The 57,671-nt window shown below is 41.7% G+C and carries 63 protein-coding genes, 5 tRNA genes and 1 pseudogene (1 of these 69 running past the window's edge); 15 read left to right on the forward strand and 54 right to left on the reverse strand.

The window, feature by feature from the left end; translation table 11 throughout:
- Positions 1-198: 198 nt before the first annotated feature.
- The 20 genes from CSV75_RS09555 to acpS all read right to left on the reverse strand — a co-directional run bounded on the left by CSV75_RS09555 (position 199) and on the right by acpS (position 12,373).
- Positions 199-272, reverse strand: a tRNA-Gly gene (locus CSV75_RS09555).
- 37 nt (positions 273-309) lie between these two features.
- Positions 310-396: transfer RNA gene (locus CSV75_RS09560), tRNA-Leu, on the reverse strand.
- Positions 397-483: 87 nt separating this feature from the next.
- Positions 484-559, reverse strand: a tRNA-Lys gene (locus tag CSV75_RS09565).
- Positions 560-631: 72 nt separating this feature from the next.
- Positions 632-706 (reverse strand) — tRNA-Gln (locus CSV75_RS09570).
- A 52-nt stretch (positions 707-758) separates the two neighbouring features.
- Positions 759-830 (reverse strand) — tRNA-Glu (locus tag CSV75_RS09575).
- Between the two features lie 257 nt (positions 831-1,087).
- Entirely contained in the window at positions 1,088-1,540 is a 453-nt protein-coding gene (locus tag CSV75_RS09580) for a SprT family protein (RefSeq protein ID WP_099632488.1), read from the reverse strand.
- 14 nt (positions 1,541-1,554) lie between these two features.
- Entirely contained in the window at positions 1,555-3,696 is a 2,142-nt protein-coding gene (locus CSV75_RS09585) for a Tex family protein (RefSeq protein ID WP_099675934.1), read from the reverse strand.
- A 112-nt stretch (positions 3,697-3,808) separates the two neighbouring features.
- Positions 3,809-4,405: a PP2C family serine/threonine-protein phosphatase gene (locus tag CSV75_RS09590; protein WP_099673667.1), complete on the reverse strand. Its 597-nt coding sequence runs from the start codon at positions 4,403-4,405 to the stop codon at positions 3,809-3,811.
- Positions 4,405-5,190, reverse strand: a complete 786-nt coding sequence (gene sigB, locus CSV75_RS09595; protein ID WP_099632486.1) for an RNA polymerase sigma factor SigB — start codon at positions 5,188-5,190, stop codon at positions 4,405-4,407. The genes CSV75_RS09590 and sigB overlap by 1 nt, the downstream gene beginning before the upstream one ends.
- Positions 5,165-5,638, reverse strand: coding sequence for an anti-sigma B factor RsbW (gene rsbW, locus CSV75_RS09600; RefSeq protein ID WP_099673666.1), 474 nt, complete (start codon positions 5,636-5,638; stop codon positions 5,165-5,167). Before rsbW ends, sigB begins: the two co-directional genes overlap by 26 nt.
- Positions 5,625-5,966 (reverse strand): STAS domain-containing protein, encoded by a 342-nt coding sequence (locus CSV75_RS09605; RefSeq protein ID WP_099675683.1) that lies wholly within the window; start codon positions 5,964-5,966, stop codon positions 5,625-5,627. Before CSV75_RS09605 ends, rsbW begins: the two co-directional genes overlap by 14 nt.
- 102 nt (positions 5,967-6,068) lie before the next feature.
- Positions 6,069-7,073, reverse strand: coding sequence for a PP2C family protein-serine/threonine phosphatase (locus CSV75_RS09610; protein WP_199171341.1), 1,005 nt, complete (start codon positions 7,071-7,073; stop codon positions 6,069-6,071).
- Positions 7,074-7,086: 13 nt separating this feature from the next.
- Entirely contained in the window at positions 7,087-7,488 is a 402-nt protein-coding gene (locus CSV75_RS09615) for an anti-sigma regulatory factor (RefSeq protein ID WP_099673664.1), read from the reverse strand.
- Between the two features lie 2 nt (positions 7,489-7,490).
- Positions 7,491-7,853: an STAS domain-containing protein gene (locus tag CSV75_RS09620; RefSeq protein ID WP_083034138.1), complete on the reverse strand. Its 363-nt coding sequence runs from the start codon at positions 7,851-7,853 to the stop codon at positions 7,491-7,493.
- A 1-nt stretch (position 7,854) separates the two neighbouring features.
- Positions 7,855-8,682 carry an RsbT co-antagonist protein RsbRA gene (locus tag CSV75_RS09625; RefSeq protein WP_099675684.1) on the reverse strand — a complete coding sequence of 276 codons (828 nt, stop codon included), beginning with the start codon at positions 8,680-8,682 and terminating at the stop codon, positions 7,855-7,857.
- A 188-nt stretch (positions 8,683-8,870) separates the two neighbouring features.
- Positions 8,871-9,221 carry a type II toxin-antitoxin system PemK/MazF family toxin gene (locus CSV75_RS09630; RefSeq protein WP_029054722.1) on the reverse strand — a complete coding sequence of 117 codons (351 nt, stop codon included), beginning with the start codon at positions 9,219-9,221 and terminating at the stop codon, positions 8,871-8,873.
- 4 nt (positions 9,222-9,225) lie between these two features.
- Positions 9,226-9,531 carry a transcriptional regulator gene (locus CSV75_RS16720; RefSeq protein ID WP_099628036.1) on the reverse strand — a complete coding sequence of 102 codons (306 nt, stop codon included), beginning with the start codon at positions 9,529-9,531 and terminating at the stop codon, positions 9,226-9,228.
- 156 nt (positions 9,532-9,687) lie between these two features.
- Positions 9,688-10,800, reverse strand: coding sequence for an alanine racemase (gene alr / locus CSV75_RS09640; RefSeq protein WP_099675685.1), 1,113 nt, complete (start codon positions 10,798-10,800; stop codon positions 9,688-9,690).
- 86 nt (positions 10,801-10,886) lie between these two features.
- Complete coding sequence (locus CSV75_RS09645) at positions 10,887-11,921, reverse strand: LolA family protein (RefSeq protein ID WP_099675686.1); 1,035 nt, start codon at positions 11,919-11,921, stop codon at positions 10,887-10,889.
- 95 nt (positions 11,922-12,016) lie between these two features.
- A complete protein-coding gene (gene acpS / locus CSV75_RS09650; RefSeq protein WP_099675687.1) occupies positions 12,017-12,373 on the reverse strand; it encodes a holo-ACP synthase in 357 nt (118 codons plus the stop codon).
- Positions 12,374-12,441: 68 nt separating this feature from the next.
- Here acpS and CSV75_RS09655 point away from each other — a divergent pair, with 68 nt between their 5' ends.
- A complete protein-coding gene (locus CSV75_RS09655; protein ID WP_099632478.1) occupies positions 12,442-13,047 on the forward strand; it encodes a rhomboid family intramembrane serine protease in 606 nt (201 codons plus the stop codon).
- A 145-nt stretch (positions 13,048-13,192) separates the two neighbouring features.
- Here the strand turns inward: CSV75_RS09655 and CSV75_RS09660 are convergent, their stop codons facing one another.
- From CSV75_RS09660 to CSV75_RS09685, 6 genes are all read right to left on the reverse strand, one after another.
- On the reverse strand, positions 13,193-14,728 hold the full coding sequence (locus CSV75_RS09660; protein WP_158231643.1) for a PH domain-containing protein: 1,536 nt from the start codon (positions 14,726-14,728) through the stop codon (positions 13,193-13,195).
- Positions 14,718-15,197: a PH domain-containing protein gene (locus tag CSV75_RS09665; protein ID WP_099675689.1), complete on the reverse strand. Its 480-nt coding sequence runs from the start codon at positions 15,195-15,197 to the stop codon at positions 14,718-14,720. Before CSV75_RS09665 ends, CSV75_RS09660 begins: the two co-directional genes overlap by 11 nt.
- Before the next feature lie 138 nt (positions 15,198-15,335).
- Positions 15,336-16,850 (reverse strand): degradosome RNA helicase CshA, encoded by a 1,515-nt coding sequence (gene cshA / locus CSV75_RS09670; RefSeq protein ID WP_099675690.1) that lies wholly within the window; start codon positions 16,848-16,850, stop codon positions 15,336-15,338.
- A gap of 429 nt (positions 16,851-17,279) precedes the next feature.
- Positions 17,280-17,972: an alpha/beta hydrolase gene (locus CSV75_RS09675; RefSeq protein WP_099675691.1), complete on the reverse strand. Its 693-nt coding sequence runs from the start codon at positions 17,970-17,972 to the stop codon at positions 17,280-17,282.
- Positions 17,969-19,339, reverse strand: coding sequence for a UDP-N-acetylmuramoyl-tripeptide--D-alanyl-D-alanine ligase (locus CSV75_RS09680; protein WP_099675692.1), 1,371 nt, complete (start codon positions 19,337-19,339; stop codon positions 17,969-17,971). The genes CSV75_RS09675 and CSV75_RS09680 overlap by 4 nt, the downstream gene beginning before the upstream one ends.
- Positions 19,340-19,353: 14 nt before the next feature.
- Entirely contained in the window at positions 19,354-20,415 is a 1,062-nt protein-coding gene (locus CSV75_RS09685) for a D-alanine--D-alanine ligase (RefSeq protein ID WP_099675693.1), read from the reverse strand.
- A 217-nt stretch (positions 20,416-20,632) separates the two neighbouring features.
- Between CSV75_RS09685 and CSV75_RS09690 the strand changes: the two genes are divergently transcribed.
- Positions 20,633-21,817 carry an FtsW/RodA/SpoVE family cell cycle protein gene (locus CSV75_RS09690; RefSeq protein ID WP_099675694.1) on the forward strand — a complete coding sequence of 395 codons (1,185 nt, stop codon included), beginning with the start codon at positions 20,633-20,635 and terminating at the stop codon, positions 21,815-21,817.
- A 73-nt stretch (positions 21,818-21,890) separates the two neighbouring features.
- Positions 21,891-22,235, forward strand: a complete 345-nt coding sequence (locus CSV75_RS09695) for a zinc ribbon domain-containing protein YjdM (RefSeq protein WP_099632470.1) — start codon at positions 21,891-21,893, stop codon at positions 22,233-22,235.
- Between the two features lie 69 nt (positions 22,236-22,304).
- Here the strand turns inward: CSV75_RS09695 and CSV75_RS16310 are convergent, their stop codons facing one another.
- The gene (locus tag CSV75_RS16310) at positions 22,305-22,454 is read right to left on the reverse strand and encodes an Lmo0850 family protein (RefSeq protein ID WP_156890545.1); all 150 of its coding nucleotides are present in this window, start codon (positions 22,452-22,454) and stop codon (positions 22,305-22,307) included.
- A gap of 231 nt (positions 22,455-22,685) precedes the next feature.
- On the opposite strand from CSV75_RS16310, the gene CSV75_RS09700 reads away from it, so the two are divergent.
- The 5 genes and pseudogenes from CSV75_RS09700 to cls all read left to right on the forward strand — a co-directional run bounded on the left by CSV75_RS09700 (position 22,686) and on the right by cls (position 29,216).
- Positions 22,686-23,015 carry a metal-sensitive transcriptional regulator gene (locus CSV75_RS09700; RefSeq protein WP_233191641.1) on the forward strand — a complete coding sequence of 110 codons (330 nt, stop codon included), beginning with the start codon at positions 22,686-22,688 and terminating at the stop codon, positions 23,013-23,015.
- Between the two features lie 12 nt (positions 23,016-23,027).
- Positions 23,028-23,231: a copper chaperone CopZ gene (gene copZ / locus CSV75_RS09705; RefSeq protein WP_099675695.1), complete on the forward strand. Its 204-nt coding sequence runs from the start codon at positions 23,028-23,030 to the stop codon at positions 23,229-23,231.
- A 26-nt stretch (positions 23,232-23,257) separates the two neighbouring features.
- Positions 23,258-25,663, forward strand: a complete 2,406-nt coding sequence (locus CSV75_RS09710; protein ID WP_099675696.1) for a heavy metal translocating P-type ATPase — start codon at positions 23,258-23,260, stop codon at positions 25,661-25,663.
- Positions 25,664-26,489: 826 nt separating this feature from the next.
- Positions 26,490-27,665, forward strand: coding sequence for an MFS transporter (locus tag CSV75_RS09715; RefSeq protein WP_099675697.1), 1,176 nt, complete (start codon positions 26,490-26,492; stop codon positions 27,663-27,665).
- A 99-nt stretch (positions 27,666-27,764) separates the two neighbouring features.
- A pseudogene (cls, locus tag CSV75_RS09720) lies at positions 27,765-29,216 on the forward strand (cardiolipin synthase).
- 43 nt (positions 29,217-29,259) lie between these two features.
- On the opposite strand, the gene CSV75_RS09725 reads toward cls, so the two are convergent.
- Positions 29,260-30,195: a M15 family metallopeptidase gene (locus tag CSV75_RS09725; protein ID WP_099675698.1), complete on the reverse strand. Its 936-nt coding sequence runs from the start codon at positions 30,193-30,195 to the stop codon at positions 29,260-29,262.
- A gap of 172 nt (positions 30,196-30,367) precedes the next feature.
- Between CSV75_RS09725 and CSV75_RS09730 the strand changes: the two genes are divergently transcribed.
- A complete protein-coding gene (locus CSV75_RS09730; RefSeq protein ID WP_099675699.1) occupies positions 30,368-31,528 on the forward strand; it encodes an MFS transporter in 1,161 nt (386 codons plus the stop codon).
- 39 nt (positions 31,529-31,567) lie between these two features.
- Here the strand turns inward: CSV75_RS09730 and CSV75_RS09735 are convergent, their stop codons facing one another.
- The 4 genes from CSV75_RS09735 to CSV75_RS09750 form a co-directional block, all read right to left on the reverse strand.
- The gene (locus CSV75_RS09735) at positions 31,568-31,816 is read right to left on the reverse strand and encodes a hypothetical protein (protein ID WP_099632463.1); all 249 of its coding nucleotides are present in this window, start codon (positions 31,814-31,816) and stop codon (positions 31,568-31,570) included.
- A 63-nt stretch (positions 31,817-31,879) separates the two neighbouring features.
- Entirely contained in the window at positions 31,880-32,662 is a 783-nt protein-coding gene (gene yidC, locus CSV75_RS09740) for a membrane protein insertase YidC (protein WP_099635730.1), read from the reverse strand.
- 57 nt (positions 32,663-32,719) lie between these two features.
- Complete coding sequence (locus tag CSV75_RS09745) at positions 32,720-33,502, reverse strand: helix-turn-helix domain-containing protein (protein WP_158231644.1); 783 nt, start codon at positions 33,500-33,502, stop codon at positions 32,720-32,722.
- A gap of 169 nt (positions 33,503-33,671) precedes the next feature.
- Positions 33,672-34,064: a hypothetical protein gene (locus CSV75_RS09750; protein ID WP_233189496.1), complete on the reverse strand. Its 393-nt coding sequence runs from the start codon at positions 34,062-34,064 to the stop codon at positions 33,672-33,674.
- A gap of 273 nt (positions 34,065-34,337) precedes the next feature.
- Between CSV75_RS09750 and CSV75_RS09755 the strand changes: the two genes are divergently transcribed.
- Complete coding sequence (locus CSV75_RS09755) at positions 34,338-34,835, forward strand: GNAT family N-acetyltransferase (RefSeq protein WP_099675701.1); 498 nt, start codon at positions 34,338-34,340, stop codon at positions 34,833-34,835.
- 183 nt (positions 34,836-35,018) lie between these two features.
- Here the strand turns inward: CSV75_RS09755 and CSV75_RS09760 are convergent, their stop codons facing one another.
- From CSV75_RS09760 to mntR, 5 genes are all read right to left on the reverse strand, one after another.
- The gene (locus tag CSV75_RS09760; protein WP_099675702.1) at positions 35,019-35,492 is read right to left on the reverse strand and encodes a DUF4064 domain-containing protein; all 474 of its coding nucleotides are present in this window, start codon (positions 35,490-35,492) and stop codon (positions 35,019-35,021) included.
- 113 nt (positions 35,493-35,605) lie between these two features.
- Positions 35,606-35,923 carry a GNAT family N-acetyltransferase gene (locus CSV75_RS09765; RefSeq protein ID WP_233191642.1) on the reverse strand — a complete coding sequence of 106 codons (318 nt, stop codon included), beginning with the start codon at positions 35,921-35,923 and terminating at the stop codon, positions 35,606-35,608.
- 55 nt (positions 35,924-35,978) lie between these two features.
- Positions 35,979-36,866 (reverse strand): DUF1002 domain-containing protein, encoded by an 888-nt coding sequence (locus tag CSV75_RS09770; protein WP_099675703.1) that lies wholly within the window; start codon positions 36,864-36,866, stop codon positions 35,979-35,981.
- Between the two features lie 66 nt (positions 36,867-36,932).
- A complete protein-coding gene (locus CSV75_RS09775) occupies positions 36,933-37,784 on the reverse strand; it encodes a CvfB family protein (RefSeq protein ID WP_099675704.1) in 852 nt (283 codons plus the stop codon).
- Positions 37,785-37,799: 15 nt separating this feature from the next.
- A complete protein-coding gene (mntR, locus tag CSV75_RS09780) occupies positions 37,800-38,207 on the reverse strand; it encodes a transcriptional regulator MntR (protein WP_099675705.1) in 408 nt (135 codons plus the stop codon).
- A gap of 119 nt (positions 38,208-38,326) precedes the next feature.
- Between mntR and CSV75_RS16110 the strand changes: the two genes are divergently transcribed.
- Entirely contained in the window at positions 38,327-38,482 is a 156-nt protein-coding gene (locus CSV75_RS16110; RefSeq protein WP_143560718.1) for a lmo0937 family membrane protein, read from the forward strand.
- Between the two features lie 31 nt (positions 38,483-38,513).
- Here CSV75_RS16110 and CSV75_RS09785 read toward each other — a convergent pair whose 3' ends face one another.
- From CSV75_RS09785 to CSV75_RS09825, 9 genes are all read right to left on the reverse strand, one after another.
- On the reverse strand, positions 38,514-39,611 hold the full coding sequence (locus CSV75_RS09785; protein ID WP_099673639.1) for a GNAT family N-acetyltransferase: 1,098 nt from the start codon (positions 39,609-39,611) through the stop codon (positions 38,514-38,516).
- A 40-nt stretch (positions 39,612-39,651) separates the two neighbouring features.
- Complete coding sequence (locus CSV75_RS09790; protein WP_099632453.1) at positions 39,652-40,014, reverse strand: ArsR/SmtB family transcription factor; 363 nt, start codon at positions 40,012-40,014, stop codon at positions 39,652-39,654.
- Between the two features lie 91 nt (positions 40,015-40,105).
- A complete protein-coding gene (locus CSV75_RS09795; protein ID WP_099675706.1) occupies positions 40,106-40,480 on the reverse strand; it encodes a Na+/H+ antiporter subunit G in 375 nt (124 codons plus the stop codon).
- Positions 40,458-40,742, reverse strand: a complete 285-nt coding sequence (locus tag CSV75_RS09800) for a Na(+)/H(+) antiporter subunit F1 (protein ID WP_099632451.1) — start codon at positions 40,740-40,742, stop codon at positions 40,458-40,460. The genes CSV75_RS09795 and CSV75_RS09800 overlap by 23 nt, the downstream gene beginning before the upstream one ends.
- Positions 40,739-41,221 carry a Na+/H+ antiporter subunit E gene (locus tag CSV75_RS09805; RefSeq protein WP_099675707.1) on the reverse strand — a complete coding sequence of 161 codons (483 nt, stop codon included), beginning with the start codon at positions 41,219-41,221 and terminating at the stop codon, positions 40,739-40,741. Before CSV75_RS09805 ends, CSV75_RS09800 begins: the two co-directional genes overlap by 4 nt.
- A gap of 15 nt (positions 41,222-41,236) precedes the next feature.
- Positions 41,237-42,721 carry a Na+/H+ antiporter subunit D gene (locus tag CSV75_RS09810; protein WP_099675708.1) on the reverse strand — a complete coding sequence of 495 codons (1,485 nt, stop codon included), beginning with the start codon at positions 42,719-42,721 and terminating at the stop codon, positions 41,237-41,239.
- Positions 42,714-43,040 carry a Na(+)/H(+) antiporter subunit C gene (locus CSV75_RS09815; RefSeq protein WP_099632448.1) on the reverse strand — a complete coding sequence of 109 codons (327 nt, stop codon included), beginning with the start codon at positions 43,038-43,040 and terminating at the stop codon, positions 42,714-42,716. Before CSV75_RS09815 ends, CSV75_RS09810 begins: the two co-directional genes overlap by 8 nt.
- Entirely contained in the window at positions 43,040-43,465 is a 426-nt protein-coding gene (locus CSV75_RS09820; RefSeq protein ID WP_099673634.1) for a Na(+)/H(+) antiporter subunit B, read from the reverse strand. Before CSV75_RS09820 ends, CSV75_RS09815 begins: the two co-directional genes overlap by 1 nt.
- Entirely contained in the window at positions 43,452-45,866 is a 2,415-nt protein-coding gene (locus CSV75_RS09825) for a Na+/H+ antiporter subunit A (RefSeq protein WP_199171343.1), read from the reverse strand. The genes CSV75_RS09820 and CSV75_RS09825 overlap by 14 nt, the downstream gene beginning before the upstream one ends.
- A gap of 295 nt (positions 45,867-46,161) precedes the next feature.
- Between CSV75_RS09825 and CSV75_RS09830 the strand changes: the two genes are divergently transcribed.
- Entirely contained in the window at positions 46,162-46,836 is a 675-nt protein-coding gene (locus CSV75_RS09830; protein ID WP_099675709.1) for an adenine nucleotide alpha hydrolase family protein, read from the forward strand.
- Positions 46,837-47,095: 259 nt separating this feature from the next.
- Here CSV75_RS09830 and murB read toward each other — a convergent pair whose 3' ends face one another.
- Positions 47,096-48,016 (reverse strand): UDP-N-acetylmuramate dehydrogenase, encoded by a 921-nt coding sequence (gene murB / locus CSV75_RS09835; RefSeq protein WP_099675710.1) that lies wholly within the window; start codon positions 48,014-48,016, stop codon positions 47,096-47,098.
- Positions 48,017-48,182: 166 nt separating this feature from the next.
- Here murB and CSV75_RS09840 point away from each other — a divergent pair, with 166 nt between their 5' ends.
- A complete protein-coding gene (locus tag CSV75_RS09840) occupies positions 48,183-48,698 on the forward strand; it encodes a YceI family protein (protein WP_158231645.1) in 516 nt (171 codons plus the stop codon).
- Between the two features lie 178 nt (positions 48,699-48,876).
- Here the strand turns inward: CSV75_RS09840 and CSV75_RS09845 are convergent, their stop codons facing one another.
- On the reverse strand, positions 48,877-49,572 hold the full coding sequence (locus tag CSV75_RS09845) for a DsbA family oxidoreductase (RefSeq protein ID WP_099675712.1): 696 nt from the start codon (positions 49,570-49,572) through the stop codon (positions 48,877-48,879).
- Positions 49,573-49,670: 98 nt separating this feature from the next.
- Here CSV75_RS09845 and CSV75_RS09850 point away from each other — a divergent pair, with 98 nt between their 5' ends.
- Positions 49,671-51,050, forward strand: a complete 1,380-nt coding sequence (locus CSV75_RS09850; RefSeq protein ID WP_099675713.1) for an FAD-dependent oxidoreductase — start codon at positions 49,671-49,673, stop codon at positions 51,048-51,050.
- Positions 51,051-51,101: 51 nt separating this feature from the next.
- Here the strand turns inward: CSV75_RS09850 and CSV75_RS09855 are convergent, their stop codons facing one another.
- A complete protein-coding gene (locus CSV75_RS09855; protein ID WP_099673628.1) occupies positions 51,102-52,028 on the reverse strand; it encodes a manganese-dependent inorganic pyrophosphatase in 927 nt (308 codons plus the stop codon).
- 52 nt (positions 52,029-52,080) lie between these two features.
- Positions 52,081-52,527, reverse strand: a complete 447-nt coding sequence (locus tag CSV75_RS09860) for an RrF2 family transcriptional regulator (RefSeq protein ID WP_099675714.1) — start codon at positions 52,525-52,527, stop codon at positions 52,081-52,083.
- Between the two features lie 190 nt (positions 52,528-52,717).
- Between CSV75_RS09860 and hmpA the strand changes: the two genes are divergently transcribed.
- On the forward strand, positions 52,718-53,929 hold the full coding sequence (gene hmpA, locus CSV75_RS09865; RefSeq protein ID WP_369825374.1) for an NO-inducible flavohemoprotein: 1,212 nt from the start codon (positions 52,718-52,720) through the stop codon (positions 53,927-53,929).
- A 39-nt stretch (positions 53,930-53,968) separates the two neighbouring features.
- Here hmpA and CSV75_RS09870 read toward each other — a convergent pair whose 3' ends face one another.
- The 4 genes in view from CSV75_RS09870 to CSV75_RS09885 are tightly spaced (at most 51 nt apart) and all read right to left on the reverse strand, a layout consistent with a single transcriptional unit that may run on beyond the window.
- Positions 53,969-55,018, reverse strand: coding sequence for a YkvI family membrane protein (locus CSV75_RS09870; RefSeq protein ID WP_099675716.1), 1,050 nt, complete (start codon positions 55,016-55,018; stop codon positions 53,969-53,971).
- Positions 55,019-55,069: 51 nt separating this feature from the next.
- On the reverse strand, positions 55,070-55,666 hold the full coding sequence (locus tag CSV75_RS09875; RefSeq protein ID WP_099632437.1) for a DNA-3-methyladenine glycosylase: 597 nt from the start codon (positions 55,664-55,666) through the stop codon (positions 55,070-55,072).
- 21 nt (positions 55,667-55,687) lie between these two features.
- A complete protein-coding gene (locus CSV75_RS09880; RefSeq protein ID WP_099675717.1) occupies positions 55,688-57,424 on the reverse strand; it encodes an ABC transporter ATP-binding protein in 1,737 nt (578 codons plus the stop codon).
- A gap of 20 nt (positions 57,425-57,444) precedes the next feature.
- Positions 57,445-57,671, reverse strand: the final stretch of a protein-coding gene (locus tag CSV75_RS09885) for a uracil-DNA glycosylase (RefSeq protein ID WP_099675718.1). 436 nt of this gene lie beyond the right edge of the window; the window shows 227 of its 663 coding nt (coding positions 437-663); its start codon lies beyond the right edge, outside the window; its stop codon occupies positions 57,445-57,447.

The raw sequence follows: 57,671 nt of genomic DNA on the forward strand, positions 1-57,671 counted from the left end.
CTCCCTCCTTCTCTCCTTCATCTCCTAGTACTTCACTACATCTTGTCAGTCAGTAAAATGAAAATTCGATTAGCTCGAGTTTCATTTGCTGGCATCAATTAAGATACTCATTTTGTTTGTGTCACCGTTAGGTGTACAAAATGTATTTCGTTAACGTTTTGCTGTTCAGTTTTCAAGGTTCATTTGTTTTTAAAATAATGGAGCGGGTAGGGAGAATCGAACTCCCATCATCAGCTTGGAAGGCTGAGGTTTTACCACTAAACTATACCCGCATATAATTTGTAATTGAATTGTAATGGTGAGAATGTTTGGTGCGGTAAAGAGGATTTGAACCTCCACGGGGTTAACCCCCACTAGGCCCTCAACCTAGCGCGTCTGCCGTTCCGCCACTACCGCTTTGTTTTAGCGACAATTACTAGTATACACCTTCAGTTTAATAAGTCAAGAGCTTTCTTAAAAACTTTTTAACTTTTTTAAATTGAATGGTGAGCCGTACAGGATTCGAACCTGTGACCCTCTGATTAAAAGTCAGATGCTCTACCGACTGAGCTAACGGCTCATATTAAAATGAAAGGAACAAATCATTCCAAATACCTTTGATCTCTTTAACGCGTGTAATACGCAGTAAAAATGGCTGGGGTAGCTGGATTCGAACCAACGAGTGACGGAGTCAAAGTCCGTTGCCTTACCGCTTGGCTATACCCCATCAATGATAACCTACTATCAAATCTTCAGGGATTTGTTTGTTTTATTAAAAGTGACCCCTACGGGATTCGAACCCGTGATACCGCCGTGAAAGGGCGGTGTCTTAACCGCTTGACCAAGGGGCCTAAGTTATATTGACGCTTCAGCAAGCAAACCGTTTGTTGCGCTTGTCTTAGTCGACTTTTACTATTATAGACAGGGTCTTGCCGTTCGTCAACCTTTTTAAGCAATCTTTTTTAAATAACTTTTCAATGCGCTTTGAATCGTTGATATGACAACCTTTTCAATTAAAAAATCTCAAGCCACAAAGTCTTCTTTCGCTTCTGTTTGTCCCATTATATAAAAGGCATCCAATCGCTAAGATTGAATGCCTTTCATGTCTTCACTTCACTTTTGAAATCTCCCCTGCACATTTTCCACAGCGATACTTCGCACAATTCATTCTTCTGCGTCTAGGATAATCCAATCCGCAAGCTGTACAACGATATAAATGGATTATTGTACTTTTCGCTCGGCGTTCCGTAAGCGGCTTGCAATGACGGGGTGAATTCGTCTCTTTTAGCAGCTTTTTAAAATCCGAATCTCCGTGTTTATATCCCTTTCCTTCTATATGAAGGTGATAATGGCAAAGTTCATGTTTAATGATCCCGATTAATTCTTCTTCATCATGAAGCTTAATCACTAACGGATTAATCTCTATATAATGATTACTTAACTTGTAGCGACCACCCGTCGTCCGCAGTCTACTATTAAAAATCGCTTGATGGACAAACGGCTTATGGAAAATTTCCAATGAAATCTGCTCAACCAGCTGCTGTAAATATTCTTCTGACATGCTGATTCTCTCCTTTATTTCTTAAGGGGAAGCATGGATAATGCGATACGCCCTTTCTGACGATCAACAGAATCAATCCATACTGTAACAATATCACCGGATGCCACTACATCTAAAGGATGCTTGACATAGCCATTTTTCATTTTGGATATGTGAACTAATCCATCTTCCGAAACACCTATGTCTATAAATGCACCGAAATCCACTACGTTGCGCACTGTTCCCTGCATTTCCATTCCTTCATGTACATCTTTAATATCGAGTACATCCGCTTTCAATAAAGGTTGCGGATAATCGTCACGCGGGTCACGATTTGGCCGCTGTAATGTTTGGATAATATCTTGCAATGTGATCTCTCCCACGTCTAACTGCGCAGCAAGTGGCGGGATATCCACGTGTTCAAGAGCAGTCGTCGCTTCTTCTGTACCAAGCTGGGACTTGTCAAGTTGCAACTCTTTCAATACTGCTTCTGCCACTTTATAACTCTCTGGATGAATTCCTGTCGAGTCAAAGCGCTCTCTCGATTCCGGTATGCGTAAGAAGCCAATTGCCTGTTCATACGTTTTCGCACCGAGCCTCGGTACCTTTTTCAACTCTGTACGTTTTGTGAACTTTCCTGCATCTTCTCTAGCCTTGACAATGTTCTCCGCCACGGCTTTTGATAGACCTGAAACGTACTGTAATAGCGAAGATGAAGCAGTATTGACATTCACCCCTACTCGGTTCACCGCTGTTTCCACGACAAATGAAAGTGATTCTGTCAAATTCTTTTTTGCTACGTCATGCTGGTATTGCCCCACACCAATAGATTCTGGATCAATTTTCACGAGTTCAGACAAAGGGTCTTGCAGTCTTCGCGCAATGGATACCGCACTTCTTTGCTCTACCTGCAGGTCCGGGAACTCTTCCCGTGCTTTTGCAGATGCTGAATATACACTCGCTCCTGCTTCATTGACAATTACGTAAGAAACCGGCTCATCCACTTCTTTAATTAGATCGGCGATGAACTTTTCCGTTTCGCGTGATGCAGTTCCGTTACCAATCGCAATAATAGAAATCGGATATGTCTTCAATAAATCTAGTATTACTTTTTTTGACGCTTCTTTCTGCGGTTTCGGTGGGTGAGGATATATGACAGAGATATCCTGAAGCTTTCCCGTTTCGTCTACTACCGCAAGTTTACATCCTGTTCTGAACGCTGGATCTACGCCTAGTACTGTTCTACCTTTTAACGGCGGCTGTAATAGAAGGCTCCGAAGATTTTCCGAAAACACGTGAATTGCCTGCGTTTCCGCTTTTTCAGTTAACGTCGTTCGTACTTCTCTCTCTATTGAAGGGGCAATTAATCGTTTGAAAGAATCCTCTAACGCTTCTCTTATATATACCGCAGATGAAGAAGGGTGTCGCTTTAGATACGTACGCTCGAGATCCCCAATGATGCGATCAGCCGGGAAACCAACCCCCACACGTAGCACATTCTCTTTTTCTCCTCGATTAATAGCTAAAACGCGGTGAGGCACGATTTTACTGAGTGGTTCTTCATATTCATAGTAGTTTTCAAAAATTTTCCGTTCATCTTCCGCATCCTTTTTCAGGGTAGCAGTCAGTTTCCCAGATGCCCATGTGATTTTACGAATCTTTTCACGCATTGTCGCGTCTTCCGATACTCTTTCCGCAATGATGAACTTAGCGCCTTCTAACGCATCTTCTATTGTAAGGATTTCTTTTTCAAGATTGATATAGGCTTGTGCTGTAGTCTCAATATTCACAGATGACTGCTGTATTAATTGGTCAGCAAGAGGTTCCAAGCCGTTTTCAATCGCAATCATCGCTTTCGTACGTCGTTTTTGTTTATAAGGGCGGTACAAATCTTCGATTCGTTGCAATACCGTTGCACGCTCAATATCTGCCTTTAACGTATCATCCAACTTCCCTTGTTCATCGATTAAACGCAGAACTTCTTCTTTTCGCTGTTCAAGCGACTTGATATAATGATAGGCATCTTCAATTTCCTTGATTTGTACTTCATCAAGTGAACCTGTTGCTTCTTTTCGATAGCGCGCAATAAAAGGTACAGTGTTGCCTTCTTCCAACAGAGCGATGACACTTGCCGTTTGGCGTTTACTGATTCCTGCGCGGCTTGCTGTTGCTTCCATAAGATCTTTTGACAATTCAACCACCCTCTCTTCTTTCCATATAATAGCATGTTTCTAACGCAGTTTCCTTCTGCAACTATTTTATTTTCAAACACAAAAAAGCCGCTTCAACTTAATGAAGCAGGCTTGCTGCGATGAATGTCGCATCATCATTATCTTCAATTGTACGTTCAACCTTTTTATATAATTGATAAGAAGTGGAGTTTTCTTGCAAGTACTTTTTAGGACTTCGCAAGTTTACGCCATCAGAATGGAGGAAGAACCGGTCATTCTTGTTATAAGGATACCTTTGCGTACGGGGCGATTGTGGTCGTCCGGATAGATAACCCATTACTGGTAAAGGATAAATCATCTGACCATTTGATTGTAGGATATAGATTCGGATATTACCGACACAACTATATTCCAAAGTTTGTTGTTCAAAATACACTTTTACAATCCCTACTGCCGCGCCACGTTTATGTAACATCTGTTTATTACAACGCAGTAACAAATCGTCAGGTGATTCATGGTGATACAACTTTAAGACTTGTGGAATTATTTCAGCAGATTCTTTCGCTTCTGTTCCACTGCCTAAGCCGTCTGCAATAGCACAGATGAAATAATCTTCTTCTGAATGAATGTAGTATGCATCCCCAGAATCTTTATTACCTTTTTTGGACTGTTGGAATATATATGCCTCTACATAGTCATTCTCAAAAGTTTCCACTAATTTGCACCACCACTCGTTAGGATTACTTCTTGCAACTTCTTGATTGCTTTCCGTTGCAGTCTCGAAACATGCATTTGAGAAATATCAAGTAATTCTCCGGCTTCTTTCTGACTCATCTGATCGATATATGTATACTGGATAATCTGACGTTCACGCTCAGTTAAAACGTTCAGTGCATTCAAAACTAGCATACGCTGATCTGTTTTTTCAAAACCGTCATCCGTCTCACCAATAATATCAAGCAGTGTAATGGTTCCACCTTCTGAATCCGCGTCTAATGTATGGTCAATTGATAGCGCTTGATAGCTTCTGCCCATCTCCATCGCCTCAAGCACTAATTCCTCATCAGTACCTAGGTATTCCGCTATTTCATAGACCATTGGCGATCGCTGAAATTCAGTCGTTAACGTTTCAACCGCCGCTTTGATTTTCGGCCCTAACTCCTTGATTCTTCGCGGCACATGAACAGCCCATGTTTTATCACGAAGGAAACGTTTGATTTCCCCGATAATTGTCGGTACAGCAAACGCCTCGAAATTCCGTCCCTGTTCGGGATCATATCTTCGTATTGCGCCTAATAGTCCTAGCATTCCCGCCTGGACAATGTCTTCATGATGCGATTGTCCACGCGAGTATTTGCGCGCAATTGAGTGTACCAGTCGCTCATAATGTAGGACTAGTTGCGTCTGCGCATAGTCGTCATTATTCTCCTGGTATTCATGTATCCATTTAATGACTTGCTCTTTTGTCTCATTGTCACGAGAAGACTGTTGATTTGACATGGTCCTCTCCCCGCTCTCTGCCCAAATATTTGGTCATGAAAACAATGACACCCTCCCCATGGTCAACTTTGACTTCATCCATTAAAGTTTCCATCAAGTACAGTCCCAATCCACCTTCTCTAAGAGGCGATTCTTCATTCCAGTCTTGATAAGGACCAACTTTTTTCTTTGTTTCTTCAAAATCAAAGCTTTGACCATGGTCTGTCACAACAATTTCTAGACGATCTTTATAAAGGGCACACCCTAGGATTACTTCACCCGTTTTTTCATCATTGTATGCGTGTTGCACAGCATTCGTCACCGCTTCACTTGCAGCAATCTTCAAGTCTTCAATTTCATCATATGTAAACCCTATGCGACTCGCAAGACCTGATATAGCTAAACGGGCTACACCTACGTACTGGGCTTTTGCCGGAACTTTTATTTCAATGTAATCAAACGCTTGCATTGTCTTCGCCACCTTTAGATTGTTCTATCTCCATAATCTCATTGAGGCCCGTGATTTCAAACAAACGGTAAAGGCGTTGGTTTAGTCCTTTAATCACTAATTTTCCATTATACGCTTTTACTTCTTTATAGAATCCGACAAATATGCCTAAACCTGTACTGTCCATATAATTCACTTCGGAAAGGTCTAATTCAACTTCAATTCCTTCTACTAACTCCAAAGTTGCCAAATGCTCTTTCAACTTTGGCGCTGTATATATATCGATCTCTCCGATAACTTTAAAGTTATGTACGAGATTTTTATCAACTTGCTCAACTTGTAAATTCATTTCGACACCCCGATCATTTTCTCTATTTTCTATGAAGGTACAACTTAATCATACCCACTTCACCCTCATTGTTTTATACCCATTCTTTAATTTCTTAAACCTTTACTTCGTTTTTTTCAAAACTACGAGCGTAAAGTCATCATGCAATTCATAATCCTGCATCTTAGAAAGCTCGTTAAATAAATAGTCAACCATCGCTTGTGCACTTTCCGAACGTACTTCCCGCAATAAGTTTTCTATAATATCCATTTCAATGAAACCTATATCAGTTCTGGTTTCCGTTACACCATCCGTCATAATTGCAATGAAATCATTATCTTCAAGACGCACTGTTCGTTCTTCATATACCGCTTCTTCTTGAACACCAAGTAACAGACCTTTACTTTCAAGCAAACTGTACGAATCTTCCGCCGCACGATAAAATAGAGCCGGCTCATGTCCAGCCGAAGAATAGCGAAATACCGAATTTTCGGTATCGTATTTCCCATAAAACATGGAAATAAACATAGAATCAGCAATACTTTGTTCCACCATTTTATTGATAAAGCTCAACACTTCAAAAGGATTTCTTTTCTCATATCGCAGACTATCCATACCAAACTTCACCATAGACATATGCATAGCTGCTGACATGCCTTTTCCGATTATGTCAGCTACAGCCAAGCAAACTTCTTGTTCTGTTTCCTTTAGAAAATACACATAATCTCCATTCATTTGCTTCGATGGTCTGGAAATCCAACCTATATCGAGACCCTCCAACACAGGAGTTGTCGTTTGCAACAAAGTGTTTTGTACTCTAACAGCAATATCCATCTCTGTTTGAATGGCTTCTTGTTTGCGGATCAAGCTCTGATGCTCTTTAAGCGCCAGTCCATAATGAATCATCATTTCAATTAAAAAATCGAATGACACACTGACATCGGCCGGCAAATCTTTAATTAATTCTTCAATAGAATTTTTATGAATACTAATGACGTCTTCCGGCGCAATACTTTTTTCTATGAAGCTGCGGCTGAATTGCTGTCCCAAATAGAGATCTTCTTCTCCTTTGGAGTGCAGATAATTCTCCAGCATTTGCTTATACTGCTTACCCGCCTCTTGTGGCAATACCCTTCAACTCCTAGTGCAACCATTTCGTCGCTGTAATAGTGGTACCTACGCCCACTTCTGTTTCTATACGAAAATCATCCATCAATCGTTTAACTCCTGGCATTCCTGCACCCAATCCTCCGGAAGTTGTATAGCCATCTGTCATAACTTTTTGCAAATCAGGAATTCCTGGTCCTTCATCGGAAGCAGTAATAAGTAAACCAACCCGGTTGCCTACTGTGATAGGCACAATTTCGATTCGACCTTTTCCTGCGTAAAGATATATATTCCTTGCTAATTCACTAATGGCAGTTGTTATTCTCGCTTGGTCGACTGTCCCAAAGCCCGTACTTTTCGCCTCATTACGACCCAATTGTCTAGCGGCAACAATATCCCACTCCGTCTTGATCTCTATAGAAGACCTGTGTTCCATGGTCAGGCCTCCAATTCTCTAGTCAATTTCTCTAGCCCATTCTCTAGATCCAATGCAGTTGTCACGTTCTCTAAACGGATACCTAATTCAATTAACGTGATGGCTACAGATGGTTGAATACCTGTGATAACTACTTTCGCACCCATCAGACTTGTCATATGAATAACATCACCTAGCACTTTTGCAATGAATGAATCAATAAAGTCAATGGGTGTCAAATCTATTACAACGCCTCGTGCAGACGTTTTATGCAATTGATTCAATAAATCTTCCTGGAATTGTAAAGCTGTCTGATCATCAAGCTCTACTTGAATAGATACAATCAACGTGTCTTTTAGCTTTAGAATTGGAATTCGCATCTTCATACTACTTTTCCTCCTCCACAATTGTCCGTCCTGTCATTTCAAGCGCTTTCTGCATCCCTCTGCGTAACGTGCTTGTCGTTGAGAAGTCTGTAAGATTAATACCAAGAGTCACAATAGTCTGCGCAATTTCCGGACGAATTCCAACTAGCATACATTTTGCGCCTACTAGACGAACCGCGTCAGCCGCTTGGATGATATGGTGCGCAACCATTGTATCTACTACCGGAACACCTGTAATATCAAGTAACACGACTTCAGCGCGTTGCTTGACAACACCCTCCAATAGATTTTCCATAATCAATTTCGCACGTTCTGTATCAATTGTACCGACCAACGGCATGACAGATATCTTGTCGAATACCGGAATCAAAGAAGCCGATAGTTCTTGCAATGCAATCTTCTGCAAGCTGTCCGTACGTTCCCACTTCGTAGCATATTCTTCAATGATGCTCTCTCTTAGCGGATTGATCCAGTTTGAGAAGATAGTAACCCCTTCGCGCAAGTTGGAGTCCTGTAAAATCCCCGTCTCAAAGAATAGATCATATACGACGCTAGAAAACGTATCAATTGCCCGATTGATAAACTTAATTGACCATCCAAAATGAATGATTTTCTCCGTAAACTCATCCAATCGTGCCTTGTCCACTGTTTCACGGTACGATAGATTAGATGTCATCAAATCTGCAAACTCTCTACTAGTTGTAGCTACTACGGCTGCTGGCATTAAATCTAGAAAACGCTCATCAGCATTCTCTTTCATTTCTTCTACCCAGCGCGTAGTGATTACATCTATATTCTCGGCTATACCTTTTTTCATGACTTCGTTCATCGTTATTTGTTCCTCCCTACATCTTCAGTTAACCCTATTGTATCGAATTTCTCTACAAACTACATGTTTTTAACCATCTTTTTTTGAAATTACTATAAAAAAAAACACTATAACCGGTTGGCTATAGTGTTTTCAGGGGCCATTAGTTACTGGCGCCATCTGCAATAAAAGTTAGTAGTATATGTATGCTAAAATTTAATAAGTCCGAAGCTTACTTGTAAAGCTTCGTCGACTTGCTTCATTAACGCATCGTCTAAGTGTGTTATTTTGTCTGTAAGCCTTGACTTGTCGATTGTGCGGACTTGCTCGAGCAGGATGACTGAATCCCGCTCGAATCCATGCCGTGCCGCTGTAATTTCGACATGTGTCGGCAATTTTGCTTTTTGTATTTGTGCAGTAATGGCTGCCACAATCACTGTAGGACTGAATCGGTTACCGATATCATTTTGGATGATTAGTACCGGTCTGGTCCCACCCTGTTCAGAACCGACTACAGGTGACAAATCTGCAAAAAAGACGTCTCCGCGTTTAATTGCCAACTTTTCATCCTCCGCTGACGCAACGTTCTACGGTATGCTGAGCTTCAAATTCCGCATATAAACATTCTGCCGCTATGTTGAGGTTGATTTGCGACATTTCCACATAACCTCTAATCATGGCTTCACGTAATAAGGAAGCTTCACCATGTTTGATATGTTTCACATCTGTCGTATAAACGAAATCTTCTTGCACTTGCTCCCATTGAAAGATCGCGTCTTCATTTTGCTGTTGCAATCTGGTTGAGGCTATACTAAGTATTCTTTTATCGTTTTTATCCGTACGCAAATCGAGCACCTCCGACAAACCCATCCCTCTATTTCTATATCATTTCTATCTTACCATTTATATTGGAATATGAAAAGACAAGGTTTGAAGTGTTTTGACAAGAAATACTAGTTTCGTCAGTAGTATGTCGAATTGAAGGGCCGTCGCGTCATATATTTCGCCAGATAGCTTCGACGTTTTTTACGTATAGACTCTAGGTATTCGTGTAGAAATTGTTACAGCCACTTCATAGGGTATCGTATTTAGGCGTTCAGACCATTCTTCTATCATTATTTCTTCGTTTCCCTGTTTGCCGATCAATATTACCTTTTCACCTTCGGGATATTCACGTGGTAATCGGATCATGCATTGGTCCATACAAATGGTGCCAACAATTGGTACCCTCTTGCCATCGATCAGTACTTCCTGACCTCTTAGCGAACGCCTCAGCCCATCCGCATAGCCCACTGGTAATGTACCGATCCATTCACCTTCAGCTGCTTTATACGTACCACCATAGCTAATCTCCTCGCCAGCCGCCATCTGCTTCACGTAAGTTAATTCGGTTTCAATCGTCAACGCTCGTTCAAGCTTAAACGGCAACTGCTTAGCGACGATATGAGACGGCGGAATACCGTACAAGCTTATGCCAAAACGGACAGCGTCAAGTGCGTATTCAGGAAACAACAAAATCCCCGCGCTATTTGACGCATGAATGAGACGCGGTTTTTCAGGCAAACAACTCACTAAGCGCATGAATCGTTCAAACTGTCGCTGTGTTGGTTCCCGATTTTCTTCATCTGCACGTGCAAAATGCGTGAATACACCATCAATAGATAAATCGGACTGTTGAATAGACTTTGCCAATCGCGTTAGCTCCTCTTCAGTCCGCACTCCAATTCTACCCATTCCACTGTCGATTTTTACATGAATCCTACATTTATTATCAAATGGTTGTTGTGCCCGTACTTGTTTTACCCAATTTTCACTTGTGACCGTTAAAATAATGCGATGTTTTGCCGCTACAGCGGCAAATGATACCGGTGAAAATCCCAGCACGAGAATATCGGTGGTCGGTTGTGTTTTCCTGAGCGTCATCGCTTCATCAGGGGTGGCAACGGCAAACATGTCTGCTCCCGCTTGCAATGCAGCGGAAGCAGCCTGTGCTACTCCATGACCGTATCCATCCGATTTGACGACCGCGATCAACTTGGTTTCTTTAGGTAAATAAGAAATAAGGTGTTGTGCATTTTGCTCAATAGCTGCTGTATTAATAACCGCTCGTGTTGGGCGATATTGTGTTTCGTTAAACATTTCCTTCCACCTCTTTACAGGATAGACTGTCGCATGAAATAATTATCTATCCTAAGGCATAGTCTAGTCAATTGATTCAGGCATTGTTATTTGGATTCTGTCGCTGTCATCGAATTTGCTACAGTGATCAATTCTTCTTTACTTAACATGTCGGATGCAACAAAGAACGCCATGCCATTCGCTTCCCAGTGAATGGATTTATCCGTCAATGCCGCTACTGCGAAACCTAGATCAACTGGATCACCCTCGATGGATACAGGCATTTGATTTAAAGGCTTTTCAGCTGGCTCCTGAATTACAACATATTCTTTATCTCCACTGAATGTCATGATAACACGCTGACCGTTCTCAATTTCCACGCTCTTCTCCTCTGACAGTGTCGTACCTTGTAAATTAGCAACCGGATAGTAAGTTTGTTGATCTACCTTAGCCTGATCTTCCCCATCACCTTCTTTTGCTTCTCCATCAGATTCGGCTTGATCTCCGTCTGCCTTCGGTTTATCCATTTCTACCTTATACTCTGCAACTTTATGCTCTACACCCAAGGCGATTTTATCGAATTTAATGGAAATCTTTTCTTCACCCGCTTCATCATGGATCGTCACCTTGCTTGGTAACAAAGTCTTTTTATCAATATGAATTTTCTGAGTTGGTAAAAGTGACTTATGATTATTGCGTGTCGCTGTTTCAAAGATATACTCTTTTTCCTTTTCTTCCATGACTGCTGCTTTGTCCGCCTTAATATCTTCAGCAAGCGTTCCGATCAGATACCCTTGACTGTTTTGAGCCGGCCAGTCACTTTGGAATTTATATGTTTTGCCGAGTGACGGCGTAATAACGAACACGCCTTCTTCATTACGAACGATCATTTGCGACTCTTCATTCCCCGATTGTGTCACATTCACTTTGTAAAACTCTGGCTTAGTATGCCATACTTCCACATTGTACATCCGAGGCTCTGAACCTGTTTTGATTTCCATTGAAGCATTTAACTCATACCCCTTTGTTTCGTTCCACTTATTGCTAAGTTTCTTCATGACATCTTCTTTAGAAGGTTTACCACATCCTCCTAGTACTAACATAACGGCGACGACTGTTAACAAGATAATTTTTTTCCGCATTCTTTTCATCCTTTCTCCAATCAATTCGGGTAGCTTATCTTATGAGAGGGATGAATCGATTATGCGAGCTTGTTTTAAATTCTATTTAGACGCCTTCAGGATTCCATTAGGACCACTTGTGCAGCCGCTACACTTTGGGTATGCGTAATGCTAATGAACCCTTGAACCAGTTGACTATGGAAGTACAATACTGGGCGGCCACTTGCTTCTGAAATGACTTCAATGTCTAGAAAACTGCAATCTGTTCCGATTCCAGTCCCTCGCGCTTTTGAGAATGCCTCTTTAGCCGCGAACCGCCCCGCCAAGTATTCATTTTTACGGTGGCCACTCAACGTTTCATATACTTGCAGTTCCCTTTTAGACAATATACGCTCTCTGAATTTTGCACCCTGGCTATCCAAGCGAGCTATTCGATCTAATTCCACGATGTCTAATCCAATTCCTTGAATCAAATTGAACAACTCCTTTCCCTTCAAGTTAAATAATATGTATAATCAGTACAGAAGATTGAGGTGAAACCATGTTTATAAGAACGGAAAACTTTTCACAATATGTTCGCGCCTATCCTGTCGTGACATTTTTGCTCGCCTTAAATATCGGGATATTTATCTATACATTGATTCCCGGCATTGGCGATCAGCTCTTTTTATTCGGCTTGGGAGACAACTTGCTCATTGCGAACGGAGAGTATTGGCGCTTAATAACCCCTATGTTTTTGCATGGCGGTTTCATGCATTTACTATTTAACATGTTCTCGCTATTCGTTTTCGGACCGGAACTTGAGAAAATCGCAGGGAAAGCACGGTTTATTACAGTATATATGTTAGCGGGCTTATTCGGCGATATCGCAACATACTTCGTGCAACCCGCCGCCTATACGCACGTCGGTGCAAGCGGTGCGATCTTCGGCGTGTTCGGCGCGTTTGGTGCGCTTGTCTATTACACGAAGCATGCGTTTCCACAGTTGAGACAAGTTATTTTACCGATTATCGTCATTAGTGTTGTGATGACGTTTGTTGGAACGAATATCAACGTGACAGCCCACATTGCAGGCCTGCTCACAGGCTTCCTGATTGGGCTGAGCTACTTCAATCCGAAGAACATTGTCAGTTGGCGAAAAAAGTAGTGTAATGCAAAGTCAGACGGGGGTGTATCCTTGTCTGACTTTTTGAATTGCGATGAAGTAGAGAGTGAATTAGTGAGTACGAGGGGATTTCCACTACCCCCTGCCAGCCTTTCTACTTTCATTGAGAACCAAAAACCAGACAAGTTTAGTTGTCTGGCTCTATTTGTGATTCTGTGCTTTCTGGATGGAACTCATACCAAGACAAGAACTCTTCTGCATCCTCCTGCGGCATGTGGCGAATGGCTGGGGCATCGAGTGTCATGCCAGATTTGACGTTTACCGTAAGGGTCGCGACCTTTTTTCTCCGATGGAAATAATTCTGATCTAACTCCATTGACTGAATCCGATTCTTCTCCGTAAACACCGTCTGTCGGCTGATTGTGCGAAAACGCATCGTCAATTGTTTCGTCAAGATGGTATAGGCCGCTGTTTTGTATTGCCATATACCGTGCAAACCTACTAATGGTAATAGTAACAACATAAGCAATCCATATGGGAAAAAGTTGTACGTGACAATCGCTATCGGTAGTAGTGTGACAAGTAACTTAAAACGATAGTAGAAACGTTTTCCTCTTCCGCCAATTTTCTTTGTCGGTTCACTGAAATCCATATTTGGAAATAGCTCCTGCAATGGTTCAATCATGCTATTTCGTTTTGCCAACGGGAAAAGTTTGATTCGTGAACCTTCTCCCACTCCTCCCGCACTATTGATGATGACCGCTCCATAGCCGAATAGCTGACGGATAGGATTTTCTGTGATGGTGATATTTTGTACGCGTTTCAATGGCACAGTAACTCGCTTCTTCTCGAGCAACCCACGTGTGATGACTAAATTATCTTTCTCACGTATGACTTTGAAATCATAATTTGCAAGGAATGTCATCGCGACAGATAACAACCAAACGATCAGGAAACCAAGTACTACTAAAATCGCAACGACGAAAACACCGATGCGGATGAAAGATTTCAGTTCTCCAAACAACCAGTCATACGGAATGAGTTCCTCAATTTGCGACAGGAATACGATCGCACCGGATAAAATAACTCCAATCCCACCGGAAGTTGTCGCAAGCATAAGCAAGTCACTGGTCGTCATAGAGAAAATTACTGGTGCGGGTTGCTGCGCTATCTGCACTTCTTCCGGCTCTCGTATCAACTGCCACTCTATTTGATCAAATAATGCCGGTTCGGGACCTAGAACTTTCATTTTTTTCGACTGCTTAATTTCTTTTTCAATTTGTTGCGCCGCTTCCTTCGTGATTGCAGTTAATTCAGCTTCTGCATCTTTACCGGATGACGAACCTGCTGTTTCAATTTTGACCTTAACCAACTGAAATGGCCGATGAAAAATACCTTCAGTGTAATCTAGACTTTGAATACGTTCGAATGGAATGTAACGTTTTTTCCGTACAAACAAACCCGATACGATGCGCAACTCCTGATCTTCAAACCAGTAATCAAAACGGCGCCATTTCACAATACCCGAAACTAATGTAAATACGAGAAGCACGCCAAATAAAATCAACGACCAATACTGGATATACCATGGCGCTGTACTTTCTCCTTTGAAACCATTAACGAAAACCAAGATGACGAACGGACCAATCAACTCTTTTAATGCTTTCGCCGTCTCGACAACAGCTGATATCCAATGAAGTTTATAACGTGGTTCAGACATCATCTTTCGCCACCCTTGCAAACGTGGAAATACGGTTGCGTAGTTCATCTGCTTCTTCCGTCACAAGCGCCGGAATGGAATGATTGGTCGCTGCAGTAGAGATTGTGATGGAGGCTAGACCATACTTACGCAAAATGGGTCCTTCCGCCGTATCCACATGCTGAACGCGAACCATTGGAATGAGCGTACGATTGACGATGAACAATCCATGCTGAAGCTCGATTTCCGCTTCACGCACTTCATAGCGCCAACGTTGCCAACGAATTTTCGGGAATAAATAAATGGATAAATACGCATTTACTAATACAACCACTGCCACGGCGAACATAACCCAATTTGACCAATCAAAAAAGTATGATAAAAAACCTAATCCAACTGCGATTGCTAGTATGATCACACTTTGAATCGTTCCATATAGTCTCCAAACTGTTAATCCTTTTTTGGATAGTTGATTTGAAGGTTGTCGTCTCACAAGACCACCCCTTTTCGAATTTCTACTGATATATACGTAACAATTGTAAAAACGTTTCACTCTCATCGATCATATCATATTCACGACAAAAAAATCCGGGCTGCTATAATGCAGGCCCGGATTTTATACTTGTTATTCTTAGCGTTCTGAACGATTGCTACTGCTGCGTCTTGATCCGCCATCTCTTCTAGCGCCATCGCGAGGTCCGCTACTACGTCTAGTTGATCCGCCAGCTGATGAACTTCTGCCGCGTCCTCCTTGAGAACGTCCGCCACCGCTACGATTGCCGCCTTTATAGCCGCCACCGGAACGTGATGAAGATGGTCTGCGTGAAGGTAGTGGGCGCTCTTCTGAAATAGTTACAGGAGTCTCATCAACACTCTTAGTCAATGACTTAAGTGCTGCCGCCACAACTTCTTTCGCATCATGTTTCTCAAGCAATTGTGCTGCTAATCCAGCATAATCCTCTGAATTGTTCTGTTCAATTACTTCCACCAAGGAATCCACTGCATTTTTCTTCTGTTCAAGCAATGCCTCGTCAGAAGTTGGTGGGCGTAATGGAGTCATACGCTTCTTAGTCGTTTCCTCAACGATACGAAGGTAACCCATTTCACGTGGTGTTACGAATGTAACAGCCACTCCGTTTTTACCAGCACGGCCTGTACGACCGATACGGTGAACATAGCTCTCTGGATCTTGTGGAATGTCAAAGTTGTAAACGTGTGTTACGCCCGAGATATCCAATCCACGTGCCGCTACATCTGTCGCAACAAGTACATCAATTTTATTGTCTTTGAACTGACGTAAAACTGACATACGTTTTGCTTGTGTCAAGTCACCGTGAATTCCTTCAGCGATATAACCACGGATACTTAGTGCGTGAGCCAACTCATCTACACGGCGTTTTGTACGTCCGAATACGATAGCTAGTTCAGGCTGTTGAACGTTCAACAATCTTGATAGCACATCAAATTTCTCACGTTCATGAGACTTTACGAAGAACTGCTCAATGTTCTCAACAGTCATTTCTTTTGATTTGATTTTCACCATTTCTGGGTTTTTCATGAAAGTTTCTGCAATTTTACGGATTGGAGCAGGCATAGTCGCTGAGAATAGCAACGTCTGACGCTCGGCCGGTACGCTTGCAAGAATTGTATTGATATCTTCGATGAATCCCATGTTCAACATTTCATCTGCTTCGTCCAAAACAAGTGTTTGAACGTGATCAAGCTTCAATGTTTTACGGTTAATATGATCCAAAATACGTCCCGGTGTACCGACTACGATGTTTGGATTATTACGAAGTGCACGAATTTGACGTCCGATTTCTTGTCCGCCATAAACAGAAAGAACCTTCGCACGGCTACCGTAGCCGACTTTATAAATTTCTTCTGATACTTGGATTGCCAATTCACGAGTTGGTGCGATGACCAGCGCTTGAACCGCAGTACTCTTCGGATCCAACTTTTCAATGATCGGAATACCAAATGCTGCTGTTTTACCAGTACCTGTTTGCGCTTGCCCGATTACGTCGCGGCCTTCCATACCAAAAGTGATTGTACCTTCTTGGATTGGCGTTGCCTCTTCAAACCCCATGCGTAGCAAAGCGTTTTGTGTTGTTTCACTAATATTTAATTCTGAAAACTTCGTCAAAATATTCATTCTCCTTTATTTCTCCATTTGACAATTGGTTACATCTGCAAATGAAAGCGCGGCAAATTCGAGCCATGTACTTTGAAAGTTGGGAGCGTTTCCGATATATCCATCTCTGGTTTGTTAAAAGAATCTTCTAGAAGGATTCTTGTGGTTGAGAGGGGTCATATCAATTACACTTATCGTAATTGCGTCCAGATTTTTATACAGCACAATGTAAAACCCGTGACATACAAGGAAAGCTCGGTCCTTGCCGAGCGGTGAAAACAGCAAATCATTGCTAGTCTGCCTACTAATCACCGTTTTATTCAAAAAAAAGTACTCTCCGTATAATATAACGGAAGAGTGCCGTGTAAATGTATCCAATTCCTTTCATCATTCTACCATGGCTTACACAAGACTGCAACGAATCCGCTTAAGTTCCATTAATCAGTCTTCGTCCATGAACTTCAGTACTTTCGGGAACCACACATGGCGATCTTCGCTATAACAAATATGATGTTTGCCATTCTTCGAATAAATCAAGTGTTTTTCTTTTGATCCGAGTTGCTCGTATAGTAACTCTGCTGTAAATGCGGGAACGATTCCATCTTGCTCTCCTTGCACGATAAAAACAGGTATTTTGACTTGATGATAATACCGCCGCACTAAGCGAAGGACGCGTAAAAACTCTATCGCTACACGAACAGGTGTATTTGTCAGCTTATAGTTATACAGATGATAAAACGAGTCTGTAGGATAGTTCTTACGTCTAAACGACCTCATCATGATTCTGGCATCATCTAATAAAATACGCGGACTAATATACTTCGCCGCAGCACTTAGTAAAATAAGCTTTTTTATTGGGTAGCGTAGTGCCAAATACATAGCGATCAAGCCCCCCATAGAGAAGCCGACGACTATGACGTCATCCACTTCTTTCTGTAGTTTTCGTAATGCTAATTCCGCCACCATCATCCATGACTTAGCGGAGCCTTTCTGTACGCCTAAATCCATTTCATGCCCCGGTAAAACAGGCACGACTATTTTCCAATTGGTATGATTCTCTAGAAATCTTTTGAATGGTGCGATTTCAAAAGGACCGCCCGTGAATCCGTGAATGATAAGAACGCCTGTTGTCACAGCTCTTCCTCTGCGAGTATCTCTATGATGCGTTCTAGTTTCATTCCTCTAGATCCTTTAAACAACACCACTGTCTGATCCGTTAGTTTCGGGCGCAATGCATCCGCAAGCAATAACGTGTCATTCGCAGTCCACATAATTTCTCCAGGGTAATCCTTCAACTGGTTTGACAACCACTTCATACGGGGTCCAAAAAGCGCAATCCCACTTACGTTCATAGTATTCAATTCCTCCGCGAGCTCTTCGTGGTAGCGCTGTTCATCGGTACCAAGCTCTAGCATATCCCCAAGGACAAGCCACTTGTCTTGTTTGACTGACGTTTCATCAATAAAACGGAACGCCGCACGCATGGAAGTGGGCGCAGCATTGTATGCATCATTAATTAGTAATGAACCGTTTTTCCCCGCTATAGGTTGCATGCGCATATCCGTTAATGTTGTTTCACTCAATGACTCTTCAATTTGTTTTTCTGTTAGACCTAACTCGTTTGCGATTATAATCGCGGCCAGTGCATTCTTCACTTGATGAGAACCGTAAACAGGAATGGTAAACTGCCCTTCAAGCTTACCGGTTACAGTGAATGCACTACCTTTATCGGTAGATATAATTTGTTGCGCAGTCAAATCAGCCTGTTCATAACCGAATGACACACTTCGCAAACTTGACTGTTGATGTACTAATTCTTTTAATAACGGTTCATCACCATCGTAAAGCAACATACCGCCACTCACCAGACCGTCGATGATTTCAAACTTTGCCTTTGCAATCCCTTCGCGTGAACCTAGGTCTTGCATGTGTGCCTCACCAATATTGGTTATGACTGTAAACTGTGGTTGAGCAAGCGTTGATAGAAATGAAATTTCTCCAAAGTCGCTCATCCCCATTTCAAGAATAGCGACTTCTGTGTCATCTTCAACAGATAATAACGTCAATGGCAAGCCAAGCTCATTATTGAAGTTACCTTCCGTTTTCTTGACCTTGCGATAAGGTGACAATACCCCTGCAATCAAATCCTTAGTCGACGTTTTACCATTCGACCCTGTGACTCCGATGACAGTACACCTTAATTCACTTCGGTAGCTACGGGCCATTTGCTGTAATGCGAGCTCTGAATCCTCGACGAATAGAAGAGGTAGACCTGCCGGTGGATTAGGTTCATCTTTTAGCCAAAGTGACGCGATTGCACCTTGCTCAATTGCCCCTTTGACGTATTGATGACCATTTACTTGTTCACCTCTAAAAGGGATGAACAAGTCCCCCGCTTTCACATTCCGTGAATCGATGCAGACACCTGTCACTTGTTGCTCTGCGATATGCTGTCCCTCTGCCTGAAGCCATTGCTGGATCGTTGATAGATTTCGTTTCACGTTTCTTCCTCCACTCAGTCCATTGTATATTGTAGTTGTTGTTTTTCTGTATGACGTTCTACTGCCAGTTCAATTAGCTGATCAATTAATTCTGGATAAGTCAATCCAGAATTTTGCCACAGTAATGGGAACATACTTGTCGGTGTGAAGCCAGGTAATGTATTTACTTCATTGATCAATACTTCGTTGTCTGACGTGACGAAAAAGTCTGCACGTACGAGTCCTGAACAGTCCAGAACTTTAAATGCACGGATTGCCATATCTTTCATATGCTCTGCAACTGCATTGGGCATTTCTGCTGGAATAGATAACTCCGTGCTTTGGTCTTTATATTTCGCTTCATAGTCGTAAAAGTCAGCAACCGGACGGATTTCTCCTGCTACCGATACTTCAGGATGGTCGTTACCCAGAACCGCCATTTCAATTTCACGTGCCACAATTCCTTGCTCCACAATGATTTTGCGGTCAAATTTCAATGCCAGCTCAATCGCTTTTTTGAGCGATTCGCGATCATCTGCTTTACTGATACCTACACTTGATCCAAGGTTGGCCGGTTTGACGAACATTGGATACGTAAGTTCGTGTTCCGCTTGATCTAATAATTGCTCAGCGTGTTCTTTCCACGTACTGCGAATGAAGTGGACATATGCAACTTGTGCTAACCCTGCTTGTGCGAATAATTGTTTCATGACGACTTTATCCATACCTGCTGAAGAAGCGAGCACTCCGTTCCCTGCGTATGGAATATTTAAGACTTCAAATAATCCTTGTACTGTTCCGTCTTCTCCGTTCGTTCCGTGAAGAAGCGGCAAAACAACATCAGGCATATCTCCTTGCAAAAAACTTTCAATATGATCGGGCTGTGGTTGTTCACTTTTCAGACGTAATGCCTCAATCTCCGTGACCGGTCCAGTCAATGGCTCCCCTTTCAGCCATTCACCTTGCATCGTAATATAGATTGGTAATACTTCATATTTACTTAAATCAACCGCCTCTGTTACTGCGCGCGCTGTAGAAAGCGACACTTCATGCTCCGCGGATTTCCCGCCATATACTAAACCTAACCGTCTTTTCATGTAATCTCCTCACATTCCGTAGTTTTCATTCATACAGTTTACCATGAACAGTGCCAATTCATGAATGAAAAACCAACGTTCTCCACTCTTTTTCCTTTTCGTAGAAACCAATCATTTCACAACTCGTCTATTAATGGGTGTACTTCTTAAAAAGTTTTGCGATATAATAGGTAATTATAATAAGAGAATACTAGCTTAAGAAAAGGTGATTTCATAATTGAAACAATCAAACAGGCTAGGTGAACGATTCGACTGGACACTTGCCTTTATCATTTTACTCTTCGCGATTGTCAGTTTTTTCGTCATTGGATCCGCTCAAACCTCCGAGCAATATACACAGAACTTCGTTTTAAAACAAGTGAGATGGTATATACTCGGTTCTTTCATCGTAGCAATGGTCATGTATTTTGAACCCGATCAATATAAAAAGTTCGCTTGGTATTTCTATGGCTTTGGTATTTTCTTGTTGATTTTTCTCATGTTGGCACCCGGCGGTCCAGGGCAAATTGCAGAAATGCGCTATAGCGCAAAACGTTGGTTGCATTTACCCGTCATTGGGACAATCCAGCCTGCCGAGTTCATTAAGACATTCTTTATTATCGGACTTGCCAAGTTGGTCAGCACACATAACGAACGCTCGTTAAACAGAACGTATACGACAGATCTACAGTTGCTCGGTAAAATTGCGCTAATGCTTGTCGTTCCGTTGTTTCTTATCATGAAGCAGCCTGACCTTGGAACTTCACTCGTCTTCATTTCGATTACCGCTGCTATCGTCATCGTGTCTGGTATCTCATGGAAATTACTCGTACCTATCTTTACCTTGGGAGCCGCAGCCGCAGGCGGGTTACTGTGGATGTCACTATTCGCACAAGATTTGCTCGATAAATTCGGGTTTTCACCTTATCAGTTCAAACGTGTCTATTCGTGGCTCGACCCCTACTCTTATCCAACAGATGAAGGGTACAACTTGATTACGGCAATGACCGCAATAGGCTCAGGACAACTGACGGGTAAAGGCTTTCTGGAGCGCGTTGTATACATCCCCGAGAACCACACGGACTTTATCTTCAGTGTAATAGGAGAAGAATACGGTTTTATCGGTGCTTGTTTAGTTATCACACTGTATTTCATTTTAATTTACCATTTAACGAAAGTTGCTCTTTCTTTGCACGATCCGTTCAGTGTGTATGTTTGTACGGGTGTCATTGCGATGATTGCGTTCCACGTATTTGAAAACATCGGGATGAATATACAGCTGTTACCTATTACAGGTATCCCTCTTCCATTTATCAGTTATGGAGGAAGTTCCTTATTCAGTAATATGTTAGCAATCGGCTTGATCTTCAGTATGAAGTTCCATCAGCGAACGTATTTATTCGACGCGGATGACAATGACTAACATCAAACGAATCTGACTCCCTTTCCGAGCAACCACAAATTGTGTAGAATGTATAGGAAAGGGAGGTTTTTTTATGTCAACTTTACCAAATTGTCCGAAGTGCCAATCTGAATACGTATATGAAGATGGAAACCTTCTTGTTTGTCCAGAGTGCGCCTACGAATGGATGCCTGGATCGACGGAAGAACACGATGAAACAGGTATGCCAGAGATCAAGGATGCAAATGGCAACGTGTTACAAGATGGAGATTCTGTAACGGTCATTAAAGATTTAAAAGTAAAAGGAAGTTCCAATCCATTAAAAATGGGGACGAAAGTGAAAAGTATTCGCTTAGTCGACGGTGACCATAATATTGATTGTAAGATCGATGGATTTGGCGCCATGCAATTAAAGTCGGAGTTTGTGAAGAAAATTTAAAACATAAACTAACGCGAAAAGCTCACTCCTGAATTTAATCGGGGGTGAGCTTTTCGTATGGTCTTTTATTTAATTAGCTTGAACGGGTGGTGCTTGTACGGCAGGCGTCAATGCTTGCAACATATCACTTCTGGATTTTGTGAGTTTTGCGGAAACACCAAGCTTCGCCAAGTTGGAAATAATTTTCTTGAAATCCATTTCTTTAGCCACTTCTTCCACCTCAACCTTCCTAGTCAGTTATATAGACGTTTGATTGCTCGTGAAGTTCTATATTTTTAAAATGTATTATGGTCCTTATTATACCACGCTAACCACCTTTTAAATCTTTCTTTTTTGTTACATTTTCACCTTTTTTGCAAGTTTTAAACCCTAATACGTAAAGATGGATATTTTGACATACCCCCTATACGTATATTAAACTGAATATACACGAAAGGTGGTGTATATCGAGTGGCGTTACTACCTGAAGATCCTTCTCTGGATACAGTAGAAACTTCTTGTCGCAAGAGTCATCATCCGGAAGAAATTAAGACGAACTTGAGTCATCGTCTAAACCGTATCGAAGGTCAGATACGAGGCATTAAAGGTATGATAGAGCGCGATGTGTATTGTGATGATATTATTACTCAACTATCTGCTACACAATCTGCTTTAAACAGTGTGGCGAATGTTTTGTTGGACGGACACTTAAAAAGCTGTGTCAAAAATCGATTAGCTGAAGGCGATGAAGAAGTCTTAGACGAACTGGCTAAGACTATAGCTAAATTAATTAGAAAATAGGAGGAATTAGAGATGACTACAACTACTTTGAATGTCAAAGGTATGACATGCAATCACTGTGTACAAGCAGTAGAAAGTGCATTAACGGAATTACCAGGAGTAGAACGTGCTTTGGTTGATTTGAAAGCGAATAGTGTAGCCGTGCAGTTTGACGAATCTGTTGTAACCATTGAAAAAATGACAGAAGCCATTGAAGATCAAGGATATGATGTCTAAGCGTAACAAGAAAGGTGACCAGCATCATGAATGAGCAAAAAAAAGAAATTGCTATTACAGGGATGACGTGTGTCGCTTGTGCTAACCGCATTGAAAAAGGATTGCAAAAAATGGAAGGCGTATCGGCAGCTACAGTCAATTTCGCTACGGAAAAAGCAGTAGTTACATTTGATTCCAACCAACTAGGATTAACTGAAGTGGAAGAGCGAATTCGAAAACTAGGTTATGACGTACTGATAGATGAAGTGAATCTTAACATCCGCGGTATGACGTGCGCCGCTTGTTCCGCGCGAATTGAAAAAGTATTGTCACGAATGCCAGGCATTCAATCCGCCACCGTCAACTTGGCACTTGAAACCGCTCATATAAGCTATGATCCAGCCGCTTTAGAATTAGCAGATATTTTGCAGAAGATCAAAAAAGTGGGTTATGAAGCATCACCCCGAATAGAAGAATCGGATAGTGAAACAGATTATCGACAGAAAGACATTGATGAAAAGATGCGCAAGCTAATTTTTTCATCTATCCTATCATTACCACTTTTGTGGACCATGTTTGCACATTTTTCCTTTACTTCTTGGATGTATGTGCCCGAAATTTTTATGAATCCATATTTCCAATGGATACTAGCAACGCCTGTTCAGTTTTGGATTGGGGCCACATTTTATAAAGGTGCGTATGCAGCACTACGTAACGGTAGCGCCAATATGGACGTATTGGTTGTTCTTGGTACATCTGCTGCGTACTTCTATTCGGTCTACCTTACGTTAACTGGTTACGCACTAGATCACGGCTTATATTTCGAAACAAGTGCAGTTTTGATTACATTGATTTTATTAGGTAAATTATTCGAGGCACGCGCAAAAGGCCGGTCTTCAGATGCAATCAAAAACCTTATGAAGTTGCAACCGCAAGTGGCTATTCTGGAGCGCAACGGAGAAGCTGTGGAAATATCCATTCATGAAGTAACCCACGGAGATATTCTCGTCATTCGACCAGGAGCTTCTATTCCCGTTGACGGACTGGTAGTATCTGGAGCCTCCGCAGTGGATGAATCGATGCTAACGGGCGAAAGTTTACCTGTCGATAAACAACAAGGCGATGAAGTGTTTGCTGCTACCGTGAACGCCAATGGTTCATTACGAATAAAAGCATCGAATGTCGGTAAAGACACGATGATTTCCAATATTATTCGCGTAGTAGAGGAAGCACAAGGTTCAAAAGCACCGATCCAGAGACTAGCTGACCAGATCTCTAGCGTGTTTGTACCTATCGTTGTAGGGATTGCGGTCATCACGTTCCTCATATGGTATTTCATAGTTGCACCTGGTGATTTCGAAGCTTCCTTAACAAGCATGATTGCTGTTTTAGTCATTGCCTGTCCATGCGCGCTTGGTCTCGCCACCCCTACTTCCATCATGGCAGGTTCAGGACGGGCGGCCGAAGAAGGCGTGTTGTTTAAAACTGCCGTCGCAATGGAACAAACTCGGTCGATCGATACGATAGTTTTTGATAAAACAGGAACCATTACAAAAGGTCTTCCAGAACTAACAGATTTCCACGTTCGCAATGAAAAACAGCGTATGTCATTACTGTCACTTGCTGCTGCGGCTGAGAGTGACTCCGAGCATCCAGTGGCAAAAGCCATTACGTCACATGGGCTGCAGCATCTTTCTTCGTTACCTACCGTTGAGTCATTTGAAGCAATTCCCGGTTACGGAATTCAAACAATAATTGACGGGCAAAACATTTTACTAGGAACGAGAAACCTACTTTCTCTCCATGACGTGGAATTTGATTCTACAATTGCTTCCGTAGAACAAATGGAAGGCGACGGCAAGACCGTCATGTTCATGGCGGTAGACGGTATACATGAAGCAATTATTGCCGTCGCAGATACCATTAAAGATACATCGAAGCAAGCAATCGCTGAGCTTCGTGCGATGAATCTCGATGTCATCATGTTGACTGGTGATCAACATATGACGGCGAAAGCGATTGCAAACACCGCAGGCATTGACCATGTCATTGCAGGCGTATTGCCAGACCGTAAGGCAGAGGTCATCCGCACCTTACAAGCTGAAGGTAAGCGCGTAGCTATGGTCGGTGACGGTATAAACGATGCACCCGCTCTTGCGGTAGCCGATATTGGTATGGCAATGGGTACCGGAACAGCGGTCGCGATGGAAGCGGCTGACGTAACACTTATGCATGGCGATTTGTTGCGTGTAGTGGATACGCTGAATATGAGTGAGTTGACGGTCAGGAATATTAAGCAGAACTTGTTCTGGGCGTTGGCGTATAACTCGATTGGTATTCCGATTGCAGCAGCTGGTTTGTTGGCTCCTTGGTTAGCAGGTGCCGCGATGGCGTTTAGTTCGGTGTCTGTCGTATTGAATGCTTTACGTTTGCAACGTGTGAAATTGCATTAAGAAAAGTAGTAGGCTACCCTAGAAGTCGTAACATGCGACTTTCTGTGGTAGTCTTTTTCGCTTCCGAAGTGGAGGATTAAATAAGCTAAACAGATAGGCTGGCAAGGTTGTTGGGGTGGGGATTTGCGTTTCGGAGGGGACTCGTGTCTTATGGGCCCGCGAAGAGACAACTAGTCACCGCGGGCCTTTAGTTGTCTCACCTGATCGGGCTGATCCTGCCAGAGTCGCCCCTCCTAGTGCAAAGATGTGCTCCCAACGCTTCGCATATGCTCGCAAAAGCCGTACTTCGCAACGGCTCTCGCTCCAATCCCTTAAAATGTGAGCAGGTGATACTTTTTTGTTGCACATTGAAGTTGGTGTTGGAATGAATTTTGAACTTTAGTACTTGAATCTAATTAAGTTAAGACAATACATTAATTCACACACAACCTACAGTGAGTGATCTAAGTAACACAACTATCAACGTAGGATGGAAGCGGAAGTTGGCGGCGAGTGCAAAGATGTGCTCCTAACGCTTCGCTTTTACTCGCAAAAGCCGTTCTTCGTTACGGCTCTTCCTGATGGACCAGCTCGAAAGGAGAGACAACCAAAAGGGAGCTCGCGACCTGGTTGGCTCACCGAGAGCCCATAGGAAAGCGTCTGCCAACTGGAGCTTCTATCCCCTTGCACTCACAAATTCACTCACTATCCCTAAGACTTTGCTCTTTCTTTTAAACTGTTTCACACACCATCTAAATATGCTGCCATCCCCTCACTGCTACTTGAATGATCCTCCTATTCATCGTACGATAAGAAAGAAACTATTCATTCAGAAAGCAGGTTACACATGAAGAAAACGATCTTATTATTAATGTCCGTCCAGTTCTTCGTTTATCTTGGCTTCGGCATCATTATCCCTATTCTACCCGAGGTTATACTCGCTGAAGGCTTTTCGAAAGTGCATGTCGGTGGCTTGCTGACAATTTATGCCTTGTCTTCATTTTTCACTGCACCGTTATGGGGCGCGCTGTCTGACCGCACTGGTAGAAAGAAACTGATTATGATTGGATTACTTGGCTTTAGCGTCAGTTTCTTTTTATTCGCAGCATTCATGCACCATATTGTATTGCTCTATGTTTCACGTGTAGTAGGGGGTATTTTCTCAGGTGCGCTGTATACGGCCGTAACGGGTTTTGTCGCTGATATAACGACCGAGGAGAATCGTAATAAATATATGGGTTTGCTCGGTATGTCAATCGGTCTTGGCTTTATTTTCGGCCCAGCAATTGGTGGTATTCTTGGTGACGTCCATTTGCAATTACCATTCATCGCTTCTGGTGCTTTAACGTTATTATTAGCAGTGTACGCTATGATTGTTCTAAAAGAGCCAAAACGTCATAGTGAAGGAAATAAACGGACAATTATTCCCAAAGGTGCCTCTACTCTATGGACGTATCGTATTCGTTATCTATTTATCACTTCATTCATTATTACTTTTTTACTTGCTGGTGTGGAAGCAACATTCCAACTCTTTCAAATAGATAAGATTCAAATCACGCCATTGCAACTTGGGTATTTATTTATGGCTAGTGGCTTAGTAGATGCAGCCATTCAAGGCGGCGTGGTACGACGTGTCAAAAACGGAACGGAAACTTCGTGGATTATCGTTGCGCAAGTCGTTACGGCAATTGGACTTATACTCATTCCATTTTCCACAAGCTTGCTTTGGGCAGGTTTTGCGATGAGCGTATTCACTGCCGGTAATGCATTAGTTCGGACAGTACTCGTATCTCTTACAACGAAAGAATCAGGTGGTATGTATGGTACTGCGGCAGGTCTCTCATACTCGATGGATAATATGGGACGTATTATTGGACCGTTGTTATTTACGTGGGTATTCACCATGCAGGCAGGAAATATGTACTATGTTTCCGCCATCATAGCTCTACTATCCATAGGACTCGTATTTATTTTCCGGAAATCTACACGCTCTTTGCGAAACACAACAGACCCAATTGTTTAATATGAAGCGTAAGAAGTTTCATATTACACTATAAATAGGTTATTTATTCGCAACTCCGTTATACTAAAGGAATAGTATATACCCTATGGGAGGAAGCATATGACGCAAGTTATTAGTTTGATTATCACAAGCACGTTGATTGTTAATATATTTCTCGCCATTGCGTTGATATTTTTAGAGCGTCGGGATCCTACAAGTACTTGGGCATGGCTCCTCGTGCTGTTCTTTGTTCCGATTTTAGGTTTCATTATCTATTTATTACTCGGCCGCCAATTGCGTGAAAAGCACTTATTCCGCTGGGAAGGTAGGAGTAAGATTGGTATTGAAAAGCTGATTAATTATCAACTCGAGGCTATTGAAAATGAGACGTTTGAGTTTCTAAAGACCGATACGGAAGAATATGACGATATGATTTATTTACATTTACGTAATAATCATTCCGTATTAACACAAGATAATGATGTGAAGGTATAAACGGATGGTCGTGATAAATTCGATGCATTACTGGAAGACTTAGAAAATGCTCGTGATCATATCCATATTCAGTATTATATTTTCCGACTGGATGGCATTGGAAAGCAGATCGAAAAGATTCTAATCAGTAAAGCGAAATCGGGTGTAAAAGTCCGGATGCTGTTTGACGATATTGGTTCACGTGGTTTGCATGTGAAAAATTTTCATGAATTGATCGATAGCGGTGGTGAAGTGGCAGCGTTCTTCCCCGCCTTGCTACCAATGATCAATCCACGTTTAAATTACCGGAATCATCGGAAGATTGTAATTGTCGATGGACGAATTGGTTACATCGGTGGATTTAACGTTGGGGATGAATATTTGGGCCTTAGCAAGAAATTCGGTTACTGGCGCGATACCCATCTCCGAATAGAGGGAAGTGCAGTTCATCCATTACAAACGCGCTTTATACTCGATTGGAATCAAGCTTCTCCTAAAACAAATATTCAATACAATGAACGATTTTTCCCAGCGATTCCTCGCAAAGGGGATGTCGGCTTGCAGATTGTGTCTAGCGGACCTGATTCGGAGTGGGAAGATATTAAAGATGGCTATTTGAAAATGATATTTTTGGCACAAGACTACATCTATATTCAGACGCCTTATTTTATTCCTGATACGAGTATGCTTGATGCACTCCGGATCGCGTGTCTATCGGGTGTAGACGTGCGAATTATGATTCCTAATAAGCCGGATCATATGTTTGTTTACTGGGCGACCTATTCGAATGTTGGTATTTTATTAAAAGCTGGAGCGAGAATATATATTTATGAAAATGGTTTCATACATGCTAAGCAAATCGTAGTGGATGATAAAGTTTCGTCAGTAGGAACTGCAAATATAGACGTCCGTAGTTTCCGCTTGAATTTCGAAGTGAATGCTTTCATTTATGATCGAGAAAAATCACATGAGTTGGCAGAGATTTTTGAAGAAGATATTCAAAATTCAACCGAGCTGACATTAGATGCTTATTTGGAGCGTGAACGATTGATTAAAGTGAAGGAATCCATCTCTCGCTTACTTTCCCCCATCTTATAAACCAAACAGCCGACAGAAGATCCTGATCTTCTATCGGCTGTTTTTACCGTACACCCAAATATTCTTCTAGAGTAATGCCACGTTTAAATAGTTGTTCAGCTGTATCTTTTCCGATATACCGATAGTGCCAAGATTCATGCATGTAACCAGTCATTTCTTCTTTCCCTTTGGGATAGCGAAGGATAAATCCGAATCGATGGGCATTGGCAGCAAGCCACTTAGCCGCTTCCGTATCACCGAACGAATTGGACGCCCAATGTTTTTCATGATTGACTTCACCTATATCAAATGCGAGCCCTGTCTGATGCTCAGAATATCCAGGGCGTGCACTATAACGATCGGCCGCCTCTCGCCCATCTCTATCCACATAACGGTTGTATAAGGTGGATTGATATTCATACGAACGATACGTACTGAACGCCTGCAGATTAATGCCCGATATAACGGCTTCTGCTGCTAACTCATTGAATGCTTCTCTCGCTTCTGCGCTTTCTCCAGGGGCATAGTCTCTCGGTAAAGGATATTGTTTATTGACAAGCAATACACCTTTAATGAGCTTCGGTTCTTTAGGTAACTTCTGCCCTTTTATATAACCAGTAGGATTGGAAGGTTTTATTGGTTTTTGTGGCACTGCTGGCCCTATAGACTTTTCTTCTTGTATTTCTTCTCTGATTAATGGATCTTCTGGCTTCCGAAGTGGCGCTTCACTCGGCATGTCTGATGGGGATGTATTTTCCTGGCTACGCTTTGTCGGACCCGTACTCTCTGAATCCGAAGGCCCTTCTATTTCTAGAAAGTCGACAGTTGGTTTTGATCCATTTTGAATACGATCAACCGCATTTTCTACGCTCCAGCCGTTCGTTCCTATCCATAACACACTACCCGAAAGGATAATTAAGAGAAGAACAATCCCACCATCTATCCATTTGTTTTTCCGCCTACGCTTCTTGGCGGAATATTCATCATTTTTATTTCTCATGCTATACCCTGCTTTCTTTCTAAATCGCTTATTACACTACCAGTCTATTTTAGATCCAAATTATGCTCTGTTTCAAACTACGTATTCTAGTGTATCACCATTTTTCTTTTTCGTCTGTCTATGCTAGTATTTACGTAACTTAAGATTCAGCCATTATTGTGAGGTAGTGCATGTGAATAATCAACGTTGGCTCTCGATGAGCTTTTTTATACTTTTCTTTACATGGGGGATCTTTTTACCTTATTGGACAGGTTGGCTGACTTCAGCAAAAGGTCTTTCGGTAACACAGGCTAGCGTCATGATGGGTGTAGGGATGATCGTTAGGTCTTTTTCTACGTTCTTCCTATTTCCGTACGCTACACGAAATATGTCACTCCTGCGTGTTATACGTTGGACTATTTTTTTATCCTTCGTTCTCGCGCTTGCTTACATTCCCGAAAGTCCTTTTGCGATTCTATTTGGATTGACGGTTTTATTCAGCTCCATTTATCCTATCATCCTTCCGAGCGTGGAAAGTGGTGCATCTTTATTGATGCAACATGGACAAATTCATTATGGCAAGAGCCGCTCATTCGGTTCAATCGGCTACACTGTCGCCCTGCTCTTGATCGGTACGGTAACGGCAATCTGGAGTGAACAAGCCATTTTGTATATGATGATCATCGGACTCGGTATGGGCTTGATATTTTCCTTTCAATCCGTTCCTGTCGTATTGCAATACCATCCAGTTGGAGATTCCGTAGCACAGAAGGGTCAGCTGCGAGCTTTATTCGCCAATAAATCGTTTGTAATCGTCTTATGTATTGCGATTTTACTGCAAGGCTCACATGCTTCGTATTATAACTATGGGTTTATCTTTTTGGATGACATGGGAATCAACGGTTTTTATATCGGATTGATCCTCAATATCGCAGTGCTGTTTGAAATCATATTTTTCACACAGGCGGATCGTTTGCTTACCGGTGTTAAGACGTCGACGATTTTCCTAATAGCCGCAATTGGTTCTTCCATTCGTTGGATTTCCATTTTTCTCTTCCCTATGACTAGTGTATTTATTGCAACACAAGTTCTTCACTCGGTATCATTCGGCATGGCACATTTTGCATTCATTCAATACATATCAAAGAGCGTGCCACATCGTCTCATCGCTCCTGCGCAAGGTGTCTATGCAGCCGTGGCATTGAGTCTCAGTATCGCGATTTTGACATTCCCTGCCGGATACTTGTATGACCAGTCACCCCGCCTTGCATTCCTCATTATGGCTTTTTGTTCCGTAGGAGCATTGACGGTAAGTTTTGGAACAAGGCATCATATTTCTCGTAAAATTGAATAAAAGGAAAGGCCGCTGTTTTAATTGCGGCCTTTCCTTTGCTTAAAACAGTAAGATGTACGCTAATGCTCCTAGTGAACCTACTCCGAAACCTAGTGCCATCCAAAGCATCCATTTCGCTTCACGCATCAAACCTTCGTTTCTATACATAATGGTTCGTGCGGCATTGGTGAAGGTAAACATGATTAGCATGAACAAAATGGCGAATTCTAAATTTAACTTGATGATAAAGTACAGCGCTGCGGCGGCAGAAGCTGTAATTGCCAAGCCCATGATCCATTTCAATTTCATGCAACTCGTCCTCTCCATTGTTGGCAACAAAAAAAGCCGGTATGCACCAGCTTTCAGAGTACCTTACTTTTCTTCCGCTACTGGCGGTTCAACATGTTTAAAGTAAAATTTACGTCCAAGATACGTTTGGAAAATTAACAGTAATCCTCCGACTGCCCAATAGAGTGGTAATGCAGCCATTACAGTATACGAAATGAACATAATCATAATAGGTGACATGTAAATAAATAACTTCATTTGTTTCTGTTGCTGTTCAGGCATCGTCCACAATGACACGCGTGCTTGGACAAAGTACACAGCTCCGGCTACTAACATCATAATAATATCGGGTTCACCTAGTTTAAACCATAAGAATTCATGGTTTTTCACTTCAGGTGGTGCATAAAGTATAGCAAAGTATAGGCCCATGATGATTGGCATTTGAATTACAAGCGGTAAACAACCCATGTTTAACGGATTGACACCATGCTTAGAATACAATCCCATCATTTCCTGTTGAAGCTTCATTTGCTCTTCCTTATCCTGAGCTTCCTTAGATGCTTTCATACGCTTTTGGATATCTTCCATTTCTGGTCTTAATCCATCCATCTTTACCTTCATCTCTTGTTGAGATTTATAGTTCTTTAACATCAACGGCATCAAAACTACACGAATCGCTACGGTAATCAGTACGATCGCAAAGCCATAATTCCCATTGAACGCTTCCCCTAGATAATGAAGCAGCCAATCCATCGGTCTAACAAATGTACTGTAAAAAATACCTGTTTTGTTTTCTACACCTGAACAACCACTTAAAAACACAGCAGTAATTGCTAGTAAACTTACGAGTCCTATTCTTTTCTTCAATGATTTCACCTACGCTATCTCAAACTAAAGAAAAGTATACAGCAAACAGCAGTAAATTTACAGTGAATCACCTTTTTTTAAAGTAAATTGAAAGTAATTTCTATCTAGGTCCTTCCGAAAGCGTCTAGGCGTTAATCCCGTATACTTCTTAAAGACACGTGTGAAATAACTTTGATTACAAAAATGAAATCTCTCTGCAATTTCTGCAATCTTTATAGTAGAGAAACGTAAATAAAACTGTATCTCTTCGATTTTACGGATTGTAATATATTCTACTAATGTAACAGATGTATGTTCTCGGAAAATGCGAGAAAGGTGACTTGTACTAACATTGAACTGTTTTGCAATTTCTTCAACGATTAATGGATTTTTAACATTTTCATTTATGTACTGAATGACTTCATTAACCGTTTCATGCGACAGCGAAGGTTTTATTTTTCCTTTCAAGATATAACAGTAAAACTCGACTAGTTCGTCTCCAATTTCCACCAAGTTTTCTCTATGCAGATTGGTTTCGATCATTTCTATACAAGCCACATTAAAGATAAAGGCATTTTCTTCAGTAAAAATAGATTCTTTTTGTAAGCGTCTTGTGATAATGGAAGAAAGGATAATAAAATAATATTTTACGATTTCATATGAATGTCTAGGTTTATACTCATACAGAATCTCCCTTATTTCCTTAAGACTAGAACGTGCACCGTCTTTCTCCAGATTGAAGATCTGCGTAAGAAATTCTTTTTCTAGATAAAAAAACAACTTTGCTTGCTCTGTGTTTCCCTCTTTCTCAATAACACGGATCAAATCCAAATTAGACGTTTCTATATTCTTGCTCGTCATGAGTATCACCCCACTCATTCTATATATATGACTACGCAAGATCTATTACTATATATACATTATTTTACCTTATCCCCCACAATTATCTACCCCTTATGTAGTTAACGCTATATATGTATTAAAGCGCCCCTTTTTAAGGGGCGCTTTTAGTATTTTACTATGATGAGGTTTAGTTGGATTTATTATTTTTTTCCGCTTCCTTAGTTGATTCATCTTTGTTATATAGCGGTTTATTATCGTTCGTATCTTCGTTTTTCTTGTAAAGACCATCTTTTTTTGCGGCATTTTTATCTGGATCTTGTACTTCTTGGTTGTAGTAATGAACACTTGTCTGTGCTCCCTCAGATACCATGTTGTTATCTCTCAAATCTGTCGGATCTGAATGTCCAACTTTTTCAGTCGCTTGGTCAACCAATTTATTGTTATTAACAAATGTGTCTACTTTTTCTTTCAACACACCTACTGTTTCCATTGCCTTATCACGATTTTCCTTTTTACTAAAGAAAGCGTAAGCACCTGCTGCAAGCGTTGCGAATAATAACCCATTTGATTTTTTAGCCATATTTACCATCCTCCATCGTAATGTAATTGTAGCGAATTTCTACCTACTGCTTAATATACCCCGCAGTCTTACTTTCAAACGTCTACGGCTTGGTTAGTTGCTTTGTAATTGTAAACTTAGGATGCAAATGACTTTTGAAGTTCATTTCTTATTTTACGAATAGATCATAGTTTATGAGTTACTTCAGGAGTCGTTAGCGTTTTCACCGCATAGTAGTTTTGCAAAGCCTAATTTGTTATACTATGTAGAAAGAGAACTAGAGGTGAGATCACTATGATTCGTAAAATGACAGTAGAAGACATTCCAGATGTTCAACAGATTGCCCATACGGCATGGCAACATACATTTCAACAACATATACCTACAGAAGTGATCAAAGCATATATTGAGCGTACGTATTCTGATTTAATGCTGAAGAAGCAATTGGAAAAGACCATGGTATTGCTCGCAATAGACGAACTAGGGAATTCTATCGGATATTTAAGCTATACGCCGATTGATGTAGATGGTGAGAGTGAATTAACAGCGCTTCATATGCTTCCTGGGTATTGGAATAGCGGATACGAGGAAGCACTATTAAAAGAAGCACTTGTAACGTTACAGGAAGCTGTAAATGTCGATGTGTATGTCGATCAAAATGATATAGCACTTCAAGAATTTTATGCAAAACAAGGATTTAATTTTGTTGAGTCGTTCCCTGAATTATTTGAAGGTGTTTCCGTGAACATTCTTCATTATTCATTGCCCATCACACAACCTGCACATACTTGACCAAAGTGTAGATGAGTTACTAGAAAGACACCGTTTACTACTCAATCGGACACTTTCTAGTGAGTATGGTCGTCTTTCACTTAAGATAAACTAGCATGTTTTCTTTAATTACAGAGTAACTACTAGAACGTATACTTAAGACCCTTTTCTTAAAGAAAAGGGTCTTTTAATGTCAGTTAGTATTTAGTTCATCCAGTTAGATTGTGTTGAGACGTATTCATCAGATGAAGGTTCTGGAGCCATTGGGGGTTTCTTTGTGAAACAAAGAATGGCCGCGATGTAGAGTAGGATGGATGGCAAGGATAGGAATCCACCTAACAGGCCTGCAATAATGAATAATATACCAGCCGTTTTTGGATTCTTATTGTTCCAAACTTTTACCAGACCGATAATATTCAATACTAAACCTATAAATGCTACCACTACCAAAACCCATATGATAGTAGAAAAAGAGCCCATAAACGACATGAACATATCCACTTCTTCAGTGTTTAATACTCCTTCACTCACAATGCCTTCACGGAATTCATCCATGAATGTTGGATCCGTGCTTGCCATATTCCAAATGAACGCTACTAACGCAGCACCTAAAACGCTCAGTGTCAATAAAACAGCCGATATGATACCGAGTACGCGCTCTGCCGTACGATTAATCATTCCACTTCATCCTCTTCTGCTAGTTTTTTCTCTATTAACCATACGTACAAAAATGAGAAAAGTTTCAAAAAGTGATGGGGAACTTCTAGCGCATAGCCATTCTTTAAAACCACTTATGCTTTTACGTCGTTATATTCATCACTTCGGTCGAACGCATTTACTACATACGAACAAACCGCTTTCATCTTCAAACCTTTTTCACGCGCATTATCTGCTGCTTGGTCAAGCAATTTTTTGGCAACACCTTGGCCGCGTAATGAATCGTCTGTATACGTATGTGTCATCGTCATAATCCCATTTTCTTCAGTCCACTCGATTTCTGCTTTCACATCGTCCGCTACTTTATACTGATACGCGTACTTCGATCCGCCTAACTCCACGAGCTCAAAATCAATTCCTTCACGCTGCTCAATATCTTTATTTTCACTCATGCATATCTCTCCTTTGTAGTTATACGTCTACTCTGTAACGTACCACAATGACAACTTAACTAAACAAAGATTTAAGAGAATCCGCCATATTTCTGAAAAACTCTTTTACCTTTTCCCAGAAACTTGGATCGATATCACCTAATTTGTCTTTAATTTTCGATGTCATGTCAGACAGTTGTTCGTTAAGCTTCGAGAAGTCGATATCAAGTTTAGAAATCCGATCCATTAAGTCAATTAACAATTGACGATCTGCTTCGTTCAACTCTATATTGAATTTCTGCAATTGATCATGGACGATCTGTTCTACATCTTCCTTTGTTGCCGGCTTTTGTTCCGAAATCTGTTTTTTTATTTCTGTCAGCAATTTAGCTACTTCATCTTGATTGACGCCTGCTTTTTCTGAAAGCTTCGTTGCCAGACTCAATTCATCATTTGCTACATCTGTACGTTCAGTATCAAGAACCTCTCCTGACACTTCATATGCCTTGTAGATTCCCACGAGAGCAGAATGACCTGTTACCTTTTTAGGAGCCGCCACTTCTACGATGGCATCTTCAATACCTGCTGTCGTCATAGCCGTTGCATACATGTCTGCCGTTACTTGCGTAATATTGTCTGGCGTTACAATATTGATGACAAGGCCTTCGCCTTCTTCTTGTCTAGTGATCTTGGCGGAAGAATACATTCGGGCATTTCGGTCACCGCCAGGAATATACTTGATTAAATCATTGCCGTCCACCGATAATTCTTCCACTTCAGCTTCATTAGCAACATTTAGACTTTCTTTAACACTCGCTTTTTCACTATCCGATAAATTTGAACCATATACTACAATCGGAACTCCCAGTTTTTCATTGATGACTTTATCTGCTGATACCACAGCCGGTGCTATGATTGCGACCATCATCATGAAAGTCAATAGAGAGGCTAATCTTTTTTTCATACAGTCATTCCTCCTTGTTCTATATGTATAGATACGTTGAGGCTCATAAGAAAGTTGCGTTTATGATTATATAAGTGTTGTCCAACCGTCTTGTTGTGTAATTCTTCGTTCTCTCATCAACGTACCAAGTGCACGTTTGAAGGCACCCTTACTCATCTGGAACATCTCATCGATTTCTTCAGGAGTAGATTTATCGGTAAATGGCATTTTACCGCCCGACTGGTGCAAATACGCTAAAATTTGTTCGCCATCTGTTTGTAAACGGTCTTGCTTCCTTGGTAATAATGAGCCGTTCATTGTACCGTCTTCATGGACTTCAATAATCCGAACATCTACTTCTTCACCTAATCTCGGCTCAGCTTTACGCTCTGTTTCGTGAACGAAAATACGTTGGATGTCTTCCGTCAATAGGAACGTACCGATTGGCAGCAAGCGGTATGCTCTTGCTTTAACATTCTGATTGTACATCTCTGTTTCCGCCATTGTATAGTGCTCTTGAATTCTTTCTTCAGTCACTAGACGTCCGAACAAGTTGCCCCCTGGATCTGAACGAAGTGTCATATATAATTCATCGCCTGGTTGTGGCCATAGTTCTTTAATTTGCGGAAAGTCCGCCCGATTGATTAGTACTTCAAAAGATGCACCGATATCTACATAGACTCCTTCACTTCTGTCCAAACGAATAACTTTTGCCCATCCAAATGAATGAACTGTAACTGACGGAATTTGCGCAGTACCTGTCAGTTCACCCCTTCTGTTGATATAAAGAAAAACTTCTATTGTCGAGTGTTCTTGTGCATCGGGCGCTTCGGATTCATTCATATAGATTTCTTCTCCGGCAGCGTCCAATACAAAGCGTGATCCTTCTTTGCGAAGTATTTTGAGCGTTGCAAGTGTACCTGGCTGTAATAATGTCATATAGGACAATCCTCTCTAGAGTGCTTTACTTTTTAACTTTTTTATGAATTCAGGATCAGACTCGAGTGTCTCTACTAGGTCAGTAATACGATCCATCGCATTCCAACTTAAGTGATGTTCAATCCCTTCTACGTCTCCATAGATATTTTCTTCTTCCACACCTATGATACGCAGGAATTGTTCCAGTAATTCATGGCGATGCACAAGTTTTTTACCAAAGCGCAAACCGCGGTCTGTCAATGCCAACCCCCGATAGCGCTCATAGTGTACATAGCCTTCGCGATCCAGCCGCTGGGCCATTTTGGTTACAGACGAAGGGAGTACCGAAAGCGCCTCTGCCACGTCGGACACACGCGCTTCACCTCTTGCTTCTAATTGTAAATAAATTTGTTCTATATAGTCTTCCATACTCGGTGTAGCCAAACTATCGCCTCCTCATTTGACTCTCAACATCCACCCTTTCAAATCTTAAAAGTTTAAGATTTGAAAGGGTGGGTAATATACTTACATAGCAAATAACAATGAAAAGGAGTTGATTCATCATGGGTCGTTTATTATGGCTTATTATCGTAGTTCTAATAGCATTATGGGTAATTGGTTTAGTAGCAAATATTGGCGGTGGCTTAATCCACACACTTTTAGTAATTGCTGGCATTATCTTTGTCATTCAATTAATAACTGGAAGACGTTCGATATAGTGAAAACTAGCTTAAAGTGCTCCTTCTGTGATCAGGTAACTATCGCATACACACATGTGTTGCGTAGGCCTTGCCCATTCGCAGAAGGGGCATTTTTGCGTAAAATCCCTTCCAGTTCAAAATTTGTTCGTTTTGCTACTGCACGACCTTTACTATGGTTCTCATCACAAACCAATTCAATCCGCACAGCCGATAAATCTGTAAATGCAAACTCCACAAGCTCTTTGATCGCTTCTGTCATATAGCCTTCACCTTCAAACTTTGTATCCAGCCAATACTCTACTTCAAACTTACGAATGCTCCAATCGATACGATGGAAACCTGCGCAACCAATGAATTCACCCGTTTCTTTTAAAAACAGATGAAAGTTCAAAGATTTTCTACTGATGAATTCAGAAACTGATTGGCGTACATATTCCTCCGTCGTTTCAATCGTCATATCCTTCTGCGCCCATCCAGTCCACTTACGTAACGTAGGCATTGAATGTGATACCGCACCCCAAACATCCATCACGTCGTTTAATTCAGGCGCTCGAATATGTAGCCGTTCAGATTGTAGCTGTTCTTTAAAACCGGGTATGCTCTTAACATCACGTTCTCGGTCTTCCCAACGCACAGGCGTTGTTGTTCCGGCTTCGTAATCTTCTCTCGTCATTCCATATGTTACCGCATCATAATACGTATTCTCTTTCGGAAGGAACCATGCCTGGCGCAAATGTGCTTCCTTTACAAAACCGGCCCGCTCAAACGCTTTACGCATAGCCGCATTATCATGGCGTGTATGTCCTTCTATACGAATCTTATGCTCCGGTAATTCGAACACGTATTGCGTAAGTTTTTTCAGCGCTCGCGAACCATAACCATAACCTCTAAAATGATCAGCAATCCGCAAGTCGAATAATGGAACATCTTCTTGTAAGTCATAGACTTTTACGATTCCCACTTTTTCGTTTTCATTATTCTCAATCCAGAATGTCTTTACGTCATCAGATGCATAGCCGCCTTCTTCAATTGACTTTTCAAGCAACTCGCGACCTGGCTGACTACTATCATGGTAGGGCCATGAGTTTGTCGTCATAAACTGAATAAGTAAATCTTGTTCTTCTATCGTCCATTCTTGTAAGCGCATTAAAATTCCTCCATCATGACTACAGGCGCCTCACATGATATTATATCGTTTGCTGGGCTTCAATTGCATGTTCGTATGCAATTTTCACTAAGTCCGCAACATGCTCGTCTGCCAAAGAGTAGTATACCATTTTTCCACGTCTTTCCGATTTAGCCATTGAATGATCCCGTAAATAACGTAAATGATGAGAAGCGGTAGCGGATGAAGATTGAATCACTGCCGCTACATCACAGACGCACATTTCTGATTCCAATGTAAGTGAATAAGCAATCCGCAAACGTGTTTCATCAGCTAGTGCTTTAAAGATTTGTACCATTTCCGTTACATCAGGAAGCTCTTTTCGAATTTTACGAACTACATCTTCGTGCACAACGGTTACTTCACAAGCATCTTGATTTAACACTTTATCACCCCATTCAGTCGACTACAGATTACGGTTATTATATAGATAGGACAGTAAAAAATCAATTGACCCTCCTGTTCATTTGAATCAACTATTGCTTTGTATCTTCTGTGTTTTGTCCATGGATTTTTTCATATAATTCATCTTCTGTGGAAATATCCGCCAACTTAACTTTCGATCGATAAGCAGCACGGATAATTACATGCCCCGCTACCGGTGCTGTTAAAAATACAAAGCCGATCCCAAGAAGCAATCGTACGCTAATAAAGTTTTCGGAGAAGAGAAAATAAACGAATGAGCCCGACAATGTCAATAACACTGCCAACGTCGAACTTTTCGTTGCCGCGTGTGACCGAGTATAGACATCCGGTAAGCGGATCAACCCAAAGACACTCAACATACTGGCAACAGCCCCTGTCAAAATCAACAAAGCCCCTATAAATTCACCGATCTCGCTCCCGTTCAACTATTTTCCCCCTCTCAATAAATTTTGAAAATGCGATCGTTCCAATAAAGGAAAGAATTCCCAGGATCAAGATCGCTTCCAAAAATGCTTTTGTATTTAAAATCACCGACACGACGGCAATTGTAGCAATTAAATTCACACCGATTACATCGAGTGCTACCACACGATCCGGTAGGGAAGGACCTAAAATAATTCGGATGACTGCCACCAAAATAGTCAGCGCGAATAGTATGACCGATATTGTCAGCATACCTGCTATCATCGTGTCACCTCCATAATCGCTCTCTCGAAGTTCTTCAGTTGCTTAATTAATCCATCCCGCGACTCTTCCACGTCCATTGCATGAATATATAACTCATTTCCCTCAGAAGATACCTCCATCACGACCGAGCCCGGTGTTAAGGTGAGAAGCATAGACAGCATGGTCACTTCCACATCACTCGTCAAAATCGTCTTGTATTTAAAGATACCTGGTTTAATACGCAGTGTAGGTCTCACGATTTGGGAGATGACTACTATACTGGACTGCGTTAGTTCACTTATGAAGATTAACAACAGCTTGCACGCAGCATATACTCTGCGTAAATAGAAATGCGTATCGAAAAAGCGGCTCATGACAAAGATAATGCCAAGTCCGACTAGAAACCCCATGAAAAATGTCGTGAATCTCAGTTCGTCCTCATCCATCAGCGTCATCCATAAAAATGCGATGAATAAATTCAGCAGAAGCTGTAACGGCATGTCGTCTCCCCCTCCCTACTCTAAATCGTCACCCATCACAGCGCGTATATACTGTTCCGGATTTGTTAATGCATTGGCCGCGTCTTCTATATAAGGCGACAGCAGTTCCGCACCTATACCTAATCCAACTACAAGTATTGCAAGCAAAACGAGCGGCAAACCAACCTTCTTTTGAAAAGGTTTCTGATCGTCTTCACTAATTATCGTTTCTCCCCAAAAACTATTGAGGAAAATACGAAGAAGTGAATACAATACACCGATACCCGATAAAAACGACACTGCCAGCAATACGTAAGAGCCTGTTTCAATTGCACCTAACCCTATGTATACTTTTCCGATAAATCCGCTAAATGGCGGGATTCCCGAAACCGCTAGCATCGTCAAGAAAAATAACCAACCGACTAGCGGATAGTTTCGAATTAGGCCGCTGATTTCATTGAACTTCGAACGACCTGTCAAATACACGACAGTCCCTGCCAATAAAAATAGCAATGCCTTACTAACCATGTCGTGAATCAAATAATAGCTTGCACCTTGAAATGCAGTATTCGTAGCAACCGCTAGACCTGTTAACACAAAACCAACGGAAATGATGACGTTATACGAGACGATCTGACGTATGTCAGAATATGCAATCGCTCCGAGACAACCCGCGATCATTGTGACAATGGCTAGCACGCCAATGATTTTATAAATAATCGGATCATGTATGAATATTAATGTGAACATGCGGTACAACGCATAAATACCGACCTTCGTCAGTAACGCGCCAAACAGCGCCGCGACTGCAATAGGGGGTGCGGAATAAGAACCCGGAAGCCAGAAATAAAGTAGCAAGCCCGCTTTCAAACTAAAGACAATCAAGAAAATAATCGCGATCAGCGTCAAGAGAGGTCCTTGTCCCGTTTCTGCTACGCGTACAGCGATATGTGCCATGTTTAACGTACCTAGTACACCGTATACATATGCGATGCCCAGCAAGAAGAACCAAGAAGCGAGCACATTGATCAATACATACGTAATACCTTCTTTTAACTGTGTTTTACGTCCTCCAAGAGTCAGCAGCACATAGGAAGCTAGTAACATTACTTCAAAACAAACAAATAGATTAAATAAATCGCCAGTCAGAAATGAGCCATTGACTCCTGCCACTAAAAACAGGAAGAATGGATAGAAAAACATCGCCTCTGTCTCAATCCCTGTTGTAGCAAATGCATACAGCAAAATCATACTGGAAACGACGCACGCAACCAATACTAGTAACACTGCGAATGAATCGCCCACAAACAAAATACCATGCGGTGGTAACCAATCTCCAAAATCCAAACGCATGATACCGTTTAGATGAATGTGTTGGAGACAATAAGCTGCCGCAGCAGCGGAAGCTATCGTTGTCAATACACTAAGTACACGTTGAACACGAATATAAGGACGTAAGAATACTAAAATCACACCTACCAAAACAGGTAAGATCATAGGCAATACCAATAAATTATTCATCTTCTTGCCCTCGCAATCCAAGTCCAGACTCTTGATACACACGGTACGATAATACAAGTAAAAATGCTGTCACCGCGAAACTGATAACAATCGCCGTCAGAATCAACGCTTGCGGTAATGCATCGGTATATTCCGCTGCCGTCTCTGTTAGCAAAGGAACCTCGCCCTTTTTTAAACCGCCCATCGTCAATAATAATAAATGAATGGCATGCGACAGAATCGCTGTTCCTAAAATAATTCGCAACATTTCTTTTGATAAAAGTAAATAAACGCCTACTGCCACTAGCACACCTACCAGAAGGGTAATTAATGTCTCCATTACTCCACATCCTCACTGATTCCCAAAATAATCGTCACGACAACACCGAGGACAGTCAGTGCAACTCCTGCTTCGAAAATCGTCATCGTTCCAAGTTCTGTCTCACCAAAAACCGGTAAGTCCACAAGCCATGTGGTCTGTGACAGGAAGGACTCACCAAACAACAACGACAACATTCCTGTACCTACCGCAAGCAAAACACCAAATGCCGCTACTCGCTTAAAATCAAAAGGCGTTCCTCGGTGAACCGTTTCTATGTCATAAACTAAATACAATAATACAAACGCAGAAGAGAGCACCAGTCCGCCAATGAAGCCGCCCCCCGGATTATTATGTCCTGATAAAAAAAGCTCCACACCAAACGTTAAGATGATGAAGAATACGATCTTCGTCACCGTCTGTAAGATCACATCATTTTTCTTCAGGGTGATCCACTCCCTTCTTGCGACGCAACTTGACTAATGAATAGACGCCAAGACCCGCGATGAACAATACCAATACTTCAAGCATCGTATCAAATGCACGGAAGTCACCGAGTATCGTATTCACTACATTCAAACCACCTGCAAGCCGTGATGCTGTTTCATAATAGATGGAAATAGACGGATACAAGGAATGACCTTGCACGAGCAAAGCGATAACAGTAACAGCAGCGCCGGACGCCACCGCGATCAATCCATTACGTACTCGCATGGAAATCGACTTATGCTCGTTTTTCCATTCCGGTAAATAATAGAAGCACAATAAGAACAGTACGGTTGTAACCGTCTCGACAATTATTTGCGTCAACGCCAGATCTGGCGCCCGGAATACAACAAACAGAATGGCGATGGAATAACCCAGCACACCGTTAAGAATAATGGCAGTAATCCTGGATTTAGCAAATAAAATCGCTACACTTGAACACATCATAACGAAAATAATGATGCTTTCATTCATCTCAATCACAGCATCATTCGAAAAGTCGAAAATGAATTGCTGGAAACCTAGCAAACCTATACCGACAAGAGCAATGAAACACAGCATGATATACGCAACGTAATCTCGCACCGATCCAGTCATATACGTTTTCGTCACCACAGAAGCCACTCGTTCAATCCGTTGTAATAATGCATTATATGAGCGATCAAGCGTCCATTGTAAAAAGCCTAAACTGTAAATCCCTTTCCAGTAACGCAAGAAACCATACAATAAAATCCCTGCGATAATTACACCGATCGTCATGAAGATTGGCATCCCAAAGCCATGCCACACTTGTATTTCTGGTACTAGACCAGGCATCCCCACAAATTGCGGATATACCGCATTCATTGCTGGCCCTAAAATATACGTACCGAGCAGATTCGGGAAGATGAAAATGAGTACGACCAGACTGCCAAGCACCATAGGTGAAATCAACATCTGAATCGGTGCTTCATGAGCAGGTCTTTGTCCAGGAACCGGTGCATGTACTTTGCCGAAAAACGTCTGAAATACTATGATCATACAATAAATGAATGTGAATATACTGCCGACCCATGCAACGATTGGGAACAATAACACCAACGAATCCACTGATAATAGATTCGCTTCTTTCAATGACAGCATCGCTTCAAAAAATAATTCCTTACTTAAGAAGCCGTTGAATGGTGGTAGTCCTGCCATGGAAAAACTACCAATCAGTGCAATAGTAAATGTAATGGGCATGATCGTTGCCAAGCCACCAAGTCGTTGAATATTACGTGTTCCCAGCTCATGATCTAAAATTCCGACGACCATAAATAAAGAACCTTTAAAGGTGGAATGATTAATCATATGAAATAATGCAGCGAATGTAGCAGCGGTGAATAACGCGATGTGCGTGCTTTCAGAGGATGCGAATGCCAATGAGCCGATACCAAGCAAACTCATAATCATACCCAGTTGACTCACTGTTGAGAACGCGAGCAACGCTTTCAAATCCGTTTGCTTCACCGCGTTGACAGACCCCCACAACATCGTCAATAATCCTACACAAGATACGACATAAAACCACGTCGTATCACCTGCGAAGACCGGGGTAAACCGCGCTACCAAATAAATACCCGCTTTAACCATCGTGGCGGAGTGTAGGTAGGCACTAACAGGCGTAGGGGCTTCCATTGCGTCAGGTAGCCAGATATGGAATGGAAACTGTGCAGACTTAGTGAATGCGCCAATCAAAACAAGCAACATAGCAGGTATGAACAATGAGTCTGCTGCAATCACTTCTCGCATAGCGATTAACTCTTGTAAATTGAACGTTCCTGTAATGGCGTATAGCATTAAAAATCCAGCTAACATGAAAATACCGCCAGTGATGGTAATCAGCATCGATTTCTTTGCTCCGTATCTTGACTGTTTTCGGTGATACCAGAAAGCAATTAGTAAGAAGGAAGAAATGCTCGTCAATTCCCAAAACACATACAGAACGATCAGGTTATCGGATAGCACGACGCCTAACATAGCTCCCATGAACAATAGTAAATATGTATAAAAGCGACCAATCGCTTCCCGTTCAGAAAGATAGTAAATGGAATACAATACAACCAGACTACCAATTCCTGTAATCAATAGAGCAAAAATCATACTTAGTCCATCTAAATGTGTGGAAAAATAGACGTTTGCAGAAGGTATCCAAGGCAACGTGTATAAATAAGACGCTCCTTCCGAGAGTGAAGGAACCAGACGAATCAGTAAGGCAAACAAGAACAATGGAATGGTGATGACAAACCAACCGATCCGACTACCGGTCAAAAATCTATGTATAAATGGAACCAAACATGCTGCGATAAATGGAATGAATATTGCCAGTAAGACGGTTATCAATCTAACACCTCCCAAAATTAATCGATTGTTAGTGTCAATAGAATACTCAGAGACTCTTGACTGAACACTGTACGTTATGCATAATGGGACTCTAAGCAAAGTGTACAATCCCTACTCGAAAGTATACACTACTTTATAGAAAACCGCATAAAAAGCGCGGTCAGTATACAGTAAGGCTACGTTCGTAATCCTATACAGGATGAGGTTCTCTGGCGGAATTGCAGCGGAAAGCATCCCCCTAAAGTGTGAACCGGTTATCATTAGTTTATTGAATTTGAAGAGGTGATGAGTCATTATGGGCAAAATGAAAAGCCGTATGGACGAGGGAATTCTCGTTTGTGTGTATTACGGTCCAAATGGTGAACGTCTCATTAATAGAGGATATAAAATTGCAACAATTATGGACTGTCCGCTCTATATCCTGACAGTCGACCCTGCACCACTCGATGACTTTGATGTAGAGAAATCGGAGTATATAGACCGTTGGAAAGAACTTGCGGAGGAATTAGATGTCGAAGCATTCATTATTCGCGACGATGAGAAGCGTCCCGCTGCAAAAGTCATCAAGGAAGTGGCTCACCAATACGGCATTACACAAATCATCATCGGTCAGACCGCGCAAAGCCGCTGGGAGGAAATTACAAAAGGCTCTTTCATGAACGTCTTGTTGAGAGAAATTCCATTTGTTGACTTCCATGTCGTGTCGGTTGATCGTGCGATAAAGAGTGAGACAGAAGGATCGTTTGAAAAAGGCGTACGTGCGTATTTGATTTCCGATGGCGACGGCTTCCGTATTAACTTCACGCATTCGAAGCATGCGCAGTATGAGGGGATCTTCTTTAAGGAGATTGGGACCGATTTTAACAACGGGGTTTTTAAGTTCATGCAAAATAGTAAGATATGCCAGGTGCAGATAGAAGATGACCAAGTGCTCGACTCAAGCAAGATCCAGTGCAAGATACAAAATTAATATCACGAGAGGTGGCTAGAAACGAGGCCCCTCTTTTTTGCATAGATTTAAGGTTAAGATCTAAGAATTTATTTAATGAGAGTTAAGTGGTAAGTACGATGGGACGCTTTCCGGCTAGCAGGCCCTCTAGGAAAACGTACCCTCCGAAGCATCAATTCCCACCTCATCACTCAGCCAGCTATTTTCCCAACTTTTCACATCAGAAAAGAACTGTCCCGAGAGGTCGTAATGACTTCGTGGACAGCCTCTGTCGCTTCTATTATTCAGAAAGTTCTTCCCCTACGATCTTCACTTCCATCTCCAGATCAATCCCGAAGTTCTTCTTCACTTCCGCTTTGACCATCTCAATCGTCTGAATATAATCTGCCGCTGTGGCATCATTTTTATTGACGATGAACCCCGCGTGTTTAGTAGACACTTCCGCTCCACCAAAGCCCTTACCTTGCAGACCGCTATCTTGGATCAACTTTCCAGCAAAATAACCTGGTGGACGCTTGAACACACTTCCTGCTGACGGGTATTCAAGCGGTTGTTTTGATTCACGTTGGAACGTTAAGTCGGCAACTGCCGCATCGATTTCACACTGTTCACCTTTAGTGAGCCAGAACTCTGCGGATAGGACATAATAGCCTTCTGTAGTAATGATGCTCTTACGATACCCTAGTTCCAACTCCTCTTTTGAAAGCTTGAAAATTTTCCCTGTGTCATCCATTACAGTCGCTTGATGAATAATATCTTTGATTTCTCCACCGTACGCTCCTGCGTTCATTGCCATTGCACCACCAATTGAACCCGGTATTCCGCAAGCAAACTCTAGACCCGTTAAACAAGCTATCGCTGCTTCCTTAGACGCGTCGATAATATTTGCTCCAGCTTCCGCAATCATTCTATTACCATCAATCTCGATATGATTTAGGTTCGCCATATATATTACAATTCCACGAACGCCACCGTCACGAACGACCATATTTGAACCGTTCCCGAGCAACAAAATAGGAATTTCATGCTGATAAGCATAGCTAACAATCGCTTGCACTTCTTCTATTGTGCCAGGCGCCGCGACGACATCCGCTTTACCACCCAGACGTGTTTTCGTATATTTGTTTAATGGCTCATCAAGTAATAACCAACCGTTTTGTATGTTCTTTTGAAGATCTTCAAACCATCGATGTTTTGACATCTACATCAAGTCCTTTCAGTATACGTGTCTCCAGTTTTACGGAAACAATCTTATCCACCTATTAGTATGCTTGCAATCAGTCCTTTTGACAAGGTTTTTCATTTTGACTTTTTGTGTTTTTTCAATTACAGTTTAGCTAACTAAATATCCATAAGGAGGAGTGAAAGTGAATACATGGAAAGTAGATCCCACGGCATCCACTGTCGGCTTTTCCGTTCCACATATGATGGTATCTACTGTCACGGGAACGTTTGAAGAGTTTTCAGGAGAATTACAAGGTAACATAGCGGATTTGACGAAAACTAAAATTAGTTTTCAAGTAATTGTTTCTTCAATTGAGACAAAGAATAGAGACCGTGATCTACATCTATGCTCCGTGGACTTTTTTGATGCCGAAACTTTCCCCAAAATGACATTCTCTTCCCGCACAATTTACAACGATACAGACGGTAGATATCAAATGTCCGGTGACTTGACTGTTAAAAACACGAGCAAAAGAGCCATATTCTGCATCACTCCTCAAGAAGTTACCGTATTCGGTGCCACGTATCTCGTCGAGGGGGAAATCAAACGAAAAGATTTCGGATTAATGTGGAACCATGCAATCGAAGCTGGTGGTGTAATGGTTGGAGATATTATTGATATCAAGATGTCTGTTGTAATTTGCAAGAACAAAAGGTAACGGGAAATTGCCGTTGATCAACATTCAAGGGGAATGCATTCCACTTACAATTCACTAACGTACTATTTTAAACAGACTAGAAGTCCATGAAGAAAAAACTGAAGACAAAACTCCCTTTAATTCTTAAGAGTTTTCTTCAGTCCCATCGAACCATTCATCTATTCAGTTTACTGTTTCCTCAGATATCACAAGCTCCATCATCATCTGTGCCTAGTACTTGCAACTTAGGTTTTGTCATCTCTTCTTCTTCAGCAATCTTTTCAAACGCTTCAACAAATGCTTCCGTAGGCTGCGCTCCACTTATAGCATATTTACGATTAATTACGAAGAACGGCACACCTTGGACACCAATTTCCTGTGCTTCTTCGATATCTTTTTTCACTTCACCCTCGAAAGCATCACTATGAAGCATGTCTCTCGTTTTCTTTGCATCTAATCCAGCTGATGTTGCAATCGCTACGAGTACTTCTTCCGTATCGATACGCTCCCCTTCCACGAAGTAGCCATGCATGAGACGCTCTGTTACTTCCTTCTCTACATTTTGCTTCTCTGCGAATTTCGCTAGACGGTGTGCATCGAGCGTATTAGACGTTTTCATTCGATCCACTTGATAGTGAAGATTAACGGTTTTTGCTTGCTCTTTTATATTATTCATCATGTTTTCTGCTTCTTGTTTGGTGACTTTGAATTTACTAGCTAACCCGTCTACCAATGATTGATCTGAAGCTACTGGCGTATTCGGATCCAGTTGAAACGCCTTGAATACAACTTCCGATTTCTCCTCAAGCCCTAATTGTTTCAATGCATGCTCCAAACGTCTCTTTCCAATATAGCAAAACGGACAAACATAATCCGACCATACCTCAATTAACATTTTTTGCCCCACCTTTCTATTCTCTATTTTAGATTCAAGTAAAGTTGGCAACAATGTTAATGCTTGGGTTATATAAATTCACAGAATGAGGTGTCGGAATGAATCAATCTTTATGGCTTGCCACCGCTTATCCGAAGTCTACCTATCCAACTGTAGATGATGATTTAACTTGTGATGTGCTAATCATCGGAGGCGGACTGAGCGGCATAGCAAATGCATATTTTTTGTCTAAACAAGGAAAGGACGTTGTGTTGCTCGAAAAAAACAGTTTGCTTCATGGGGCAACGGGAAATTCTACAGGTAAATTAACCGCACAACATGATCTAGTCTACGCGGACATGATTGAACAGTTTGGCGTGGAAAGCGCAAGACAATATTTTAATGCAAATGAACAAGCTATTGATTTCGCGCGATCCATCGCTGAAGCAGATCAACTGCAAACCGCACACTCCGCGCTATATTCTCAAACACCTGAAGGTACGGAACGATTACTTGCGGAGAAAAAAGCTTATGAAGCGATTGGGATTCCATTTACACTTGCAGGTAATGCATCCTACTTACCATTTGAAACCGCTCATACTCTACTGATTGAAGACGAAGCACAAATACATCCAGTGCGTTTTGGACAACGATTGGCACAACTCGCTGTGAAAGAAGGCGCACGTATATTTGAACATGCACAAGTAGCTGCTCTAGATACTGATCGTTATTTTGTCAAACTCTCTTCATCTAAGGTAGTCAGTTATCGACAACTAGTTATCTGCTCACATTATCCCATTGAAGCCCTTGAAGGCATGCAAATTCTCAAACTGGACGTCCAGCGCTCCTATATTGCTGCGGCAAAAACGGATACTCTATTTGATCATCAATATATATCGGTAGATGAGCCGAAACGCTCGATACGGACAGCGACGATCGATGACCAGTCTTACTTGTTGCTAGCCGCTCAATCTCATCCCGCTGGATCGGAAAAAGAAACACAGCTACATTACGACAGCTTAACGGAGGATATAAAAACGACATTGGGACATCCTGAAGTTGTCTACAAATGGTCGGCTCAGGATCCGTCCACGCCTGATTTAGTACCTTATGCAGGAGCTATTTCAAACTCTTCGCCGGACGTCTACATTAGTACAGGCTATCGAAAATGGGGACTATCTAATTCCTTAGCCTGCGCGGAAATTATTTCGGATGCGATTATCGGTCAATCGAATGCCGCTAGCGAATTATTTTCTCCTAGCAGAACAGATTTCGGCTCCATGTCAAGCCGCGCTTTACTATTAGCCGGACGTACCGTAAAGGAATTTGCCGGTGGACATATCACCCGGACCGACTCCCCGATTTGTACGCATATGGGATGTCGTACCCGTTGGAATAAAGGAGACCAAACGTGGGACTGTCCGTGTCACGGATCACGTTTCCGGGCGGATGGAACCGTGTTGGAAGGTCCTGCCACACAGCCCCTGGATTTAGGATAAAAAAAACTGTCACGGAAGATCGGATTACCGATTTCCATGACAGTCTATTGATTAAGAAAGTGCTTCAGTCAATACAGGCACAATTTGCTTCTTACGTGAAACAATACCTTTTAACAAAGCGGAATTATTATTGAAGGCTACATTAAATGCTGATCCTGCACGTTCGGCTTCTTTTCCTAGCGCAATGATTACGGAATCGCTATTGATGATATCCGTCACAACAAACAGGAATAAATCTAGCCCTTTTTGTTCGATCACTTCATTTAACTCCGCTTCTAGTTCATCTTGTCGACCCAGAATGTCTTGTAAGTCCACTGCATTTACTTGTGCAATTTCCATTTTCACATCGCCAAATATAAATTCTTTCGAATCTAGACTAGCCAAATCCTTTACAGGTACAGAGCTTAAGTCTGCTCCAGCTTTTAACATGTCCAAGCCGTAGACGGCAGCATCCACTTCTGCAATTGCAGCTAGTTCTTCAGCAGCTACTTGGTCTTGATCTGTGAATGTTGGCGATTTGAATAATAATGAATCCGATACGATTGCCGAAAGCATTAAGCCGGCAATATTTTTCGGAATTTCAACACCATGCTCTTTGAATAATTTGTTCAAGATCGTTGCCGTACAGCCTACTGGCTCTGCACGATAATACAATGGATCGTTTGTCTGGAAGTTCGCGATGCGGTGGTGGTCGATTACTTCCAATACTTGTACATCATCCAAGTCATCCACACTTTGTTGTCTCTCATTGTGGTCAACTAAGATGACTTGAGATGTTTCAGGTGCTGCTCTTTCAATTAAGCGAGGTGCTTCAAAACCGAAAGTTTCAAGCGCATACGCTGTTTCTTTCGTAATACTCCCTAGTCGAACAGCTTCTGCATCCATTCCGATTTGTTGTTTAAGATAGGCATACGTAATCGCTGATGCGATGGAATCTGTATCCGGGTTTTTATGCCCAATGACTAACACTTTTGACATATTTAATTCCTCCTAATTCACTATGTTTACTACCTATATTCTAACACACTATTCAGGATTGACTAGTGGGAAATAGTAAAGATTGTATTTCTTCCTTGTTATGAAGGAAATCTGCAATCGTGTAACGATCTAGCACAGCGAAGTAAGCTTGAAGCGCTTCGTATAACACACCCCTTAGCTGACAGGCTTGAGACAACACGCACATATTCTTACTGGGATCAAAACATTCGACTAAGTGAAAATCGTCTTCTGTTTTCCGGACTAGTTCACCTACATTCAAGCTAGTTGGATCTACACTGAGACGGATTCCACCACCACGACCACGAATGGTTTCAATCAGTTCCAGTTTTCCTAATCCATGGACTATCTTGGTGAGGTGATTTTTCGAGATTTGATACGCATCCGAGATTTCTTGAACTGTAGACAGTTCATCCGATTGCTTGGAAGCTAAAAAAATCAGAACACGCAGCGAATAATCTGTATACATTGTTAAACGCATAATATCACCACTTTCTCTTCTTTCATTATTATAGCATTTTCAATTGAAAAATCATGGATTGACACTGGTCGTTACACGTAATAGCATGACTAATTATTGAATATAATGTGACAACTTTCACAGTATATTTTTAAACATGTATTTTATATATAGCTTTTGAATTCTAAATGATTTATGATAGAGATATCAAATACGGAGAGGTTGTGCATTATCAATGTTAGATCAAAAAACTATCGACGTTATCAAATCCACAGTACCAGTACTAGAGGAACACGGAACAGCGATTACTACGGCTTTCTATAAAAACATGTTTGTGGCTCATCCCGAATTACTAGATATATTCAACCATGCTAACCAATCTCAAGGTCGTCAACAGACAGCCCTTGCAAACACAGTATACGCAGCAGCGCAACATATCGATAACCTTGAAGCCATTCTACCGGTGGTTGTACAAATCGCGCACAAGCACGTATCTCTTGGAATCTTGCCAGAACATTATCCAATTGTCGGAGAGTATCTGTTAAAAGCAATCAAAGAAGTACTTGGCGATGCAGCAACGCCTGAAATTATGGATGCATGGGAAGCCGCTTATGGCGTAATCGCTGGCGCTTTCATTGGTGTAGAAAAAGATATGTATGAGAATACAGAAAAAGCTGATGGTGGATGGCACTTATTTAAAGACTTCGAAATTGTCGACAAAGTAGAAGAAAGTGATGTCATTACTTCATTTTACTTAAAACCTGTTGACGGTAAAAAATTGCCATACTACTTACCAGGACAATACATTACGATCCGCATGGAAATCCCAGGCGCGAAAAATATTGTTAATCGTCAGTACAGCTTGTCTCAAAAATCAAACGACGAGACTTTCCGTATCTCGGTTAAACGTGAAGATACATTATCACCAAAGGGTGTAGTATCATGCTACTTGCATGAACATGCAAGTGTAGGCGACATCGTCGAAGTGAGCGCACCGGCAGGCGACTTCTATCTAGATCCTACTGGCACAGCACCTGTCACATTAATCAGCGGTGGAGTTGGTATTACACCAATGAAAGCTATGTATTCAACTATCGCAGATTTGTCTCCTGAACGTGAAGTGGCATTCTTGCACTCTGCACGTACACGCAGCCAACAAGCATTCGCGAATAAACTAGAGCAATTAAATGCTAAACTGCCAAACTCTACGTACAAAGCGCTTTATTCAGAAGAGGGAGACGGCATGTTCACACGTAAATTCTTAGAAGAAAACGTGATTGCAGGCAGTGATGTCTATGTATGTGGACCAACTGGCTTTATGGAGTTCGTACTTCAACAGCTTCACGCCATGGGTATTCCTGAAGAGAAAATTCACTTCGAGTTCTTCGGACCAGCTGTAGCTCTTCAATTACAATCTGTTTAAGCACAAACAACCCCCGCGAATTTTCCCGCGGGGGTATTTTTATATTTTATTCGGCATACGGATTGAAGCCCTAAGAAGTGCTACAACTAAAAACAAACCTAAATAGCCGACAACCGGATACAGTGTATTAACCAAATTTGTGAATCCCAGAAAACTTAATGCATAGCCAATTACTAATGAAAACGCTACGAATAACTTAAACTTCATCGTACCACTTTGGATGAATCGAGCACCAAACGCATAGAACATACTGACTGCTGTATTGAAGATCATACCGTATAAAATAACCGCCATGAAGATTGCAAAGATTGGGGAAATATTATTGATGATGGCAAGCATCGGTAGATCTGTTCCCGCCACATTTTCCACTTGCGAAAAAAGCGCCAAATGACTTAACAGAATTAAAATACCTAATCCAAGACCACCTACGAATCCACCTCGCGCCGCAATCTTTTCATCTTTTTCCGCCCCTCCCATGACAATAGTCATCGAAGCACCTACCGCAATATTAAATGACACATAATTAATTGCGGATATGAACCAATTAGGCAATGTCGTTGGCACTGCTTTTGCAACAGGATCAAGCACTGCGAAAGTTGTATCCATCGTGACAATACTGTAAACAGAGACGACAACTACTGTAATAATTAAAAACGGTGTCACACTGCCGATTACAGCAACCACTTTATCTACGTTTAATAATATCGTCAAGAACACCAAAACAATCATCAGTAAACTACCTACAAATGTCGGCAAGCCAAATTGCTGATGTAAGTTGGCACCCGCACCCGCTAGCATCACTACACCTACACCAAATAGTGTAAAGATGATAACACCATCCACTATTACGCCTAGAAAGCGTCCACTGATTTTGTAAATCACGTCTTTATGTGAAGTTGTTCGCAATCGACTTCCAAGACGCGTCAATGTCATGCCTAAGTAAGCGAAGAGCGCCGTACAAATTACTGCGCTAATCATGCCTAAGTAGCCGAAACTCGTAAAATACGTCATGATTTCATTACCGGATGCAAATCCTGCCCCTACGATAATTCCAATAAACGCACTACCCATTTTCAATATTTTCTTCATAATTTCCCCTATTCTTCTCTCTAACCAAATACATGCGAGACGTTCATTAATTTATTTTCTATATTTTGAGACGAACGGGTTGTCTTTTTCATAGAAACGCCAAGGATAATGCACAGCTTCGCCCGTGTTGCCAATCCCTACCCGTGGACCCGCTTCTATTTCAGCCTGAGGAAAGCCTTCAGCTATGTAGAGAGGCTTCTGTGTCCAATGATGACCGTAATATGACATCGTCACCCCGAGAGCCTTAGAAAGCTTTCCGGGTCCGTTTGTAAGATCGGTTTCTTTTTTAATGTGTATGCCACGGCGTTGTTGCATATGACTTACTCCTTCTATTGGTTCACCCGCCCGCAGTAACACAGCATGCGGTGTACCCTCTTGTGCACAGACGACATTCATTAGTGTGTGGGTATGCATTTGATATGTATATACGGATCCTGGCTTGCCAAACATGATTTCTGTACGCTTCGTTCTACGATTACCATAACTATGTGCTGCGCGATCTTCAGCCCCGTGATACGCTTCAGTTTCCACAATTCTAACTACTGATAGTCCTTCGGGTTGCTCATGGACAATATATTGACCGACTAAATTACGGGCAAGCTCTAGTACAGGTACATTATAGAAAGATGAACTAATCGGTTCATACATACTACCTTCTCCCTTCAGTTTTCATGCTAATCCTTGTCCTTCTGCGAATTCACGATAGAGATCATGTGTCTTCAATAATTCCGTGTGATTTCCTCTACCAGTAATCTGACCATTTTCTAAGAACAGTAATTGATCTGCGTGCAATACGGTTGCCAATCGATGTGCAATAATTAGCGTTGTTCTACCTAGCATCAAATGGCGTAATGCTTCTTGTACATGCGTTTCCGAACCGCTATCCAAATTTGACGTAGCTTCATCCAATAACAGAATCTCGGGGTTATGCAATAAAGCACGTGCGATGGCAATACGTTGGCGCTGACCACCAGACAACTTCATGCCGCGCTCCCCAACCATGGTATCGAATTGATCCGGCATATCTTTTATGAATGTATACGCATTGGCAGCTCTTGCAGCTTCAATGACTTGTTCAAGAGGCGGTCTCTTTTTTAAACCGTACGCAATGTTATCTAAGATCGTTCCGCTTAATAATGGGCTTTCTTGTGAAACATAGCCTATACGCTGGCGCCAATCAGATAACGGGATCTCTTGGATCGAATCTACTCCAAAACGTATTTCTCCCGAAGTTGGTTGATAAAATCTCTCCACCAATGAGAAGATGGTTGTCTTTCCTCCGCCGCTTGGTCCGACGAATGCCGTTACAGTTCCTCGCTCTGCAGTGAATGTAATTCCGTTCACTACACCTTTTCCCTCTTCATATGAAAAATGAACATTTGAAAATGCGATGGCACCTTCCAGTTCCGATGTATGTTCACCGCCTGCGGGTTCAGAATCCATTTGTAGAATTTCTTGAATTCTTTCTGTTGCCCCTACTGCCTTTTGGAACGAAGTGAAAAATCGAGCCATTTGCGCGACCGGTACAATGATTTGAAATAGCAAGAATATAATTGCAACCAGTGTTCCTGCCGATAACGCTCCTCTTGCCACTTGCGCTCCTCCATACCCAAGAATCACTACTAGGATACCCATCATTGTCAACATCATGATAGGTGAAATAACGGCTTGAATTTTTGCTTCTTTCAACCCATATCGAAATAGAGAGTGAATGGCAACTTTACCTTTCTCTCCTTCAGTAGGTTCTGCGCGGTATGCTTTCACTAACCGGATATCGCCAAGCACACGGCCAAGATGTCCCGAAAACTTTGCCATTTCAGCCTGTGTGGCTTTTGCTACTTTGTGCATTAAGCGGCCAAGTGGATACAAGATCACCATACTAACCGGCACACTAATCAACATGATGATCGTCATCTTCCAATCGAGTACCAATAAAATAATAACTGCTCCAATAATCGAAATTAGCCCCGAGATGAACGATACTAGATGCTCTGAGACAAGTGACTTTAATACGGTTGTATCTTGCGTAACGCGACTCATCGTTTCTCCAGTTTCATTCCGATCAAAATATGGCACAGGTAAACGCAGTACTTTTTGCCATAATTGATTGCGCAAGTCCGCAACTACCGTCTCGCCAATAAAAGCAAGCATATAATAGGAAAAGCCACCGGCAATTGCTTGTACCACAAATAAAACGAGCAGGAATATGCCCGTCTTCCAGTTCAATAGTTCACTTGTGAATGAGTCCACCAAATCTTTAGTGATTAATGGTACAGCAAGACCGGCAACCGTTTCAACAAAAGATAGCACCAGGGCAATGATAGTTACGGCTACCGGCCAACGCAATGTCTTGACTAAACTCATAAAGTTTTTAACGGATCCTTTAGGTTTTACTTGAGCATTCATAATGCTTCCTCATTTCTACCTTATTCAAACGGATACCGCATTTTCCCTTGGAGATATTCACCAATCCGGTGCCAATCGGCTTCCAGATCAGGTCTATGGGATGGGCGATAAAACACGGATGCTGGATGGAATGTCGGTATGATAGTGTACGATTCATCTGTTAGACTATATTGTTTATCTTCCAATTTCGCTAAATATTGCACAGGTTGCGTTAGTACTTGTCCATGAAGAGCCGTGACCTTCGCAT

Origin of the sequence: Sporosarcina sp. P18a (genome assembly GCF_002743135.1) — a bacterium.
Taxonomy (GTDB): domain Bacteria; phylum Bacillota; class Bacilli; order Bacillales_A; family Planococcaceae; genus Sporosarcina.

Excerpts from the sequence above, each read along its gene's own strand:
- CSV75_RS09580 (WP_099632488.1), bottom strand. The coding sequence starts at position 1,540 with ATGTCAGAAGAATATTTACAGCAGCTGGTTGAGCAGATTTCATTGGAA.
- CSV75_RS09585 (WP_099675934.1), bottom strand. The coding sequence starts at position 3,696 with ATGGAAGCAACAGCAAGCCGCGCAGGAATCAGTAAACGCCAAACGGCA.
- sigB (WP_099632486.1), bottom strand. The coding sequence starts at position 5,190 with ATGTCAAATCAACAGTCTTCTCGTGACAATGAGACAAAAGAGCAAGTC.
- rsbW (WP_099673666.1), bottom strand. The coding sequence starts at position 5,638 with ATGCAAGCGTTTGATTACATTGAAATAAAAGTTCCGGCAAAAGCCCAG.
- CSV75_RS09605 (WP_099675683.1), bottom strand. The coding sequence starts at position 5,966 with ATGAATTTACAAGTTGAGCAAGTTGATAAAAATCTCGTACATAACTTT.
- CSV75_RS09615 (WP_099673664.1), bottom strand. The coding sequence starts at position 7,488 with ATGGAACACAGGTCTTCTATAGAGATCAAGACGGAGTGGGATATTGTT.
- CSV75_RS09620 (WP_083034138.1), bottom strand. The coding sequence starts at position 7,853 with ATGAAGATGCGAATTCCAATTCTAAAGCTAAAAGACACGTTGATTGTA.
- CSV75_RS09625 (WP_099675684.1), bottom strand. The coding sequence starts at position 8,682 with ATGAACGAAGTCATGAAAAAAGGTATAGCCGAGAATATAGATGTAATC.
- CSV75_RS16720 (WP_099628036.1), bottom strand. The coding sequence starts at position 9,531 with ATGGGTTTGTCGGAGGTGCTCGATTTGCGTACGGATAAAAACGATAAA.
- alr (WP_099675685.1), bottom strand. The coding sequence starts at position 10,800 with ATGTTTAACGAAACACAATATCGCCCAACACGAGCGGTTATTAATACA.
- CSV75_RS09645 (WP_099675686.1), bottom strand. The coding sequence starts at position 11,921 with ATGCGGAAAAAAATTATCTTGTTAACAGTCGTCGCCGTTATGTTAGTA.
- CSV75_RS09655 (WP_099632478.1), top strand. The coding sequence starts at position 12,442 with ATGTTTATAAGAACGGAAAACTTTTCACAATATGTTCGCGCCTATCCT.
- CSV75_RS09660 (WP_158231643.1), bottom strand. The coding sequence starts at position 14,728 with ATGATGTCTGAACCACGTTATAAACTTCATTGGATATCAGCTGTTGTC.
- CSV75_RS09685 (WP_099675693.1), bottom strand. The coding sequence starts at position 20,415 with ATGAAAAGACGGTTAGGTTTAGTATATGGCGGGAAATCCGCGGAGCAT.
- CSV75_RS09695 (WP_099632470.1), top strand. The coding sequence starts at position 21,891 with ATGTCAACTTTACCAAATTGTCCGAAGTGCCAATCTGAATACGTATAT.
- copZ (WP_099675695.1), top strand. The coding sequence starts at position 23,028 with ATGACTACAACTACTTTGAATGTCAAAGGTATGACATGCAATCACTGT.
- CSV75_RS09710 (WP_099675696.1), top strand. The coding sequence starts at position 23,258 with ATGAATGAGCAAAAAAAAGAAATTGCTATTACAGGGATGACGTGTGTC.
- CSV75_RS09715 (WP_099675697.1), top strand. The coding sequence starts at position 26,490 with ATGAAGAAAACGATCTTATTATTAATGTCCGTCCAGTTCTTCGTTTAT.
- CSV75_RS09725 (WP_099675698.1), bottom strand. The coding sequence starts at position 30,195 with ATGAGAAATAAAAATGATGAATATTCCGCCAAGAAGCGTAGGCGGAAA.
- CSV75_RS09735 (WP_099632463.1), bottom strand. The coding sequence starts at position 31,816 with ATGAAATTGAAATGGATCATGGGCTTGGCAATTACAGCTTCTGCCGCC.
- CSV75_RS09745 (WP_158231644.1), bottom strand. The coding sequence starts at position 33,502 with ATGACGAGCAAGAATATAGAAACGTCTAATTTGGATTTGATCCGTGTT.
- CSV75_RS09750 (WP_233189496.1), bottom strand. The coding sequence starts at position 34,064 with ATGGCTAAAAAATCAAATGGGTTATTATTCGCAACGCTTGCAGCAGGT.
- CSV75_RS09755 (WP_099675701.1), top strand. The coding sequence starts at position 34,338 with ATGATTCGTAAAATGACAGTAGAAGACATTCCAGATGTTCAACAGATT.
- CSV75_RS09760 (WP_099675702.1), bottom strand. The coding sequence starts at position 35,492 with ATGATTAATCGTACGGCAGAGCGCGTACTCGGTATCATATCGGCTGTT.
- CSV75_RS09765 (WP_233191642.1), bottom strand. The coding sequence starts at position 35,923 with ATGAGTGAAAATAAAGATATTGAGCAGCGTGAAGGAATTGATTTTGAG.
- CSV75_RS09770 (WP_099675703.1), bottom strand. The coding sequence starts at position 36,866 with ATGAAAAAAAGATTAGCCTCTCTATTGACTTTCATGATGATGGTCGCA.
- CSV75_RS09775 (WP_099675704.1), bottom strand. The coding sequence starts at position 37,784 with ATGACATTATTACAGCCAGGTACACTTGCAACGCTCAAAATACTTCGC.
- CSV75_RS16110 (WP_143560718.1), top strand. The coding sequence starts at position 38,327 with ATGGGTCGTTTATTATGGCTTATTATCGTAGTTCTAATAGCATTATGG.
- CSV75_RS09785 (WP_099673639.1), bottom strand. The coding sequence starts at position 39,611 with ATGCGCTTACAAGAATGGACGATAGAAGAACAAGATTTACTTATTCAG.
- CSV75_RS09800 (WP_099632451.1), bottom strand. The coding sequence starts at position 40,742 with ATGATAGCAGGTATGCTGACAATATCGGTCATACTATTCGCGCTGACT.
- CSV75_RS09805 (WP_099675707.1), bottom strand. The coding sequence starts at position 41,221 with ATGCCGTTACAGCTTCTGCTGAATTTATTCATCGCATTTTTATGGATG.
- CSV75_RS09810 (WP_099675708.1), bottom strand. The coding sequence starts at position 42,721 with ATGAATAATTTATTGGTATTGCCTATGATCTTACCTGTTTTGGTAGGT.
- CSV75_RS09815 (WP_099632448.1), bottom strand. The coding sequence starts at position 43,040 with ATGGAGACATTAATTACCCTTCTGGTAGGTGTGCTAGTGGCAGTAGGC.
- CSV75_RS09830 (WP_099675709.1), top strand. The coding sequence starts at position 46,162 with ATGGGCAAAATGAAAAGCCGTATGGACGAGGGAATTCTCGTTTGTGTG.
- murB (WP_099675710.1), bottom strand. The coding sequence starts at position 48,016 with ATGTCAAAACATCGATGGTTTGAAGATCTTCAAAAGAACATACAAAAC.
- CSV75_RS09845 (WP_099675712.1), bottom strand. The coding sequence starts at position 49,572 with ATGTTAATTGAGGTATGGTCGGATTATGTTTGTCCGTTTTGCTATATT.
- CSV75_RS09850 (WP_099675713.1), top strand. The coding sequence starts at position 49,671 with ATGAATCAATCTTTATGGCTTGCCACCGCTTATCCGAAGTCTACCTAT.
- CSV75_RS09855 (WP_099673628.1), bottom strand. The coding sequence starts at position 52,028 with ATGTCAAAAGTGTTAGTCATTGGGCATAAAAACCCGGATACAGATTCC.
- CSV75_RS09860 (WP_099675714.1), bottom strand. The coding sequence starts at position 52,527 with ATGCGTTTAACAATGTATACAGATTATTCGCTGCGTGTTCTGATTTTT.
- CSV75_RS09870 (WP_099675716.1), bottom strand. The coding sequence starts at position 55,018 with ATGAAGAAAATATTGAAAATGGGTAGTGCGTTTATTGGAATTATCGTA.
- CSV75_RS09875 (WP_099632437.1), bottom strand. The coding sequence starts at position 55,666 with ATGTATGAACCGATTAGTTCATCTTTCTATAATGTACCTGTACTAGAG.
- CSV75_RS09880 (WP_099675717.1), bottom strand. The coding sequence starts at position 57,424 with ATGAATGCTCAAGTAAAACCTAAAGGATCCGTTAAAAACTTTATGAGT.